Origin of the sequence: Streptomyces sp. NPDC047117 (genome assembly GCF_040643545.1) — a bacterium.
GTDB lineage: Bacteria > Actinomycetota > Actinomycetes > Streptomycetales > Streptomycetaceae > Streptomyces.
In genome coordinates, this window is sequence record NZ_JBEYUN010000005.1 from 170529 (window position 1) to 226506 (window position 55978).

The 55978-nt window shown below is 73.1% G+C and carries 49 protein-coding genes and 3 tRNA genes (1 of these 52 running past the window's edge); 27 read left to right on the forward strand and 25 right to left on the reverse strand.

The features are described from left to right. The 3 genes in view from ABZ840_RS11500 to paaI are tightly spaced (at most 36 nt apart) and all read right to left on the reverse strand, a layout consistent with a single transcriptional unit that may run on beyond the window. Positions 1–215: the 5' end (the start) of a TetR/AcrR family transcriptional regulator gene (locus ABZ840_RS11500; RefSeq protein WP_361557025.1), read on the reverse strand. Its footprint begins 403 nt before the window's first position; the window shows 215 of its 618 coding nt (coding positions 1–215); it begins with the start codon at positions 213–215; the stop codon falls past the left edge of the window. A gap of 36 nt (positions 216–251) precedes the next feature. After that, positions 252–1598 carry a phenylacetate--CoA ligase PaaK gene (gene paaK, locus ABZ840_RS11505; protein ID WP_361557028.1) on the reverse strand — a complete coding sequence of 449 codons (1347 nt, stop codon included), beginning with the start codon at positions 1596–1598 and terminating at the stop codon, positions 252–254. 5 nt (positions 1599–1603) lie between these two features. Then, positions 1604–1981, reverse strand: coding sequence for a hydroxyphenylacetyl-CoA thioesterase PaaI (paaI, locus tag ABZ840_RS11510; protein ID WP_361557743.1), 378 nt, complete (start codon positions 1979–1981; stop codon positions 1604–1606). A 127-nt stretch (positions 1982–2108) separates the two neighbouring features. Here paaI and paaN point away from each other — a divergent pair, with 127 nt between their 5' ends. The 9 genes from paaN (at position 2109) to paaE (ending at position 11058) form a co-directional block, all read left to right on the forward strand. After that, positions 2109–3836: a phenylacetic acid degradation protein PaaN gene (paaN, locus tag ABZ840_RS11515; RefSeq protein ID WP_361557031.1), complete on the forward strand. Its 1728-nt coding sequence runs from the start codon at positions 2109–2111 to the stop codon at positions 3834–3836. Between the two features lies 1 nt (position 3837). Beyond that, positions 3838–5076, forward strand: coding sequence for a thiolase family protein (locus tag ABZ840_RS11520; RefSeq protein WP_361557034.1), 1239 nt, complete (start codon positions 3838–3840; stop codon positions 5074–5076). Then, the gene (locus tag ABZ840_RS11525) at positions 5073–6008 is read left to right on the forward strand and encodes an enoyl-CoA hydratase/isomerase family protein (protein WP_361557037.1); all 936 of its coding nucleotides are present in this window, start codon (positions 5073–5075) and stop codon (positions 6006–6008) included. Before ABZ840_RS11520 ends, ABZ840_RS11525 begins: the two co-directional genes overlap by 4 nt. After that, positions 6005–6907: a 3-hydroxyacyl-CoA dehydrogenase family protein gene (locus ABZ840_RS11530; protein WP_361557040.1), complete on the forward strand. Its 903-nt coding sequence runs from the start codon at positions 6005–6007 to the stop codon at positions 6905–6907. Before ABZ840_RS11525 ends, ABZ840_RS11530 begins: the two co-directional genes overlap by 4 nt. A 187-nt stretch (positions 6908–7094) precedes the next feature. Then, on the forward strand, positions 7095–8099 hold the full coding sequence (paaA, locus tag ABZ840_RS11535; protein ID WP_361557043.1) for a 1,2-phenylacetyl-CoA epoxidase subunit PaaA: 1005 nt from the start codon (positions 7095–7097) through the stop codon (positions 8097–8099). Further along, complete coding sequence (gene paaB, locus ABZ840_RS11540) at positions 8096–8398, forward strand: 1,2-phenylacetyl-CoA epoxidase subunit PaaB (protein ID WP_361557046.1); 303 nt, start codon at positions 8096–8098, stop codon at positions 8396–8398. Before paaA ends, paaB begins: the two co-directional genes overlap by 4 nt. Before the next feature lie 43 nt (positions 8399–8441). After that, the gene (paaC, locus tag ABZ840_RS11545; RefSeq protein WP_361557049.1) at positions 8442–9329 is read left to right on the forward strand and encodes a 1,2-phenylacetyl-CoA epoxidase subunit PaaC; all 888 of its coding nucleotides are present in this window, start codon (positions 8442–8444) and stop codon (positions 9327–9329) included. After that, entirely contained in the window at positions 9323–9943 is a 621-nt protein-coding gene (gene paaD / locus ABZ840_RS11550; RefSeq protein ID WP_361557052.1) for a 1,2-phenylacetyl-CoA epoxidase subunit PaaD, read from the forward strand. Before paaC ends, paaD begins: the two co-directional genes overlap by 7 nt. Continuing rightward, positions 9943–11058, forward strand: coding sequence for a 1,2-phenylacetyl-CoA epoxidase subunit PaaE (gene paaE / locus ABZ840_RS11555; RefSeq protein ID WP_361557055.1), 1116 nt, complete (start codon positions 9943–9945; stop codon positions 11056–11058). Before paaD ends, paaE begins: the two co-directional genes overlap by 1 nt. A 96-nt stretch (positions 11059–11154) precedes the next feature. Here the strand turns inward: paaE and ABZ840_RS11560 are convergent, their stop codons facing one another. Together ABZ840_RS11560 and ABZ840_RS11565 are read right to left on the reverse strand one after the other, a co-directional pair. Continuing rightward, positions 11155–11370 (reverse strand): hypothetical protein, encoded by a 216-nt coding sequence (locus ABZ840_RS11560; RefSeq protein WP_361557058.1) that lies wholly within the window; start codon positions 11368–11370, stop codon positions 11155–11157. Positions 11371–11507: 137 nt separating this feature from the next. Then, complete coding sequence (locus ABZ840_RS11565; protein WP_361557065.1) at positions 11508–13196, reverse strand: helix-turn-helix domain-containing protein; 1689 nt, start codon at positions 13194–13196, stop codon at positions 11508–11510. 110 nt (positions 13197–13306) lie between these two features. On the opposite strand from ABZ840_RS11565, the gene lysA reads away from it, so the two are divergent. Next, complete coding sequence (lysA, locus tag ABZ840_RS11570; RefSeq protein WP_361557068.1) at positions 13307–14644, forward strand: diaminopimelate decarboxylase; 1338 nt, start codon at positions 13307–13309, stop codon at positions 14642–14644. Between the two features lie 34 nt (positions 14645–14678). Here the strand turns inward: lysA and ABZ840_RS11575 are convergent, their stop codons facing one another. Next, positions 14679–15035, reverse strand: a complete 357-nt coding sequence (locus ABZ840_RS11575; protein WP_361557071.1) for a hypothetical protein — start codon at positions 15033–15035, stop codon at positions 14679–14681. 160 nt (positions 15036–15195) lie between these two features. Here ABZ840_RS11575 and ABZ840_RS11580 point away from each other — a divergent pair, with 160 nt between their 5' ends. The 3 genes from ABZ840_RS11580 (at position 15196) to ABZ840_RS11590 (ending at position 21065) form a co-directional block, all read left to right on the forward strand. Next, complete coding sequence (locus ABZ840_RS11580; protein WP_361557074.1) at positions 15196–15834, forward strand: hypothetical protein; 639 nt, start codon at positions 15196–15198, stop codon at positions 15832–15834. Positions 15835–16019: 185 nt separating this feature from the next. Continuing rightward, positions 16020–20579, forward strand: a complete 4560-nt coding sequence (locus ABZ840_RS11585; protein WP_361557077.1) for an RHS repeat-associated core domain-containing protein — start codon at positions 16020–16022, stop codon at positions 20577–20579. A gap of 9 nt (positions 20580–20588) precedes the next feature. Continuing rightward, the gene (locus ABZ840_RS11590) at positions 20589–21065 is read left to right on the forward strand and encodes a hypothetical protein (RefSeq protein ID WP_361557080.1); all 477 of its coding nucleotides are present in this window, start codon (positions 20589–20591) and stop codon (positions 21063–21065) included. Positions 21066–22607: 1542 nt separating this feature from the next. On the opposite strand, the gene ABZ840_RS11595 is transcribed toward ABZ840_RS11590, so the two are convergent. The 3 genes from ABZ840_RS11595 to ABZ840_RS11605 form a co-directional block, all read right to left on the reverse strand. After that, positions 22608–22684, reverse strand: a tRNA-Ile gene (locus ABZ840_RS11595). A 290-nt stretch (positions 22685–22974) separates the two neighbouring features. Next, a tRNA-Asn gene (locus ABZ840_RS11600) sits at positions 22975–23047 on the reverse strand. Between the two features lie 5 nt (positions 23048–23052). Further along, positions 23053–23125 (reverse strand) — tRNA-Asn (locus ABZ840_RS11605). A 215-nt stretch (positions 23126–23340) separates the two neighbouring features. Here ABZ840_RS11605 and ABZ840_RS11610 point away from each other — a divergent pair. Then, positions 23341–23622 (forward strand): YtxH domain-containing protein, encoded by a 282-nt coding sequence (locus ABZ840_RS11610; protein WP_361557083.1) that lies wholly within the window; start codon positions 23341–23343, stop codon positions 23620–23622. Positions 23623–23754: 132 nt separating this feature from the next. Continuing rightward, complete coding sequence (locus tag ABZ840_RS11615) at positions 23755–25200, forward strand: FGGY family carbohydrate kinase (RefSeq protein ID WP_361557086.1); 1446 nt, start codon at positions 23755–23757, stop codon at positions 25198–25200. Positions 25201–25370: 170 nt separating this feature from the next. Here ABZ840_RS11615 and ABZ840_RS11620 read toward each other — a convergent pair whose 3' ends face one another. From ABZ840_RS11620 to ABZ840_RS11645, 6 genes are all read right to left on the reverse strand, one after another. Further along, a complete protein-coding gene (locus tag ABZ840_RS11620; protein ID WP_361557089.1) occupies positions 25371–26585 on the reverse strand; it encodes an RNA polymerase sigma factor in 1215 nt (404 codons plus the stop codon). A gap of 155 nt (positions 26586–26740) precedes the next feature. Next, a complete protein-coding gene (gene dnaG, locus ABZ840_RS11625) occupies positions 26741–28651 on the reverse strand; it encodes a DNA primase (RefSeq protein ID WP_361557092.1) in 1911 nt (636 codons plus the stop codon). 75 nt (positions 28652–28726) lie between these two features. Then, positions 28727–29179 carry a GNAT family N-acetyltransferase gene (locus tag ABZ840_RS11630; protein WP_361557095.1) on the reverse strand — a complete coding sequence of 151 codons (453 nt, stop codon included), beginning with the start codon at positions 29177–29179 and terminating at the stop codon, positions 28727–28729. Positions 29180–29188: 9 nt separating this feature from the next. Beyond that, positions 29189–30454, reverse strand: a complete 1266-nt coding sequence (locus ABZ840_RS11635; RefSeq protein ID WP_361557098.1) for an FAD-dependent oxidoreductase — start codon at positions 30452–30454, stop codon at positions 29189–29191. Positions 30455–30632: 178 nt separating this feature from the next. Continuing rightward, entirely contained in the window at positions 30633–32153 is a 1521-nt protein-coding gene (locus ABZ840_RS11640; protein WP_361557101.1) for a deoxyguanosinetriphosphate triphosphohydrolase, read from the reverse strand. Then, positions 32150–32974 carry a sirohydrochlorin chelatase gene (locus ABZ840_RS11645; RefSeq protein WP_361557104.1) on the reverse strand — a complete coding sequence of 275 codons (825 nt, stop codon included), beginning with the start codon at positions 32972–32974 and terminating at the stop codon, positions 32150–32152. The genes ABZ840_RS11640 and ABZ840_RS11645 overlap by 4 nt, the downstream gene beginning before the upstream one ends. 219 nt (positions 32975–33193) lie before the next feature. Between ABZ840_RS11645 and ABZ840_RS11650 the strand changes: the two genes are divergently transcribed. After that, the gene (locus ABZ840_RS11650) at positions 33194–35275 is read left to right on the forward strand and encodes a molybdopterin oxidoreductase family protein (RefSeq protein WP_361557107.1); all 2082 of its coding nucleotides are present in this window, start codon (positions 33194–33196) and stop codon (positions 35273–35275) included. Positions 35276–35293: 18 nt separating this feature from the next. On the opposite strand, the gene ABZ840_RS11655 is transcribed toward ABZ840_RS11650, so the two are convergent. From ABZ840_RS11655 to ABZ840_RS11665, 3 genes are all read right to left on the reverse strand, one after another. Beyond that, entirely contained in the window at positions 35294–35749 is a 456-nt protein-coding gene (locus tag ABZ840_RS11655) for a MarR family transcriptional regulator (protein ID WP_361557110.1), read from the reverse strand. A 91-nt stretch (positions 35750–35840) separates the two neighbouring features. Beyond that, positions 35841–36842 carry an adenosine deaminase gene (locus tag ABZ840_RS11660; protein WP_361557113.1) on the reverse strand — a complete coding sequence of 334 codons (1002 nt, stop codon included), beginning with the start codon at positions 36840–36842 and terminating at the stop codon, positions 35841–35843. 7 nt (positions 36843–36849) lie between these two features. After that, positions 36850–37365, reverse strand: coding sequence for a gamma-glutamylcyclotransferase family protein (locus tag ABZ840_RS11665; protein WP_361557116.1), 516 nt, complete (start codon positions 37363–37365; stop codon positions 36850–36852). Between the two features lie 112 nt (positions 37366–37477). Here ABZ840_RS11665 and ABZ840_RS11670 point away from each other — a divergent pair, with 112 nt between their 5' ends. Next, positions 37478–38176 (forward strand): ElyC/SanA/YdcF family protein, encoded by a 699-nt coding sequence (locus ABZ840_RS11670; protein WP_361557119.1) that lies wholly within the window; start codon positions 37478–37480, stop codon positions 38174–38176. A gap of 33 nt (positions 38177–38209) precedes the next feature. Here the strand turns inward: ABZ840_RS11670 and cutA are convergent, their stop codons facing one another. Beyond that, the gene (cutA, locus tag ABZ840_RS11675) at positions 38210–38506 is read right to left on the reverse strand and encodes a divalent-cation tolerance protein CutA (protein ID WP_361557746.1); all 297 of its coding nucleotides are present in this window, start codon (positions 38504–38506) and stop codon (positions 38210–38212) included. Between the two features lie 207 nt (positions 38507–38713). Between cutA and ABZ840_RS11680 the strand changes: the two genes are divergently transcribed. Both ABZ840_RS11680 and ABZ840_RS11685 read left to right on the forward strand, forming a co-directional pair. After that, the gene (locus tag ABZ840_RS11680) at positions 38714–39043 is read left to right on the forward strand and encodes a cupin (RefSeq protein ID WP_361557122.1); all 330 of its coding nucleotides are present in this window, start codon (positions 38714–38716) and stop codon (positions 39041–39043) included. A gap of 145 nt (positions 39044–39188) precedes the next feature. After that, the gene (locus tag ABZ840_RS11685; RefSeq protein WP_361557125.1) at positions 39189–39830 is read left to right on the forward strand and encodes a hypothetical protein; all 642 of its coding nucleotides are present in this window, start codon (positions 39189–39191) and stop codon (positions 39828–39830) included. A gap of 49 nt (positions 39831–39879) precedes the next feature. Here the strand turns inward: ABZ840_RS11685 and ABZ840_RS11690 are convergent, their stop codons facing one another. Next, on the reverse strand, positions 39880–40665 hold the full coding sequence (locus ABZ840_RS11690) for a TSUP family transporter (protein ID WP_361557748.1): 786 nt from the start codon (positions 40663–40665) through the stop codon (positions 39880–39882). A gap of 40 nt (positions 40666–40705) precedes the next feature. On the opposite strand from ABZ840_RS11690, the gene ABZ840_RS11695 reads away from it, so the two are divergent. Next, the gene (locus tag ABZ840_RS11695) at positions 40706–41560 is read left to right on the forward strand and encodes an aldo/keto reductase (protein ID WP_361557128.1); all 855 of its coding nucleotides are present in this window, start codon (positions 40706–40708) and stop codon (positions 41558–41560) included. Between the two features lie 100 nt (positions 41561–41660). On the opposite strand, the gene ABZ840_RS11700 is transcribed toward ABZ840_RS11695, so the two are convergent. Next, on the reverse strand, positions 41661–42680 hold the full coding sequence (locus ABZ840_RS11700) for an Lrp/AsnC family transcriptional regulator (RefSeq protein WP_361557131.1): 1020 nt from the start codon (positions 42678–42680) through the stop codon (positions 41661–41663). Between the two features lie 152 nt (positions 42681–42832). On the opposite strand from ABZ840_RS11700, the gene ABZ840_RS11705 reads away from it, so the two are divergent. From ABZ840_RS11705 to ABZ840_RS11730, 6 genes are all read left to right on the forward strand, one after another. Further along, positions 42833–44131 carry an MFS transporter gene (locus ABZ840_RS11705; RefSeq protein WP_361557134.1) on the forward strand — a complete coding sequence of 433 codons (1299 nt, stop codon included), beginning with the start codon at positions 42833–42835 and terminating at the stop codon, positions 44129–44131. A gap of 85 nt (positions 44132–44216) precedes the next feature. Continuing rightward, a complete protein-coding gene (locus ABZ840_RS11710) occupies positions 44217–45410 on the forward strand; it encodes a M20 family metallopeptidase (RefSeq protein WP_361557137.1) in 1194 nt (397 codons plus the stop codon). A gap of 107 nt (positions 45411–45517) precedes the next feature. Continuing rightward, on the forward strand, positions 45518–46771 hold the full coding sequence (locus ABZ840_RS11715) for an FAD-dependent oxidoreductase (RefSeq protein ID WP_361557140.1): 1254 nt from the start codon (positions 45518–45520) through the stop codon (positions 46769–46771). A 2-nt stretch (positions 46772–46773) separates the two neighbouring features. Continuing rightward, a complete protein-coding gene (gene nirB, locus ABZ840_RS11720; protein WP_361557142.1) occupies positions 46774–49368 on the forward strand; it encodes a nitrite reductase large subunit NirB in 2595 nt (864 codons plus the stop codon). Continuing rightward, a complete protein-coding gene (gene nirD, locus ABZ840_RS11725) occupies positions 49365–49742 on the forward strand; it encodes a nitrite reductase small subunit NirD (RefSeq protein WP_361557145.1) in 378 nt (125 codons plus the stop codon). Before nirB ends, nirD begins: the two co-directional genes overlap by 4 nt. Before the next feature lie 229 nt (positions 49743–49971). Then, the gene (locus tag ABZ840_RS11730; RefSeq protein WP_361557148.1) at positions 49972–50910 is read left to right on the forward strand and encodes an oxidoreductase; all 939 of its coding nucleotides are present in this window, start codon (positions 49972–49974) and stop codon (positions 50908–50910) included. Here ABZ840_RS11730 and ABZ840_RS11735 read toward each other — a convergent pair. The 4 genes from ABZ840_RS11735 to ABZ840_RS11750 form a co-directional block, all read right to left on the reverse strand. After that, positions 50888–52285, reverse strand: a complete 1398-nt coding sequence (locus ABZ840_RS11735; RefSeq protein WP_361557751.1) for an FAD-binding oxidoreductase — start codon at positions 52283–52285, stop codon at positions 50888–50890. The genes ABZ840_RS11730 and ABZ840_RS11735 overlap by 23 nt on opposite strands. 139 nt (positions 52286–52424) lie before the next feature. Further along, entirely contained in the window at positions 52425–52658 is a 234-nt protein-coding gene (locus ABZ840_RS11740; RefSeq protein ID WP_361557151.1) for a hypothetical protein, read from the reverse strand. A gap of 70 nt (positions 52659–52728) precedes the next feature. Further along, positions 52729–53601 (reverse strand): SUKH-3 domain-containing protein, encoded by an 873-nt coding sequence (locus tag ABZ840_RS11745; RefSeq protein WP_361557153.1) that lies wholly within the window; start codon positions 53599–53601, stop codon positions 52729–52731. Then, positions 53598–54215 carry a TetR/AcrR family transcriptional regulator gene (locus tag ABZ840_RS11750; protein WP_361557156.1) on the reverse strand — a complete coding sequence of 206 codons (618 nt, stop codon included), beginning with the start codon at positions 54213–54215 and terminating at the stop codon, positions 53598–53600. The genes ABZ840_RS11745 and ABZ840_RS11750 overlap by 4 nt, the downstream gene beginning before the upstream one ends. A 177-nt stretch (positions 54216–54392) precedes the next feature. On the opposite strand from ABZ840_RS11750, the gene ABZ840_RS11755 reads away from it, so the two are divergent. Next, positions 54393–55973, forward strand: coding sequence for an APC family permease (locus ABZ840_RS11755; protein WP_361557159.1), 1581 nt, complete (start codon positions 54393–54395; stop codon positions 55971–55973). Positions 55974–55978: the final 5 nt, after the last annotated feature.

Sequence of the window (55978 nt, forward strand, 5' to 3'; positions counted from 1 at the left end):
CGGCTCACGGCCAGGTCGAGCAGCTCCTCCTTGCCGGACACGTGGTGGTAGATCGAGGACTTGCTGATGCCCAGCCGGCGGGCCAGCTCCTCCATGCCGGTGCCGTCGTAGCCGCGCTCGTTGAACACCGCGACCGCGACCTCCACGAGGGAGGCGCGGTCGTAGGTGGTCCGGCCCTGCCGTGCCCCCGGGTTCCGGTCGGGTCGTCTGATCATTCCCTCACTGTGACACGCCGGGCGCGGGGCAGGGTGTCAGCCCTTGTCGCGGAGGTCGACGATGCGCTTGATCTTGCCGACCGAGCGCTGCAGCGTCTCCGGGTCGACCACGTCGACGCCCACCGTCACGCCCACGCCGTCCTTGACGCCCTTGGCGATCGTCGCCGCGGCCTCGGCGCGGGCCTCCGTGGCGGCGTCGGGGCGCGCCTCGACGCGTACGGTCAGGTGGTCCATCCGGCCCCGCCGGGAGAGCTCCAGCTGGAAGTGCGGGGCGACCCCGGGGGTGCGCAGCACGATCTCCTCGATCTGCGACGGGAAGAGGTTCACCCCGCGCAGGATGATCATGTCGTCGCAGCGCCCGGTGACCTTCGCCATCCGGCGGAAGTTCGGCCGTGCCGTACCGGGCAGCAGGCGGGTGAGGTCGCGGGTGCGGTACCGGATCACCGGCATCGCCTCCTTGGTCAGCGAGGTGAACGTCAGCTCGCCCTCCTCGCCCTCCGGCAGCACCGCGTCGGTGACCGGGTCGACGACCTCGGGGAAGAAGTGGTCCTCCCAGATGTGCAGCCCGTCCTTGGTGTCCACGCACTCCTGGGCCACGCCGGGACCGATGACCTCGGAGAGGCCGTAGATGTCGACCGCGTGGATGTCCATCCGCTCCTCGATCTCGCGGCGCATCTCCTCGGTCCACGGCTCGGCGCCGAAGATGCCGATCTGCAGCGAGGACGTGCGCGGATCGATGCCCTGGCGCTCGAACTCGTCGAGGAGGGTGAGCATGTACGAGGGCGTGACGAGGATGATCTCGGGCCGGAAGTCCTGGATGATCTGCACCTGGCGGGCGGTCATGCCGCCGGAGGCGGGGATCACCGTGCAGCCCGCGCGCTCGGCGCCGTAGTGCGCGCCGAGGCCCCCGGTGAACAGCCCGTACCCGTAGGAGTTGTGCACCTTGTGGCCGGGCCGGCCGCCGGCCGCGCGGATGGAGCGCGCGAACACGTCCGCCCACATGTCCAGGTCGGCCTCGGTGTACCCGACGACGGTGGGGCGGCCGGTCGTCCCGCTGGAGGCGTGCACCCGTCGGACGTCCGCCATCGGCACGGCGAACATCCCGAAGGGGTAGGTGTCGCGCAGGTCGGCCTTGGTGGTGAAGGGGAAGCGCGCGAGGTCGGCGAGGCTGCGGCAGTCCTCGGGGCGGACGCCGGCCGCGTCGAACTTCTTGCGGTACAGCTCCACGTTCTCGTAGGCGTGGCGCAGCGTCGACCGGAGGTTCGCGAGCTGCTGCGCCCGCAGCTCGTCGAGGCTCATCCGCTCGCCCGCGTCCAGCAGTTCGGCGGGGAGCGGGGTGCCGGTCCTCCGCGCACCCGCCGCGGCTTTCAGGTTGCTGCCCATGCTGCTCATTCCTCCACACCTCGGATCGCGCGGCTTCGCCCCCGGAACTCCGCAATGACTTCCGTACCCCGCCGGACGGTCACGTCGTATATGCCGCTCCGTCCGTACCGCGCGCGCTCCTCGGCCCGGGCCAGCAGGACGTCCCCCTGCTTCGCCGGCGCCACGAAGGTCACGTCGGCGCCGGCGGCCACGGTCACCGGGCCGTGGCTGTTGCAGACGCAGGCAAAGGCGGTGTCGGCGAGCAGGAAGAGGTAGCCGCCGTGGGCGATGCCGTGCCCGTTGACCATGGTTTCGCCGACGGCCATGCGGAGCAGCGACGATCCCTCGCCGGCCTCCAGCAGTTCGATGCCGAGCCGCTGAGACGCCTGGTCAGCGGCGAACATCCGCTGGGCCGGACCGGAGTTTTCCACAGGACATCAACCACCCTTGCTGCCCGACCGAACATTCGGTTAGCGTAACGACGCGGTTAAACAATCAGCATCTGAAACGCCTGTCAAGAGGTGGACTGCCTTGTCCGAGAGCGTCACTGATCGATCCGACTTCTTCGCCCGCCACAAGGACCTGCTGGAGCGGGCCGTCGCCGCGGCCGGGGACCGTGACCACTGGTCGCCGCATCCGGAGTCCCCGAGCCCGAAGGTCTACGGCGCGGAGGCGGCGGACACCGGCGAGGCCGCGTTCCGCGCCCACCTGAGCACCGCCTTCAAGCTCCCGGGGCACCCGCAGAGCGGCACGGTCGCCGTCGCCGAGCGCTCTCCGTACGGCCTGCCGCTGGACGTCGAATATCCGCGGCTGGCGCCCGGGGAGGCGGTGGCCGCGGCGAAGGCGGCGGCCCCGGCCTGGCGCGCGGCCGGCCCGGACGTCCGCGCGGGCGTCGCCGCGGAGATCCTGTCCCGGCTGAACGCCGCGAGCTTCGAGATCGCGCACGCGGTGCACCACACGACGGGCCAGCCCTTCGTGATGGCGTTCCAGGCGGGCGGGCCGCACGCGCAGGACCGCGGCCTGGAGGCGGTGGCGTACGCCTGGGCCGAGCAGAAGAAGCTCCCGGCGGTGACCCGCTGGACCAAGCCGCAGCGCAAGGGCGAGCCGCTGGTCATGGAGAAGACCTTCACCCCCGTGGGCCGCGGGGTGAACCTCCTGATCGCGTGCAACACCTTCCCCACGTGGAACGGCTACCCGGGTCTCTTCGCTGGCCTCGTCACGGGCAATCCGGTGATCGTCAAGCCGCACGCGGGCGCGGTGCTGCCGCTGGCGATCACCGTCCGGATCGCCCGCGAGGTGCTGGCCGAGGCCGGCTTCGCCCCGGACGTGCTGCTGCTCGCCGCCGAGACCGCCGACCAGCGCACCGCCGCCGAGCTGGCGCTCCACCCGGACGTCCGGGTGGTGGACTTCACCGGCTCCAAGGAGTTCGGCAACTGGCTGGAGGAGCACGCCCGCCAGGCCGTCGTGTACACGGAGAAGGCCGGCCTGAACACCGTCGTGCTGGACTCCACCGACGACTACAAGGGCCTGCTGCGCAACCTCGCCTTCTCGCTGTCCCTCTACAGCGGCCAGATGTGCACCACCCCGCAGAACCTCCTCGTACCGCGGGACGGCATCCGGACCGACCAGGGCCCCCGCACCGCCGCCGAGTTCGCCGAGGACCTGGCGGGCGCGCTGGACAAGCTGCTCGGCGACCCGCAGCGCGCTGCCGGCACGCTCGGCGCGCTCGTCAACGACGGCGTACGGGCCCGGCTCGCCGAGGCGGCCGGGCTGGGCCGGGCCGCGTACCCCTCGCAGACCGTCCCGCACCCGGAGTACGACGGCGCCACGCTGAGCACGCCGCACGTCGCGCTGCTGGACGCGGCCGAGGACGCCGGGACGTACACCCGGGAGTGGTTCGGGCCGGTCTCGTTCGTGATCGCCACCGACTCCACCGAGCACAGCCTGCGGCTGTTCACCGAGACGGTCCGCGCCCACGGCGCGCTCACCGCCACCGTGCACGCCACGGGCGAGGACGTCCTGGAGGCCACCCGCGCCGCCGCCCTCGAGGCCGGCGTCCACCTCTCGGAGAACCTCACGGGTGCGGTCTTCCCCAACCAGACCGCCGCGTTCAGCGACTTCCACGGCAGCGCGGCGAACCCGGCCGCCTCCGCCACGCTCACCGACTCCGCCTTCATCACCGGCCGGTTCGACGTGCTCCAGTCCCGCCGCCACGTCGCCCCGGAGGCGACCGGTGCCACCGCGACCGAGGGGAACTGACGTGTCCGACGAGGTCTTTCTGGTCGACGGCGCCCGTACGCCGCAGGGCCGGTACGGCGGCGCGCTGGCCTCCGTACGCCCCGACGACCTGGCCGCTCTCGTGGTCGGCGAGGCGGTACGCCGGGCCGGTGCCCCGGCCGAGGCGGTCGACGAGGTCATACTCGGCGCGGCCAACCAGGCCGGCGAGGACAACCGCGACGTGGCGCGGATGGCCGTACTGCTCGCCGGCCTGCCGCACACCGTGCCCGGATACACCGTCAACCGCCTCTGCGCGTCGGGCCTGACCGCCGTCGCCTCGGCGGCGCAGGCCATCAGGGCGGGCGAGGCCGACCTGGTGGTGGCGGGCGGCGTGGAGTCGATGACCCGTGCCCCCTGGGTCATGGCCAAGCCCGGTGCGCCCTGGGCGAAGCCGGGCGAGGTGCACGACACCTCGCTGGGCTGGCGGTTCACCAACCCCCGCTTCGCGGCGGCCGACCGCGAGGTGGCCGGGTCCGGGCCGGAGACCGCCAAGCTGACACTGTCCATGGGCGAGACGGCCGAGGAGGTCGCGGCGCTCGACGGCATCACGCGCGCCGATTCCGACGCGTTCGCGCTCCGCAGCCACCAGCGGGCGGTCGCCGCGCAGGAGGCCGGTCACTTCGACCGCGAGATCGTTCCGGTACCGGTCAAGGGCGGCAGGGGCGGCCCGGACACCGAGGTGACCCGGGACGAGGGCCCGCGCCCCGGCACCACCCTCGACAAGCTCGGCGCGCTGCGCACGATCTTCCGCAAGGACGGCGTCGTGACGGCCGGTTCGTCCTCGCCGCTGTCCGACGGCGCGGCGGCGCTGTTGGTGGCGAGCGGCGAGGCAGTACGGCGGTACGGCCTGACGCCCCGGGCCCGCATCGTCACCTCCGCCTCGGCGGGCCTCCAGCCGAACCTCATGGGCCTCGGCCCCGTACCGGCCACGGAGAAGGCGCTCGCCCGCGCCGGCTGGAAGCTCTCCGACGTGGCCGCGGTCGAGCTGAACGAGGCGTTCGCGGCGCAGTCCCTGGCCGTGCTCCGACGGCTCGGCCTGGACGAGGAGCGGGTCAACGCCGACGGCGGCGCCATCGCGCTCGGCCACCCCCTCGGCTGCTCCGGCGCCCGCATCCTGCTGACGCTGCTCGGCCGCCTGGAGCGCGAGGACGCCCGCAGGGGCCTGGCCACGCTGTGCGTCGGCGTCGGCCAGGGCGTCGCGATGCTGGTGGAGCGGGTATGAGCGACACGGCGCAGGAGCGCGCGGCAGTCGGCGTGCGCGGCGCGGTGACGGACGAGCCGTACGAGACGCTGCGGGTCGAGGAGCGGGCGGACCGGGTCGTGGTGACCCTGTACCGGCCCGAGGCGCGCAACGCCCTCAGCGGACGCATGATCACCGAACTGCACGCGGTCTGCGACCTGCTGGAGCGCGACCCGAAGCTGCTGCTGCTCACCGGGCACGGCGGCGTCTTCGCGGGCGGCGCCGACATCGCCGAACTGCTGCGCCGCGGCCGGGACGAGGCCCTGCGGGGCATCAACAGCCGGCTGTTCGAGCGGGTACGGCGGCTGCCGATGCCGACGGTGGCCGCGGTGGACGGCTGGGCGCTGGGCGGCGGCGCCGAGCTGAGCTACGCCTGCGACATCCGGATCGCCGGGCCGGACGCGGTGTTCGGCAATCCGGAACCCGGGCTCGGCATCCTCGCCGCGGCCGGCGCTTCCTGGCGGCTGCCGGAGCTGGTGGGCGAGTCGGTCGCCAAGCAGGTGCTGCTCGCCGGGCGGAATCTGGACGCGGCGGCGGCGCTCGCAGCGGGCCTGGTCATGGAGGTCGTTCCGGCCGACGAGCTGCTGGACCGGGCGCACGCCGTACTGGACCGCATGGCCCGCTCCTCGGCGACGGCGCTGCGGCTGACCAAGCTCGTGGTGGACGCGCCCGGCGCGCATCCGGTCGCCGACGACCTCGCGCAGGCGGTGCTGTTCGAGGGCCAGGACAAGCAGGACCGGATGACGCAGTTTTTGGAAAAGAGGGGCTTGGAAAAGCGGGGCCCCGAGGAGAAAGGCCCGGAGGAGAAGGGCCCGGAGGAGAAGGGCCCGGCGGAGAAGGGCCCGGACACCAGCGGCCCGGCGAAGAACGGTCCGGTGAAGAACGGTCCGGTGAAGAGCGGAGAGCGGACGTGAGCGCGGCGGTACAGAAGACCGGGGAGGCCGGGAAGGGGGCCGGGAGGGACGCGGCACCGCGGGCGGTGGGCGTGATCGGCGGCGGCCGGATGGGAGCGGGGGTCGCGCAGTCGTTCGCGGCTGCCGGCTCGCGGGTCACCGTCGTCGAGAGCGGCGCCGAGGCCGCGGCCGCCGCGCTGGACCGGGTGGCCACCGGGCTGGCGCGCGCCGCCGAGCGCGGGAAGCTCGCCGAGCCGGCGGAGACGGTGCTGGCACGGGTGACCACGGTCGCCTCCCCCGAGGAGCTGCCCGGCGAGGTCCAGCTGGTCGTGGAGGCGGTGCCCGAGGACGCGGCGCTCAAGGCGAAGGTGCTGGCCGCGGCGGAGCGGGCGGTGTCCGACGACACGGTCCTGGCCACCAACACCAGCTCGCTGTCGGTCACGGAGCTGAGCACGGCGCTGAGGCGCCCGGCGCGCTTCCTCGGCATGCACTTCTTCAACCCCGTGCCCGCCTCGGCGCTGATCGAGCTGGTCGTCGCCCCGGACACCGCGGACGCCACGCTGGAGTCGGCGCTCGCCTGGACGCGCGCGCTCGGCAAGACCGATGTCGTGGTCAAGGACTCCCCCGGCTTCGCCAGCAGCCGACTGGGGCTGGCGCTCGGCCTGGAGGCGGTCCGGATGGTCGAGGAGGGCGTGGCCGAGCCCGCCGCCATCGACGCCGCGATGAGCCTGGGCTACAAGCACCCCATGGGCCCGCTGCGGCTGACCGACCTGGTCGGCCTGGACGTCCGCCTGGCGATCGCGGAGTACCTGTGCGCGACGCTGGGCGAGCGTTTCGCGCCGCCCGCGCTGCTCCGCGAGAAGGTGGCCCGCGGCGAGCTGGGCCGCAAGACGGGCCAGGGCTTCTACACCTGGGAGTGAGCGACGGCGGAGCCGCCCGCCCGCTGAGTGCCGCGGGGCCCGGCGCCCCGCGGCGCCCCGCCGCGTGGGCCGCCGCCTCGCCCACCGGCCCGCCCCACCCCGTAACGATTCAAGGCCGCCTCTTGCCATGGGCGGCGCGATACACGAGACTGTTAACCGAACGAACGGTCGGTTGGGAAGGATGGACATGCCAAGCTCTGCATCCTCGTCGCCGGGCGACACCGCGGCGCCGCTCCCGGAGCAGGACCTCCAGGCGCACTTCGACCGCACCATCGCCCGGGACCAGCGCGTCGAGCCGCGGGACTGGATGCCGGAGGGGTACCGCAAGACGCTGGTCCGGCAGATCGCCCAGCACGCCCACTCCGAGATCATCGGCATGCAGCCGGAAGGCGCGTGGATCACCCGCGCCCCCTCGCTGCGCCGCAAGGCGATCCTCTTCGCGAAGGTCCAGGACGAGGCGGGCCACGGCCTGTACCTGTACTCCGCCGCCGAGACCCTCGGCGCGGACCGCGACGACCTCACCCAGCGCCTGCTGGAAGGCCGGCAGAAGTACTCCTCGATCTTCAACTACCCCACCCCGACCTTCGCCGACGTGGGCGTCATCGGCTGGTTCGTGGACGGCGCCGCGATCTGCAACCAGGTCCCGCTGTGCCGCAGCTCGTACGGCCCGTACGCGCGGGCCATGGTGCGGGTCTGCAAGGAGGAGTCGTTCCACCAGCGCCAGGGGTACGAGCTGCTGCGCACGATGATGCGCGGCACGCAGGCGCAGCGCGACATGGTGCAGGACGCGGTGAACCGCTGGTGGTGGCCGTCCCTGATGATGTTCGGCCCGCCGGACGACGACTCGCCGAACTCCGCGCAGTCGATGGCCTGGCGCATCAAGCGGCACTCCAACGACGAGCTGCGCCAGAAGTTCGTCGACATGACCGTGCCGCAGGCCGAGCTGCTCGGCGTCACCCTCCCCGACCCCGAGCTGCGGTGGAACGAGGAGCGGGGGCACCACGACTTCGGCACGCCGGACTTCGCCGAGCTGATGCGGGTCATCAAGGGCGACGGGCCGTGCAACGCCGAGCGGATGACCCGGCGCCGCAGCGCCCACGAGGAAGGCGCCTGGGTGCGCGAAGCAGCGGCGGCACACGCCGCGAAGCAGGCCGAGCGGGCCCGCGAGGACGAGAAGGAGCACGCCGCATGAGCGGGGACCAGGGCACCAAGGGCCAGTGGCCGCTGTACGAGATCTTCGTACGGAGCAAGCGCGGGCTGAACCACGTGCACGTCGGGTCGCTGCGCGCCGCCGACGACCGCATGGCGCTCACCCACGCCCGGGACCTCTACACCCGGCGGAACGAAGGCGTCTCCCTCTGGGCGGTGCGCAGCGACGACATCGCGGCGTCCACGCCGGACGAGAAGGACCCGTTCTTCGAGCCCAGCGGCGACAAGGTCTACCGCCACCCCACCTTCTACGACATCCCGGCGGACGTCCCGCACATCTAGCCCGCCGGCACGCGATCAGGACCCGACCAGGAGCAGCTAAGACATGGCAGCCGACATCAGTGAGGCCCACGAAGCGGCCGACGATCACGTGTACCTCTCGCTGGCCGACGGCGACGAGGGCGACGCCCGCTGGGCCTTCGGCACGGGCTTCGCCGACCCGCTGCACGGCGTGCCGACGGCCCTGCCCGAGGGCGTGGACGCCGCGGAGCTGGCCGGGGCCTGCGTGGCCCTCGGGGACGACGCGCTGGTCACCGCGCAGCGGCTGGCCGAGTGGTGCACCCGCGCCCCCGAGCTGGAGGAGGAGATGGCGCTCGCCAACATCGGCCTCGACCTCCTCGGCCAGGCCCGGCTGCTGTACGCCCGCGCCGGGCAGGCCGACGGCACGGGCCGGGACGAGGACGCGTACGCCTACTTCCGGGACGCGGCGGACTTCCGCAACGTACGCCTGGCCGAACTGCCCCGCGGCGACTTCGCGTTCTGCGTCGGCCGGCTGCTGGTGCAGTCCGCGTGGCGGTTGGCCGTCCTCGAGCGGCTGGCCGGCTGTGCGGATCCGGTGCTGGCGGCGGTGGCCGCCAAGGGCGTCAAGGAGCTGACGTACCACCGGCAGTACGCGGCGGAGTGGGTCGTCCGGCTCGGTGACGGAACGGCGGAGTCGCACCGCCGGATGACGGCGGCCTGGACGGAGCTGGCCCCCTGGCTGGACGAGCTGTACGCGGACCGCACCTGCGAGGGCTTCGGCGCACCGGCGGCGGAGGCGGCCGAGGCGACCCGCGCGGTGCTCGCCCAGGTCGCGGAGGCGGCCGGGCTGACGGCCCAGGAGGCCGCGCCGGTGCCGGGCTCCGGCCGGGCCGGGGACCGTACGGAACACCTGGCGCCACTGCTCGCGGAGCTGCAGGGGCTCGCCCGGGCCCACCCGGAAGCCGCGTGGTGACGATGGGTACGGCACCGCACGGCACCACGGCTCACCGCCGCATGACATCGGCCGGCACGGCTGCTCGGGGCGGGTCGGCGCGCGACGCCGCCGCCCTGCGCGTGGCGCCGGAGACGCCCGTGACCCGCGCCGAGCGGATCGCCGCCGAGGTGGTCGACCCCGAGCTGCCCATGATCAGCCTCGCCGAACTGGGCGTCCTGCGCGGCGTCGAGGTGTCCGGGGACGGCTCGGTCACCGCCACCCTCACCCCGACCTACTCCGGCTGCCCGGCCATGGCCGAGATGCGGGCGACGCTCGCGGCCCGGCTGCGCGCCGCCGGGTACGCCGACGTCCGCATCGAGACGGTGCTGGACCCGCCGTGGACGACGGACTGGATCTCCGAGGAGGGCCGCCGCAAGCTCGCCGAGCACGGCATCGCCCCGCCGGGGCCGGCCCCGCGCCGCACGGAGGGCCCGGTCCTGCTGGACCTCTCGCCGACCCGCCGGGCCGTGCCCTGCCCGCACTGCGGCTCCGCCGACACCGAGGAGCTCTCCCGCTTCGGCGCCACCTCCTGCCGGGCGCTGCGCCGCTGCCGCAGCTGCCGGGAACCGTACGAGCACGTCAAGGAGATCTGATGACCGCCCCCACCGCGCCCGCCTCCTCCGCCCCGGCGGCGGCCCCGGCCCGCCGGCGCCCGGCGTTCCACTCCCTCCGCGTCGCCGCCGTCGAGCAGCTGACCGAGGACTCCGCCGCCGTCTCCTTCGACGTACCGGACGAGCTGGCCGGGGAGTTCGCGTTCGCGCCGGGCCAGTCGCTGACGCTGCGCCGGGAGATCGACGGCCGGGACGAGCGCCGCTCGTACAGCATCTGCGCCCCGGCAGGCGACACTCCGCGTATCGGCGTACGCGTCGTACCCGGCGGGCTGTTCTCGTCCTGGCTGGTCAACGACGTGCGTCCCGGGGACGTGGTCGAGGTGATGGCGCCCACCGGCTTCTTCACCCCGGACCTCACCGTGCCCGGCCACCACGTCCTGATCGCGGCCGGCTCCGGCATCACCCCGATGCTCTCCATCGCCGCGTCCGTGCTGGCCGCCGACGAGGCCTCGCGGGTCACGCTCTTCTACGGCAACCGCCGTACGTCCACGGTGATGTTCGCCGACGAGCTGGCCGACCTGAAGGACCGTTTCCCCACGCGCTTCCAGCTGGGGCACGTCCTCTCCCGCGAGCCCCGCGAGGCCGAGCTGCTCTCCGGGCGGCTGGACGCGGACCGCCTCTCCGCGCTCATCGGCTCGCTGGTCGACGTGGCCGACGCCGACCACTGGTGGCTGTGCGGCCCGCACGGCATGGTCCGCGACGCGCAAGCGGTGCTGTCCGGCCTCGGCGTGCCCGAGGACCGCGTGCACCAGGAGCTGTTCTACGCCGACGACGAGCCGGTGCGGGAGGCGCGGCACGAAGAGGCGACGGCCGACGGCCCGGTCAGCCAGGTCACCATCACCCTCGACGGCCGGACGACCACCTCCCCGCTCCCCCGCGACCGCGCCATACTGGACGGCGCCCAGCAGGCCCGCCCGGACGTCCCGTTCGCCTGCAAGGGCGGCGTCTGCGGCACGTGCCGCGCGCTGATCCGCGACGGCGAGGCGGACATGCGCCGCAACTTCGCCCTGGAGACCAATGAGGTCGAGGCGGGCTACGTCCTCACCTGCCAGACCTTCCCGGCCTCCGACACCCTGACGGTCGACTTCGACAGCTGACGCCGACGGTCGACCAGGACAGCTGATGCCGACGGTCGGCCTCGACAGCCGGTGCCCGGCCGCGCCGACCACCGACGGTGCGGCCGGGCGCCCGCGTCAGCCGACGATCTCGGTCAGCCCGTCGGTCACATGGCCCTTGATCCGGCAGACGTCGTTGACGGCCCTGACCGGCACGTCGAGGACATGGACGTCCTGCGCCGCGCACGTGTCTCCCGTCGCGGACACGTCTCCCGCGGTGTCTCCGACGTTTCCCGCGAACGCCGCCGCGGCGATCGAGACGGCGACGGTGGTGAACCCGAGCCGAGCACGCATGTCTTTCCTCCAGCACAAGATCATCGATTGCCCCGTCAACGGGCCGGCGCGGCGAAAAGTCACGTCGCCTCCCAAAGCAGGCGAAAGTCACACCACTCAGAGGACTCCCGAGCTGCTCGCCCGGCGGACCCACGCGGTCACGGCCTCCGCGGCCCGGGGACCGACGCCGCCCCCCTGAGCTCCAGCCACGCCGTCAGCCGTACGTCCGGATCGGCCAGGTCCAGGGGGAAGAGTTCGCGGACGCGGCGCAGGCGGTGGCGCAGGGTGTTGGGGTGCACCGTCAGGCGGGCGGCGGCCGCGGCCACGTCGCCGACCTCGGCCAGCCAGGCCAGGACCGTCGCCGCGTAGTCCGTGCCCTGCTCGCGGTCGTGCGCCAGCAGGGCCGTGACACCCGGCAGCCGCAGCCAGGGGTCCCGGGCCAGCTCGTCCCCGAGCCGGTCCAGCAGGATCCGGTGGCGGACGTCCTCGGAGGCGGCCGCCGGGCGCACGTGTCCGTCGCGGGCCGTCGCGCGCAGGACGTCGTCCGCCTCCCGGCGCAGCGCGGCGGGCTGCAGCAGGTCGGTGTGCGGGCGGGTCACCGCGGCCCGTACGCCGTCGCCGACAGCCGGGCGGACGACGGCCAGCGCCGCTTCGGCGAACCGCCGGGCCGCCGCGGCCCCGGTGGCGGGCAGCAGCACGTACGCCGCGTCCACCGTGGCGGCCACGGTCGCCGCCTCCCGGTGCGCGGCGCAGTGCCGCACCAGCACCGATTCGAGGTGGCCGAGCAGCGCGGCGCCGGCCGGGCCCGCGCCGGGCTCCGGCGCGAAGGCCGTCAGGCAGAACTCCTCGCCCGGCCGCAGTCCCAGCCGCTCCGCCGCCTCGTCCGCCGGCGGCCCCGCGCCGTGCAGCACCGCGCGGAAGGCGTCCCGGCGCAGCCGGCGTTCCGTCTCCGGCGAGTGCAGCGCCCGCAGCAGGTGCGGTGCGGCCAGCCGGGCGGCGTCCCGGAGCGCGGCGGCGGCCTCGTCGGACAGCCCATCGGCCGGCTCGATCGCCCAGAGGGTGCCGAGCGGCAGCGCCCCGGCCCGTACCGCGACGGCGGCACGCGCCAGCTCGTCGCCGCAGGCCGGGAAGCGGACGACGCCGGGGGCCGCGAGCACCTCGCGGTACTGGCGGCGCTGCTCGGGGATGTCGGGGACCCTGCGCTGGAGGATGCCGCGCTCGCGCAGGGTGTCGATGCGTTGGCCGGTGACCTTGGAGTACGCGACGACGTTCTGGTCCAGGTCCTCGATGGCCACCGAGCCGCCGGCGACGGCCGCGAGGGTGTCCGCGAGCGCGAACAGTTCGGCGCCGCCGGCCGGTGCCGCGCCGGCCGCGCCGCCGATCCCGTACGCCGCGAGCGCGCAGCTCAGCTCCGCGTCCACCTGCCGCCAGGGCACCGCGTCCCCGGCCGTCAGCACCGCGATCCCGCAGGCCACGGCGGTCTCGGTCAGCCGCGCCGGGTCCTGGCCGCGCTCCTTGACCACCACGGCGGTGAACCCGCGCTCGGCCGCCCGCCGCACCACCGCGCAGGCCCGCGGGTCCGTCACGTCCGTGCCGACGAGCAGCAGGACCGCGGCGGGCGAGGGCGGCAGCGGGTCGCCCGGATCGTGGATCACCGTGCCGCGTACGGGGACGTCCAGTCCGGCGGGAGCGGCCCGCACACGGGCGAGCACACCGGGCGCGCCCTCGACGAGCAGCCGCAGCGTACCGGCGGCCCGCTCCCCCAGCGGCTCGCCCGGGCCCCGGCCGGCCGCCGAGGCCGCACGCGACGGCTTGTGGGAATCGGACGGTGTTGTCGAATCGGACAACGTGCCCCTCGCTTCCTGCGTCGATCGGCCGGGGTGCCGGCCCGTGCGGCCTGCCACGATAGCCGCGCAGCCCACCGCCCCCGCCGCCGCAGCGACAGGAGTCCGCACCCGTGACCGTGACCGACCGGCCCGTTCCGGCCTCCGCCGCCGACCTCGTAGACCTCTTCCCGACCGGCTCCCACCTGGACCGGGACGGTGAGCTGGTGGTCGGCGGCTGTCGGCTGACCGACCTCGCCGAGCGGTTCGGCACCCCGGCCGTGATCGTGGACGAGGCGGCCCTGCGCGCCCGCGCCCGGGAGTACGTACGCGCCCTCGCCGCGCATTGGCCGAACGGCCAAGCTGTCTTCGCTTCCAAGGCCTTCCCTTGCACGGCGGTGATCCGCGTGCTGACCGAGGAGGGCCTGGGCGTCGACGTGGCCGGGGGCGGCGAGCTGGCCGCCGCGCTCGCCGCCGGCGCCGACCCGGCCCGCATCGTCGTGCACGGCAACGCCAAGACCGACGAGGAACTGACCATGGCCGTCGAGGCGGGCGCCGGCACGATCGTGGTGGACAACAACGACGACATCGACCGCCTGGAGCGCCTGGTGCCGGCGGGCGCGGAACAGCGCGTCCTCCTCCGCGTGATACCGGAGGTCGAGGCGGACACGCACGCCGCCATGGCCACCGGGCACCGCGGTGCCAAGTTCGGCCTGGCGGTACCGGACGCGGTCCGCGCGGCCGCCCGGCTGCGCGCGAGCGACCGGCTGCGCCTGGAGGGGCTGCACGCCCACGTGGGTTCGCAGCTGCTGGAGACCGCGCCGTTCACCCGGGCCGTCGAGGCGCTGGGCGCCCTCGGCGAACTGGGCGAGCACGCGGTGTACGACCTCGGCGGCGGTCTCGGGGTGCGCTACACCTACGACGACGCCCCGCCGAGCGTCGAGGAGTACGTCCGCGCCCTCACCGACGCGGCTCGCGCGCAGCTCCCGGACACCGCCCGGCTGATCATCGAACCCGGCCGCTCCCTCGTGGCCGGCGCCGCGCTCACCCTCTACCGCGCGGTGACGGTGAAGCCGGGGCCGCGCACGCTGGTCGCGGTCGACGGCGGCATGGGCGACAACCTGGAGCCGATGCTCTACGGGCAGCGCTTCGAGGCCACGGTCGCCGCGCGGGTCGGCGGCGGCGACCCCTGCGACCTGGTCGGCCGGCACTGCGAGTCGGGCGACACCCTGATCCGCGACGTGCCGCTGCGCGACCCCCGCCCCGGCGACGTCATCGCCGTACCGGTCACCGGCGCGTACTGCTACTCCCTCTCCAACAACTACAACGGCGCCCGCCGCCCCCCGGTCGTCTTCTGCGCCAACGGCACGGCCCACGAGGTCGTCCGCCGCGAGACGTACGAGGACCTGCTGCGCCGGGACGTGGACGTACGGACGGACCGAGTGAACGTACGGGCGGCCCGGGAGGCGTAGCCGCAGGGCGCCGCCTCCCGGGCAGACCGGCAGGTCACCCCTTGTTCTTGGTCCCCTTCTCGAGTTGCTTGGCGAGGTCCAGGTCGACCTTGGTCGCTTCGCGGTAGACGTTGTCGGCCATGTCCGCCAGTCCGGTCAGCTGCTTGTCGATGTCGCCGCGGCCGTCCTCCCAGTTGCCCTCGAAGCTCTCCAGGCTTCCCACGACGCCGTCGTCGCCGATGTCTTCCGAGTAGGACTCGAACATCTTCTTGGTGCCGTTCATGCGGCCCTTGATGGATCGCAGCCGGTCACCAAAGCCTTCGAGCTCGCTCAGCGGTATCGCCAGCCGCTCCTCGTCGCCGCTCACCCGGAACCTCCCCTGCAGCAGTGCTCTCACGCGGTCGTGCGTCATGCCTCATGCGTCACGCCTCATGCGCCATGCGGTCGTGCGAGCAGCCAGCGTAGGCGCATGCACCCACCGCCGCGCCAGCGCTGACTTGCGCGGCCGTAGGGTGGGCCGCTCGGCCACAAGATCGGGTTGCCGGAATCGGGTCACCGGAGGGGAGCGGACGATGAGCCGTGGAAGCGAAGCACAGACCATCGAGCGCAGCGGGTTCCACATCAAGGTGCCCAAGTCCTGGTGGGAGTTCGACATCCGCCCCGCCTCGCGCGACGACACCATCCGGCAGCTCGTCAACGAACGCATCCGGCAGCATCCGGAGTTGGCCGACCACCGGGACGCCTTCACCACCTTCCTCCGGAAGGCCTCCCGCGACGCCTGGCAGTCCGGTGCGCTGTACTGCGGCTGCATGGCGCAGTCCTTCGGCGGCGAGGCGCCCGTCACCGCCTCGGTGACCGTGTCGGTCATCGGCGCACAGACCGACGACGGCGAGATCCTGCCCACCGACCCACAGCTCATCGCCCAGCAGATCACCCCCCGGCAGGCGAAGCGCGAGGGCGATGCGTGGCGCGAGGTCAGCACCGTCGAGATCCCGCAGGTGGGCACCGTGGCGCGGACCCGCGGGATCGAGGACATCGCCGTCCCCGGCGACGAACGCACCATGCGGGCGGTGCTCATGCAGACCTTCATTCCCGTCCCCGAACAGCAGGGCACGGTGGCGCTGGTGTCCGGCAGCAGCCAGGTACTGGGCCTGGCCGACTCCTTCTTCGACATGTTCGACGCCATCACCTCCACGTTCCGCTTCGTATGACGTGCGGGTGACGCCCCCGCCGTACCGCACCCGTCTCACGCCCCGCCGACCAGGCCGTTTCCACCCGTATCCGCCCGGATCCATGGGCCCGCCGAACTTCGCTTCGCTCATGTGAGTGATGAGGGTTTAGGGTCGTCCCGCAAGATCACGTTGGCTGAAATCGAGTACGTTACGGGGGCGTTGACGTGGGCCATCGGCCGACGGACTGGCACGTGCTGGACCTGGAGGGGGACCCGACTCCCGGTGATCCGGAGCGGGTGCGGAAACTCGCCCGCGAGCTCCACGACTTCGCCGAGGACGTCGGTACCGCGCTGCGCCAGATCAGCAACATGGCGTCCGAGGACGCGGTCCAGAAGTGGTCCGGCCGCTCCGCGAAGAAGTTCAAGGAGGAGTTCGACGGCGTCCCCGGCAACCTGCGGAAGCTGCGTACCTCCTACGACATGGCCGGCGATGCCATCGCCGCCTACTGGCCGAAGCTCGAACGTGCCCAGTCCCTGGCCGACCGCGCCCTGAAAAAGGGCCGCGAAGCCCGCGCCGACCTCACCGCCGCCCAGGGCCGGCTGGACTCGGCCACCGACTGGGTCAAGACCGCCACCGCCAAGACCGACGCGTACGACAAGGCCAAGGGCCCCGAGGCCCCGGACGAGTCCAAGGTGCGTGCCGCCACCCGCAACGCCCAGCAGGCCTCGTCCGCCCGCAGCGACGCCCAGGGATCGGTCGACTCCGCCCAGTCGGCCCTGGACGCCGCCAAGGCGATGGCCGCCGAGGCCAAGGAGCTGCGCGAGGACGCCGCCCGGGTCTGCCAGGACAAACTCGACGAAGCCTCCGACGCCGGCATCCAGAACCGCAGCTGGTGGGAGGAGATCGTCAAGTTCGTCACCGACAACTGGGACGCGATCGTCTCCGTCTGCAAGATCATCGTCGCCGTCGTCGGCATCATCGCGATGATCGTCGGTGGCCCGATCCTCGCCGCCATCGTGGTCGTCGCGGCAGTGGTCGTCCTCGCCGACACGCTGTCCAAATTCGCCAAGGGGAAAGCCAGCCTCTTCGACGTCGGCATGGCGGCGCTGGACTGCATCCCCGGCATGAAGGGCCTGACCACGGTCGCGGGGGCCGTCAAGGGCCTCAAGGGAGCGGCCACGGGGCTCAAGACGGCGGCGAAGGCCATACGCTCCGGCGGGCTGCGCAACGCCGTGCGCGCGGGCGGCACGAAGCTGCTGGCGAAGGCCAAGCCGAGCAAGGGCCGGTGCCTCAACGGCGACCCCATCGACATGGTCTCGGGCGAGATGGTGATGGAGGAGACGGACGTCGTCCTGCCCGGCGTACTGCCGCTCGTTCTCCAGCGCACGCACGTGTCCACCTACCGCTGGGGCCGCGGCTTCGGCGAGTCCTGGACCTCCACACTCGACCAGCGCGTGGAACTCGACGCCGAAGGGGCCGTCTTCGCCACGGAGGACGGGATGCTCCTGGCCTACCCCGCCCCCGAACCCGGGCACCCCGTCATGCCGGCGGCGGGCCCGCGCTGGCCGCTGGAGTGGGACGGCTCCCCCACCGGCGCGTTCACCATCTCCGACCCGGACTCCGGCCTGACCCGCCGCTTCGCGCCGCCCCCGGCGATTCCGGAGCGGGGAAGCCACCCCGATGTCCCGGAGCAGGTGACCCTCCTCCTCCAGTCGATCACCGACCGGAACGGCAACGAGATCACCTTCGAGTACGACGACGCCGGCCTGCCTGCTGCCGTACGGGACACCGGCGGCCACCACATCGCCGTCGACACCGCCGACGACCGAATAACGGGCCTCCGCCTGCTGAGTCCGGACGCGGGCCCCGAAGGAATCCGGATCCTGCGGTACGCCTACGACGGCGACGGCCATCTCCGGGAGATCCACAACTCCTCCGGTCTGCCCTTCCAGCTCACCTACGACGACGACGCGCGCATCACCTCGTGGACCGATCGGAACGGCTCCTGGTACCGCTTCAGCTATGACAACGAGGACCGCTGCATCCGTGGCCAGGGCATCAACGGAATTCTGAGCTGCGCCGTCTTCTACGACACCGTCAACCACGTCACCCGGTACACGAACTCCCTCGGCCATACGGCCACGTACCGCTACAACGAGCGGCTGCAGCTCGTCTCCAGCACCAATCCGCTCGGCGAGTCGCTGACCAACGAATGGGACGGCAACGACCGGCTGCTGTCCCAGACCGATGCCCTCGGCCACACGACCGGCTACGCCTACGACGCGGCCGACAACATGACGCGCGTCACCCGCACCGACGGCCGCACTGTCGAAGCCACCTACAACGAGCTGGGCCTGGCGACCGAGAGCGTGGACGCCGACGGCGGGATCTGGCGTCGCGAATTCGACTCCTGCGGCAACCTCACCGCCCTGACCGACCCGGCCGGCGCGGTGACGCGCTACACGTACACCCCCGCAGGCCACCTGGCCACGGTCACGGACGCGCTGGGCCACACCACCAGCGTCACGTGCGACCCGGGCGGGCTCCCCCTGGAGATCGAGGACGCGCTCGGCGCCGTCACGCGGTACGAGCGTGACGCCTTCGGCCGCCCGGTATCGATCACAGACCCGGCCGGCGCCACGAGCCGCACCGAGTGGACGGTCGAGGGCAGGCCGGCCCGACGCATCGGCCCCACCGGTGCGGAGGAGCGGTGGACGTACGACGGCGAAGGCAACTGCGTCAGCCACACCAGCTCCACCGGTGCCACCTCCCGCTTCGAGTACGCCTGCTTCGATCTCCTCACCACCCGCACCGACCCCGACGGCGCGCGGTACGCATTCGCCTACGACACCGAGCTGCACCTCAGCCGCGTCACCAACCCCCAGGGCCTGACCTGGGACTACACCCTCGATCCGGCCGGACGTCCGGTGGCCGAGAGCGACTTCGACGACCGGTGTGTCAGCTATGAGCACGACGCGGCGGGCCGGCTCACCGCCCGCACCACCCCGGCGGGCAAGACCATCCGCTACGAGCGGGACGTCCTCGGCAGGGCCGTCCGGAAGGACGCAGCCGGCGCCGTCACCGCGTACGCCTACGACCCGGCCGGACGGCTCGTCTCCGCCGACGGGCCGGAGACCGAGCTGCGCATCGAGCGCGACCCCATGGGCCGCGTTGTCACGGAAACCCTCAACGGCCGCACCACACGCCACATCTACGACCGGCTCGGCCGCTCGGTGAGCCGGGTCACCCCGTCCGGCGCCGTCTCGGAGTTCGCCTACGACGCGGCCGGCAACCGGACGTCGGTGACCGCCTCCGGCCGCACGCTGGAATCCGCCTTCGACGCCGCCGGACACGAGGTGCGGCGCTCCGTCGGGGAGGTCGCGCTCGACCAGGTCTGGGATCCTGCGGGCCGCCTCGCCTCCCTGTCCGTGGCCGGCATCGACCGTGCCTACACCTACCGCGAGGACGGGCCCCTCGTCGGCATCGACGACAGCCTGCGCGGCCCGCGCCACTTCGACGTCGACCCCATGGGCCGAGTGACGGCCGTACACGCCTCCAGCTGGACCGAGCAGTACGCCTACGACGCCGCCGGCAACCAGACGTCGGCCGACCTGCCCCGGCCCGCGGAGGAGGCGGGTACACGCTCATACGCCGGTACGCGGCTGCTGAGTGCGGGCCGGAACCGCTACGAACACGACGACGCCGGACGCCCCACCGCCCGCACCCGGACCACTCTCTCCGGCAAGCGCGAGACCTGGCACTACCGGTGGGACGCCGAGAACCGTCTCACCTCGGTGACCACCCCGGACGGCACCCGGTGGCGCTACCGGTACGACCCCCTCGGCCGCCGCGTCGCAAAGCAGCGGCTCGACGACGCCGGCGAGGTCGCCGAGCAGGTGGACTACGCGTGGGACGGCGGCACCCTCATCGAGGAGACGACCACCGTCACCGGCGCCCCGCAGGAAGTCACCCTCACTTGGGACCACGACGGTCTCCACCCCGTGGCCCAGACCGAGCGGATCACCGACGCGATATCGCAGCGGGAGATCGACGCCCGCTTTTTCGCCATCGTCACCGACCTGGTGGGCACCCCGACCGAACTGCTCGACGAGACGGGCGGCATCGCCTGGCGCAGCCGCTCCCTGCTGTGGGGCTCCACCACCTGGAAGCGCGGCGCGACCGCTTACACGCCGCTGCGCTTCCCGGGTCAGTACGCCGACCGCGAGACCGGGCTGCACTACAACGTCCACCGCTACTACGACCCCGCCACGGGCCGCTACCTGACTCCCGACCCCCTCGGCCTCCTCCCCGCCCCCAACCCGGCAACCTACGTCGACAACCCGCACACCTGGTCGGATCCGCTCGGCCTGGCTCCCAAGGGGTGCACGGACAGTGGCGGCTGGTACGGCGGCATGACTCCGGCCCGGGACGGAAACGAGATCAACCACATGCCGGCCAAGTCGGCGTACAAACATCTCGCCGTGCCGAAACTCACTCCGCACATGGGCCCCTCCATCCGTATGGAGAAGCCGGACCACAGGCTGGTGACCAGTACCGGCTACGGCCGCGAGGCTCGCGAATGGCAGCAGAAGCAACGCGACCTCATCAATGCGGGGCGTTTCGACAAGGCGATGAAGATGGATATCGACGACATTCGCAGTCGCTTCGGAAATAAGTACGACCAGCACATCGCCGATATGGTGGCTAGCCTTCCGCACAACGCTGGTCTTCAGGAAGTGCTCAGCAGCAACGGCTGGACCATCGACTACAACCTGCTCAAGTGAGGGGCGACCATGCAGCTCGATCTCAACCCGCCCGTCGGTGTCGGCCCGCTGCGCTTCGGCATGCCGATCACCGAGGCCACGGAGGCGGCCTCGGCGTGGGGCGACGTCAAGGTGGGTGACCCCGCCCCGGGGCGTACGGCATTCAAGGTGCTGATCGTCCACCCCGAGTTCGAGGTCGTCCTGATGGCGGACGACGGGAAGTCCCTCACCGCGATCGAAGCGTGGCGCTTCGAGCACGACGAAGCCGATGTGCGCGTGGAATTCAATGGGCTGGACGTCTTCCGCACCCCCGCACGCGAACTCGTTCAGCGCATCAGCGATGCCGGGCACGAGGGAGACACCAGCGACGAAGAGGTGGCCGTTTTCCCGGATCTCGCACTGCTGCTCTCCCGCGAAACCAGCCGCGAGGTCCCGCTGGACCCGTACGACGATCTGCCCCTCTACGTTCACTACGCGCTCGCGGCGCCCGGCGGCTATTTCGACTGACCGGCAGATGGCGGGGGCCAGCGGACCATTCCGCAGTTGCGGCCGGTTGCCGAGGGAGATGTAGGCCCGGGGATTGCGAGGGTTGGGGCTGTCGCTGCATTCGATCGCGTAGCCCTGTTCGCGGAGGTCGTAGGACGTGGGGACGCCGGGGCCGCCGCTGCCGCCCCGGTCGAGCGTCTGCAGGAAATCGGCCAGGAAGCTCCAGCCGGGGAAGCCGGTGGCCGGCAGCGCGGGCATGACGTCGAGCAGGCCGTCGACGGCGCTGACCGCGACGCCGTAGCTGACAGGGGTGCCCTGATAGGGGATCGGGGCCTTCTTCAGGCGGGCCAGCAGCGAGGTGAACTTCTTTTCGGTCGCCTCCGGGCTTCCGGCCGAGAAGGAGCATCGGGCCGGTCCTGCCGTCCCGCACCGGTTCAGGAACGCCCTCAGCGTCGCCCGGGCGCCATCGGCCCCGATCCGCGGGCCCGTGGTGGTGTTGCGGGCCCGGCCGTCGCCGTTGTTCGTCCATGCCGTGGGTGACACGTTGGCGTCCAGGATCATGCGCCCGGCCCGGCCCGGGAACATGTTGCGGTACGTGGCCCCCAACAAGGTCCCGTACGACACACCCAGGTAGTCCGTCCTGGCCCGGCCCAGGGCGGCCCGCAGCCGGTCCAGGTCACGGGCGCTGTCCGCGGTCGAGACGTGCTCCAGCAGCGCGCCGTTGCGCTGCAGGCACAGCCTGCCGAACTTCTGGTACGTGTCGATCCACCGGTTCTGCTCACGGCCGCCCACCGGGACGCGCACCGGTGTGCCGGCGAAGAACGCCACCCCCTGTGCGTCCTCGTCGAAGCATCGCACCGGCGCGCTCCTGCCCACCCCCTGGGGGCCCAGCTGACCAGGTCGAACGCTCCCGCACCGCGGCCGGGAACAGCGAGTACCACGCCGGCAGAGCCTTCGTCCCCGGCCCGCCCGGCCCCCCGGGGTTGAAGAACACCGTGCCCAGCGCGCGCCCCGGCCCCTGCGTGCGATGCCGGATCACCGCCAGGTCGATGTCCCCGGCCCTGGGGCGGGCGTAGTCCAACGGCACCGGCACCGACGCGCATTCGGACCCCGCCTGCCCCGCTCCCGTACACGGCGTCCTCCGTGCGCGGAACGACCCGGCCGGTCCCACGTCCCCACCCGACGGCGCGGCCGCCGCAGGTCCTCCCCCCCCCCCACAGCGGTGAGGACCACACCCAGCGCGACAACACCCGCAGTCCAGCCGCGGAAAGATAATCGAGAACGCATACGACCAATGAACAGCTCGCCCGCCCATGGCGCTACGCGAAAGCCACTCTGCCCGAAATGGCACGAAAGGCCAGGTCAGCGGTGGGCGTACGGGGGCGTTGTCCGCAGCATCGCCAGATCGTGGCCCTTCGCGCCCGCGGCGGACGTCACGTGCCGAGCGGCGGAAGAAATGCGGTTCAGTGCATACCGGACATCGAACAGGCGGCCGGGTCCGACGAGTGTTCGGCGCCGGCGGGCGCCTCGACCGAGTTTTCTCAGGTCACATCGATTCTGCTGTGGTGGGGCGGGTGGGACTCGAACCCACGGCCGACGGATTATGAGTCCGCTGCTCTAACCGGCTGAGCTACCGCCCCCGTCACGGCGCGCCGCGCACATTTGTGCGCGCCGTCTGCCGCAGCATAGCCGCTCATACGATCTGCTGCCCGTGCGGGTGGGTGCTGAGCGTGGAGCGGATCGCTGCGTGCGGTCGTGAAGACTACGATCACCCACCGTTCGGTTCCACCCAGAGCATCACTCTTTGGAGTGGTCCGGGTGTTCGATTCCGGGAGCGGCCCGCGACGGCCGCGCCGGACACGGAACCGGACGCGGACCGGAGCGGAACCGGACACGAAAAAGGACCCCTCGCGGGGTCCTCTTCCACCTGCTCCCCCGACTGGACTCGAACCAGTAACCCTCCGGTTAACAGCCGAATGCTCTGCCAATTGAGCTACAGGGGACTGCGCTCCCGCGACTGGACTCGAACCAGTAACCTGCCGGTTAACAGCCGGCTGCTCTGCCAATTGAGCTACGCGGGATTGCTCTGGGTGCCTCGAATGCACTCCGGTCCGGGCTTCCGGACGGCGTGCGCTCGCTGCGACACATACATTAGCGCAAGCAGGGGGGTGCTTCGCCAATCGGTATGGCCACGGGTGATCAGCGGGCCCGCGGGTAGACGGAGCACAGCCCGGCGACTCACCGCTTCGACGGCGGGTACCGGAGAGCGGGAACGACCAGACAGAAGGGTGGAGCGATGCGCTACCGGCTCACGTTCATCGCGGGACTGGCCATCGGATACGTGCTCGGCACGCGGGCCGGGCGGGAGCGGTACGAACAGCTGCGCAAGAGCGCCCAGCGGGTCGCGCAGAACCCCGCCGTCCGCAACACCGCCGAGTCCGCCGCGCAGACCGGCCGCGAGGCCGCGACCAAGGCGTACGACGCGGTGTCTGCCAAGGTCGGCGACAAGATGCCGAACTCCGTGACGGACCGCGTACGTTCGCTGCGTGAGCAGCGTCCGGGCGCGGAGGACGACTAGGGTACCAGCAACACCTGACCCGCCCCGCCGGAGGACACCCGGCCGGACCCGCCGGTCTCCCCGGGCCGCCGCCGCGCGGCCCGGGGAGACCGCTTTCCGTACCGGCCCCGCGATGCGGCATCATCAGGCCCCATGGGGATAGTCGCCGGGTTGGACAGCTCGTCCGAAAGCACACGCATCGTCGTCTGTGACACCGAGAGTGGTGCCGTCGTCAGGCAGGGGTACGCCCCGCATCCTGACGGGAAGGGACCCGATGTCGATCCGCAGACGTGGCTGATGTCACTCGGCGAGGCGGCCGCCGACGGGCTCCTGGAGGGAGTCCAGGCCATCGGCGTCTCGGCCCAGCAGCACGGCCTGCTGCCGCTGGACGGTGACGGCTCCCTCGTGCGCCCCGCCCTCATGGGCAACGACAAGCGGGCGCAGAGCGCGGCGGCCGACCTGATCGACGCGCTCGGCGGGCGCTCGGCATGGGCGCAGGGCGTGGGCTCGGTGCCGCACGCCGCGCAGCCGGTGGCGAAGCTGCGCTGGCTGGCGCGGAACGAGCCCGAGAACGCCGCCCGCGTCGCCGAGATCATGCAGCCGCACGACTGGCTGGTCTGGCAGCTGCTGGGGCGCCCGGCGCGGCGTACGACGGACCGCAGCGGCGCCTCGGGCACCGGCTTCTGGTCGGCGGCCGACGGCGCGTACCGCCCGGACCTGGTCGAGCTGGCGCTCGGGCACCAGGTGCGGCTCCCCGAGGTGCTCGGCCCGGCCGACGCGGCCGGGGTGACGCCCGAGGGCCTGCTGATCTCCGCCGGTACGGGCGAGACGATGTCGGCGGCCTTCGGGCTGGGCGTCGGCATCGGTGACGCGGTGGTGTCGCTGGGCGCCTCCGGCTCGGTCTTCGGCATCCACCACGAGGCGCTGGCGGACTCGACGGGCACGATCACGTCCTTCGCGGACGCGACGGGGATGCACCTGCCGGTCGTGCACATCACCAACGCCGTACGGGTGCTGCGCGGCATGGCGGACGCGCTCAACACGGACCTGGAGGGCCTGTCGGACCTGGCGCTGAAGTCGACGCCCGGCGCCTACGGGATGGTGCTGCTGCCGTACCTGGAGGGCGAGCGCACCCCGCACCTGCCGCACACCGCGGGCTCGCTGCACGGGCTGCGGCGGGAGAGCATGAAGCCCGAGCACATGGCGCGGGCCGCCGTCGAGGGCATGCTGTGCGGGCTCGCGGACGCGCTGGACGTGCTGCGCGGCAGAGGCGTGCAGGTGCGGCGGGTGTTCCTGCTGGGCGCCGCAGCCGAGCTGGGCGTCGTCCAGGCCGCGGCCCCCGCGCTGCTGGGAGCGCAGGTCGTGGTGCCGCAGCCGGCGGACTACGCGGCGCTGGGCGCGGCCCGGCAGGCGGCGTGGGCGCTGGGGCTCGCGCACGGGACGCACACGGCGCAGGAGCCGCCGGCCTGGCCGGCCGCCGCCTGCCAGGTGTTCGAGCCGGGCGAGGAGCTGGCCGTGGGCCAGGCGGTGCGGCAGCAGTACGCGACGGTGCGGGACGAGACGTACCCGGGCGCGTTCCAGGAGGCGACGGCGGACTGAGCCGCGGGCGGCGTCAGTCCAGGTAGCCGCGGAGCTGGTCGGCGAAAGCGTGGTCGCGGAGCCCCCACACGAGCAGGCCGCTCTCCAGCGGAAACCCGCACCGATGACGACGCGACCGCCGGGCGCCTTCACGGCGGCGCCCGCGGAATCAGCCGCCACGCGGCACGGCGTCAGTCCAGGTAGCCGCGGAGCTGGTCGGCGAAGGCGTGGTCGCGGAGCTTGTTGAGGGTCTTGGACTCGATCTGGCGGATGCGTTCGCGGGTGACACCGAAGATCCGGCCGATCTCCTCCAGGGTCCGCGGCCGGCCGTCGACCAGGCCGTAGCGGAGCTGGACGACCTTGCGTTCGCGTTCGCCGAGGGTCGAGAGCACCGCTTCCAGGTGCTCGCGCAGCAGCAGGAAGGCGGCGGACTCCACGGGGGACGCGGCGTCGCCGTCCTCGATGAGGTCGCCGAGCGCGACGTCGTCCTCCTCGCCGACCGGGGCGTGCAGCGAGACCGGCTCCTGAGCCAGCCGCAGTACCTCGCTGACGCGCTCCTCGGGCAGTTCCAGGTGGGCGGCGACCTCCTGGGGCGTGGGTTCGTACCCGCGCTCCTGGAGCATGCGGCGCTGGACCCGTACGACCCGGTTGATCAGTTCGACGACGTGGACCGGGACGCGGATGGTGCGGGCCTGGTCGGCGAGGGCGCGGGACATCGCCTGCCGGATCCACCACGTCGCGTACGTGGAGAATTTGTAGCCGCGCGCGTAGTCGAACTTCTCGACCGCGCGGATCAGGCCGAGGTTCCCCTCCTGTACGAGGTCCAGCATGGTCAGGCCGCGGCCGACGTAGCGCTTGGCGACCGAGACGACCAGGCGGAGGTTGGCCTCTATCAGGCGGCGCTTGGCCATCCGGCCCAGCACCACCAGCTTGTCGAGGTCCACGGCGAGCTGGGAGTCGAGGTCGGGGGTGTTGCCGAGCTTCGCCTCGGCGAACAGGCCGGCCTCGACCCGGCGGGCCAGCTCGACCTCCTCGGCGGCCGTGAGCAGCGGGATCCGGCCGATCTCCCGGAGGTACTGGCGGAAGAGGTCGGAGGAGGGGCCGGCCGCGTCGGGCCTGGAAGGCGGCTCCGACGGCGTCTCGGGTGCCGGGTCCGGCTCGTCGGCCAGCATCTCGGGGGCGGGCGGCTCGGCCTGCTGGGGCACGGTGGCGGCCGCTGCGGCCGGCGCGTCGGCGAGGCTCGGGGTCTGCACGGGGGCGACCTCCAGGGTGATCGCTGCTGAGGCGGCACAAAGGTCGGGTACGGCTGCGGCCGAGCCGCCGTCCGTCCCGTACATCAAGAGCGGGTTGGCGTCGGACTCCGGGTCGTTGCGTCCGGATCCGCCGCGCTCCGAGGACTCAGGCACCGTTTCTCAGTGTGGAGTACGACACACTCCCGCCACGAGGGGCGTGCGACGACTTTTTGCATTCAGTGGGTGACCGGGCGGTTACTCGGACGATCCGGGCCCGCCGCAGGGGCGCGCGGGACGCCGGAGGGCGTCGGAGGCGGCGGTACGGGCCGTCAGAGCGCCGCGGCGCCGCGCTCCCGGAGGGACTGGGCGTACTGCTCCAGGACCCACAGCTCGTGCTGGAGGGCGGTGTAGGCGTCGTCGCCGGACCGGGGGTCGTGGCGCTGGAGCGCGCCGTGGATCTCGGCGCAGCGCTGCCGTACGGCGGCGAGCCGTACGGCGACGAGCTGCACGCCCGCGTACAGCTCGTCGGGGTCCCGGCGGGTGTGCAGGGGCTCGACGGCCAGCTCCGTGACCATCGAGCGGACCGTGTCGTCGGGCGCGGCCTCGCGGACGCGGGTGAGGAAGCCGGCATCCGCCGCTGCCGTGCCGCCGGCGTCCTCGATGCAGCGGCGCACGACGGCGTACGGCGGGGCGGTGAACTCGTCGACGCCGTACGCGTCGAAGGTCGGCGCGACCAGGTCGGGGCGCTGCAGGGCGAGCTTGAGCAGCTCCCGTTCGACGCGGTGCGCGGGGCTGCGGAGGTTCAGCGCGGGGCCGCGAGGGGCCGCGGGCGCTGCGGGCTGCGCCTGCTCGGCGCCGCGCCGCTGCGGCCTGCCCTGGTCGCGCGCCTCCCGCGGGTCCCGGCCGCGCTCGCGGGCCCAGCGGGCCAGCTGGGAGACGCGGCGGACCACGAACTGGGTGTCCAGGATGCCGAGCAGCCCGGCCAGCTGGACGGCGGTCTCGTGCTGGATCGAGCTGTTCTTGATGTTGGCGACGATGGGCGCGGCCTCGTCCAGCGCCGCGGCCCGGCCGACCGGGGTGGCGAGGTTGTGCCGGGCGACGAGCTGGCGCAGGGCGAACTCGAAGAGCGGGGTACGGGACTCGACCAGGTCGGCGACGGCCTCGTCGCCCTTGGCGAGCCGCAGGTCGCAGGGGTCCATGCCGCCGGGCGTGATCGCGATGGAGGTCTCGGCGGCGAACTTCTGGTCGTCCTCGAACGCCCGCAGCGCCGCCTTCTGGCCCGCCGCGTCGCCGTCGAAGGTGAAGACCACCTCGGAGCCGCTGTTGTCCATCAGAAGCCGGCGGAGGATCTTGATGTGGCCCTCGCCGAAGGACGTGCCGCAGGTGGCGATGGCGCTGCGGACGCCCGCGAGGTGGCAGGCCATGACGTCGGTGTAGCCCTCGACGACGACCGCGCGGTTCCCCTTGGCGATCTCCTTCTTGGCCAGGTCGATGCCGTACAGCACATGGGACTTGCGGTAGATCGGCGTCTCGGGGGTGTTGAGGTACTTCGGGCCGTTGTCGTCGTCCCGGAGCTTGCGCGCGCCGAAGCCGACGACCTCGCCGGCGATGTCGCGGATGGGCCACATCAGGCGGCCGCGGAAGCGGTCGATGGGGCCGCGGCGGCCGTCCTGGGAGAGGCCGGAGAGGATCAGTTCCTTGTCTGTGAAGCCGCGGCCGCGCAGGAAGCGGGTGAGGTGGTCCCAGCCGGCCGGGCTGTAGCCGACGCCGAAATGCTGGGCCGCCGCCTGGTCGAAACCGCGCTCGGCGAGGAACTTCCGGCCGATCTCGGCCTCGGGGCCGTCCAGCTGGTCGACGTAGAACTGCGCGGCGATCTTGTGGGCCTCGACCAGCCGGGTCCGCTCGCCCTGCTGCCGTCCGGGGGCGTACCCGCCCTCTTCGTACCGCAGGGTGATGCCCGCCTGGGAGGCCAGGCGCTCGATGGTCTCGGCGAAGGAGAGGTGGTCGACCTTCATGACGAAGTCGACGGTGTCGCCGCCCTCCTGGCAGCCGAAGCAGTGGTACAGCCCCTTGGCCGGGCTGACGTGGAACGAGGGGGACTTCTCGTCGTGGAAGGGGCAGAGCCCCTTCAGATTGCCGCCGCCGGCATTGCGGAGCTGGAGGTACTCGGACACGACGGCGTCGATCGGGACCGCGTCCCGCACCGCCCGCACGTCGTCATCGTTGATCCTGCCTGCCACGCGAGAATTCTACGGGGGACCACCGACAACTCCCGGGTCCGCTCCCCCGCCGGTCCCGTCCTGCCCCTCTGCTCCTCAGCCGGCGGCGGTGATCTTCAGGACGAAGCGGTGATGCGCGCCACTCGGCACGATCTCGAACGTCTCGCCGTCCGTGGTGAAGCCCATCCGCTCGTAGAAGCCGCGCGCGACGACGCGCCCGTTGCACCACACGTACGCGGCACCCCGGCGCGCCGCCTCCTCGATGCCGGCGCGCAGCACGGCGGCCCCGAAGCCCCGCCCGCGGACCTCGGGCGCGCTGGCCATGCCGCGGAAGCGGTACGCGGGGACGTCCTCCTCGCCCGGCACGGGGTCGGGGAAGAAGGTCGCGCAGGCCGCCACGGTGTCCCCGTCGTACGCGGCCATGTGGAAGACGCCGGGGTCGGAGTCCTCCGGGTACACGGCGGCGTCGGCGGGCAGCCCGGGGCGGAGGACCGACCGGCGGAGGTCGAAGATCTCCGCCACCGGGGCGGGCGCGGTGCGGATCTGCATGCCCGCACGCTACGACAGGAACGTCTCCAGCGGCACGGTCGGATCGGCCAGCGCCTCCGCGTCCAGGGCGCGCCCGGAGCGGATCATGGCCTGGAGCGGCTCGGTGACGTCCCACACGTTGACGTTCATCGCGGCGAGCAGCCGGCCGCCGCCGTCCAGCCAGCAGGCGATGAACTCGCGCTTGCCGACGTCGCCGCGGAGGACGACCTGCTCGTAGGAGCCGGGCGGCGCGTATCCGGAGTACTCCAGGCCGACGTCGTACTGGTCGGAGAAGAAGTACGGGATGCGGTCGTAGGAGACCTCCTGGCCGAGCATGGCGCGGGCCGCCGCGGGGCCGCCGTTGAGCGCGTTGGCCCAGTGCTCCACGCGCAGCCGGGTGTCCAGGACCGGGTGGGCGGCCGCCGCCACGTCGCCGGCCGCGAAGATGTGCGGGTCGGAGGTGCGCAGCGAGGCGTCCACGACGATGCCGCCGCCCTCGGCGCGGTCCACGAGGGCCAGCCCGGCCTGCTCGGCGAGGGCGGTGCGGGGCGCGGCGCCGATGGCGGCGAGCACGTCGTGCGCCGGGTGCTCCTCGCCGTCGTCGGTCTGCGCGGCCAGTACGACGCCGCCCTGGCCGGTGATCTCGGTGAGCGTGGCGCCGAAGTGGAAGCGGACGCCGTGCTCGCGGTGCAGCTCGGTGAAGAGCCCGCCGATCTCGGGGCCGAGCACGCCGTGCAGCGGGGTCGGCGAGGGCTCGACGATGGTGACCTCGGCGCCGTAGGAGCGGGCGGCCGCGGCGACCTCCAGGCCGATCCAGCCGGCGCCCGCGATCACGAGGTGGCCGTTGTCGCGGCCGAGGGAGGCCAGCACGCCGCGCAGCCGTTCGGCGTGCGCGAGGCGGCGCAGGTGGTGGACGCCGGCCAGGTCGGTGCCGGGGATGTCCAGGCGGCGCGGCTCGGCGCCGGTGGCCAGGAGCAGCTTGTCGTACGCGATGAGGGTGCCGTCACCGAGCCGTACCGTGCGGGCGACCGGGTCCAGGGCCACCGCGGGCTGGCCCAGGTGCAGCTCGATGTCGCTCTGCGCGTACCAGGCCGGCTCGTGCACGAAGACGCTGTCCCGCTCGGCCTTGCCGATCAGGAAGTCCTTGGAGAGCGGCGGCCGTTCGTACGGGTGGTCGCGCTCGTCACAGATGAGGATCACCCGGCCGCTGAACCCCTCCGACCGGAGGGTCTCGGCCGCCTTTGCCCCGGCCAGGCCACCGCCGACGATGACGAACGTCTGGTGTGCGTCGACCACTTGCTTCCTCCTCGCTGCGGCGCAGTGCGTCTGCGCCTTGAACGCCCCCCGATCAACCCCCGTTGGCGCCCCCGTTCGAAAAAGTCTTACCCCCGTTCGAGCCCGTCAGTACGCCGGGCTTCGAGCGTCCCGCACAGAGCGTGATGGGGGAAGAGGGTAGGCCCTTGATGCGTCACCCTTAGTTGTCACGCGCGGGCGGACGATCCGCCGGTGCGTGACCCATGGGGCGGGTGAGGCGGGCGTGCAGGGTGCGTGCCGAAGCGTCCGTGAGGGCCGCGATCTGGTCGATCACGGCCCGCATCCGGGCGGTGTCGTCCCCTGCCGCGTCGAACAGCGACCGGAACTGCGGGTCGAGGCCGTCCGGCGCCCGTGTGAGCAACGCCTCGGCCAGCTCGGCGATGATCACCCGCTGTTCGGCGCGCAGCGCCTCCTGGTCGGGGCGCTGCATCACATAGCGGTCGGCGACCGCCTTCAGCACGGCGCACTCCAGGCGGGCCTCTTCGGGGACGACGAGCTGCGCCCGGTAGCGCGTGAGCCGCCCGTCGCCGTACTCGTCACGGGTGGCGGTCTCGGCGGCCAGGCAGAACCGGCCGATCAGCTGGCTGGTGGCGTCCTTCAGGCGGGCCTGGGCGACCGCGGAGCCGTCGTAGCCGTGCGGCCACCACTCCTGGTCCAGCAGGCGGTCCAGGGCGGCGCCCAGCTCCGCGTCGCCGGCGCCGGGCGCGTACCGGTCGGCGGCCACCGCGAAGATCTCGGCGCGCTCGGGGTCCGCGTACAGGACGGCAGGATCCAGGTGCCCGGCGTGCAGCCCGTCCTCCACGTCGTGCACCGAATAGGCCACGTCGTCCGACCAGTCCATGACCTGCGCCTCGAAGCTGCGCGCACCTTCGGGGGCGCCCTGCCGCAGCCACCGGAAGACGGGCAGGTCGTCGGCGTACACCCCGAACTTGGTCGAACGCGGGTCCTCGGGGTGGCCGCCGCGCCGCCAGGGGTACTTGGTCGCCGCGTCCAGGGCGGCGCGGGTGAGGTTGAGCCCGACGCTGACGACGCGGCCGTCGTCGGCGGTGACGAACCGTTTCGGTTCGAGCCGGGCGAGGAGCCTGAGGGACTGCGCGTTGCCCTCGAAGCCCCCGCAGGCCTCGGCCACTTCGTTCAGGGCCTGCTCGCCGTTGTGCCCGAAGGGCGGGTGGCCCAGGTCGTGCGCCAGGCACGCGGTCTCCACCAGGTCCGGGTCACAGCCGAGCGCGGCCCCCAGCTCCCGCCCGACCTGCGCGCACTCCAGGGAGTGCGTGAGCCGGGTCCGTGGCGTGGCGTCCCAGGCGTGCGGCCGGCCCGCACCCGACGTGGCGTCCCCCGGGGTGACGACCTGGGTCTTGCCGGCCAGCCGGCGCAGCGCGGCGGAGTGCAGCACGCGTGCGCGGTCCCGCTGGAAGGCCGTACGGCCCGGCCGTTTGTCCGGCTCGGGCACCCAGCGCTCGGCGTCGGCGGGCGTGTAGCCGGTGTACGCGGGCAGCACCGGCGCCGCCGGATCCGTGGGATTCGGCGGCGCGTCGGGGTGCGCGTCGTACGGGGGACGCGGCGCACCGGGGCGCGCGTCGGGGTGCGGCGCCCGGTCGGGGCGCGCTGCGGCGTGCGGCACCGGAGCGGCGCCGTCCTCGTGCGGCGGACGGCCGGTGGGCTGAAAGGGCGTACCCGTCATACCGCGACGGTAGCCGCACCGGCCCCCTCTCGGTCGGAACCGGTACGCGAGCGGAGCGCCTGGTCGTAACGGTGCAGGACGAGACGGGCGAGGGCCGGGTGGTCGCCGAGGGGCGCCGCGGCGGCCTCCAGCACGGCGGCGGAGGCGGCGGCGAAGCGGCCGGGCGCGGTGAAGTACGAGGCGAGGACGGGCCGCAGTCCACGGGCGCGCAGGCCGGCGGCGGCCTCCTCGACGGTGGCCCCGGCGCCCGCCGCGTAACCGGGTACGACGGGTGCGCCGCCCAGCCGGGCGGACAGCAGGCGGGCGGTGCGGGCGGTGTCGGCGGCGGAGTCGGGGTCGCGGGAGCCGGCCGCCGCCAGGACTATCCCCGTGCCCGGCGCCCCGGGCCGGGTCCCGGCCTCCGTGAGCCGCGCGTGCAGCGCCTCGGCGAGCAGCGAGTGCGGGCCGAGCGCCCCGGCGACGCGGGTCCGCAGGTGGGGCGCCGCGGCGGCCGTCGCGGGGATGTCGTGCTTGAGGTGGTAGCCGCGACCCAGCAGGAGCGGGACGAGGACGGCGTCGCCGTCCAGGCCGGCCAGCACGTCGGGCAGCAACGGCGTGTTCAGTTCGATGTGGCCGAGACGTACCGGCAGTCCGGGGCGGTGCTCCCGTATCCGGTCCAGCAGGGCGGTGACGGTCTCCAGGGCGCGGGGGTCACGGCTGCCGTGTGCGACCGCGACGAGTGTCGGCGTCCCGGCGGTGCCGCTGCCGCCGGTCAGGGTGCGGCGGCTGTGGAGTCTGACCCGGCTGAGCTGCGTGCTGAGCTGTTCGGTGATCTCTGTCATGAGCTGCGCCGTACTGTCGAAGGGAACCGAAGCGGGAAGGTGCGCTTGCGACGCCGTCATGGAGGAACCCTGGCAGCGGAGAGTTGCCGGAGCGTTGCGCAGGGGTGACGAGTCGTTTCTCCGCCCTCACGCTGCCGGGCGCTCACCGGGGAGGGCACCGTGCCGGGCGCGTAACACCGCGGCGCGGCTCCGGAAACGCGCGCGGTGCACGGTGACCGCATGAAAGCCGACGTCACGACCGGCACGGTCGACACGCACTGCCCGTACTGCTCCCTGCAGTGCGGGATGTCGCTGCGTCCCGGGGAGGGCGGGGTCCGGGTGGTCGAGCGCCCGGCGTTCCCCGTGAACCGCGGCGCGCTGTGCGGCAAGGGCCGTACCGCGGCGGAGGTGCTGGACCGCCGGGTGCGGCTGACCGAGCCGCTGGTCAGGGACGGCGCGGAGCTGCGCCCCGCCACCTGGGACGAGGCGCTGGACCGGGTGGCGGCCGGGCTGGGCCGGGCCCGCGAGTCCTACGGGAACGACGCGGTCGGCGTCTTCGGGGGCGGCGGGCTGACCAACGAGAAGGCGTACGCGCTGGGCAAGTTCGCGCGGGTGGCGCTCGGCACCTCGCAGATCGACTACAACGGCCGGTTCTGCATGTCCTCGGCCGCCGCCGCGCACGGGCGGGCGTTCGGGCTGGACCGCGGCATGCCGTTCCCGCTGGCGGACGTGGCGCGCACCGGGTGCGTGATCCTGGTGGGCTCCAACCTCGCCGAGACCATGCCGCCCGCGCTGCGCTACCTCACCGAACTCCGGGAGAACGGCGGGAAGCTGATCGTCGTCGACCCGCGCCGCACGAAGACCGCCGAGGCCGCCGACCTGCACCTCGCGCCGCGCCCCGGCACGGACCTCGCGCTGGCCCTGGGGCTGCTCCACCTCGTCGTCGCGCAGGGCCGTACGGACGAGGAATTCATCGCGGCGCGCACCACCGGCTGGCCCGAGGCGCGGGCCGCCGCGATGGCGCACTGGCCGGAGCTGGTGGAGCGGATCACCGGGGTGCCGGTGCCGCAACTCCGCGCGGCCGTATCGATGTTCTGCGATGCCGCGTCCTCGATGGTGCTCACCGCGCGCGGCCCGGAGCAGCAGGCGAAGGGCACCGACACGGTGGGCGCGTGGATCAACCTGTGCCTGGCCACGGGGCGGGCCGGCCGGGAGCTGTCCGGGTACGGCTGCCTGACCGGCCAGGGGAACGGCCAGGGCGGCCGCGAGCACGGCCAGAAGGCCGACCAGCTGCCCGGCTACCGCAAGCTCGACGACCCGGCGGCCAGGGAGCACGTCGCGGCCGTCTGGGGCGTCCCTGCGGACAGCCTGCCGGGCCCGGGGCGCAGCGCGTACGAGCTGCTGGACGCGCTCGGCACGGACGTCCGCGCGCTGCTCCTCATGGGCTCCAACCCGGTCGTCTCCGCGCCGCGTGCCGCGCACGTCGAGGAGCGCATCCGGTCGCTGGACTTCCTGGCCGTCGCGGACGTCGTCCTCTCCGAGACGGCCGCGCTCGCCGACGTCGTCCTGCCGGTGACGCAGTGGGCCGAGGAGACCGGGACCACGACGAACCTGGAGGGCCGTGTGCTGCTGCGCCGCCGGGCCGTGGGCCCGCCGCCCGGCGTCCGTACGGACCTGGCGGTGCTGGGCGGGCTGGCGGCGCGCCTGGGCCACGAGAAGGGCTTCCCCGCCGACCCCGAGGAGGTCTTCGCGGAGCTCCGCCGGGCCTCGGCGGGCGGCCCGGCGGACTACTCCGGGATCAGCTACCGGCGCATCGCGGCCGAGGACGGCGTCTTCTGGCCGTGCCCCGACGAGGAGCACCCCGGGACGCCGCGCCTCTTCCTCGACCGGTTCGCCACCCCGGACGGCCGGGCGCGCTTCGTGCCGGTCTCGCACCGCGCCGCCGCGGAGGAGGCCGACGCGGAGTACCCGGTGCTGCTGACGACCGGCCGGGTGCTGGCGCAGTACCAGTCGGGCGCGCAGACCCGGCGGGTCGCCGAGCTGAACGCGGCGGCCCCCGGCCCCTTCGTGCAGCTCCACCCGCGCCTGGCGGAGCGGTACGGGATCGCCGAGGGCGACCGGGTCGCGGTGGAGTCGCGGCGCGGGCGGGCCGTGGCACCGGCCCGTCTCAGCACCGGCATCCGTACCGACACGGTCTTCATGCCGTTCCACTGGCCGGGCGAGGGCCGCGCCAACACCCTCACCAACCCCGCCCTCGACCCCACCTCCCGCATGCCGGAGTTCAAGGTCTGCGCGGTCCGGCTGACCCCACTGGGCCCGTAGGGCGGCGCACCGCGCCCCTCAGTGGTGCCAGGCCCGCCCTCCGGTGTTGTGGATGAACCGCTGCAGCACCTTGATGGTGGTCAGGTACTCCTCGTCGGTGATGCCCTCGTGCCGCTCCGCCGCCAGCTCTTCCTGGAGGGCGGCGGCCTCGGCATGGAAGGCCGAGCCTTCCGGGGTGATCCGCAGGGTGGCGCGCGCGTCCTGCGTGACCCAGCCGCGGGCGATCACCGTGTCGGTCTCCTCCGCCAGTACGTCAGCGTTGTCGAGGTAGTTCTTGAGCAGCTCGGTCACCTCCGCCCTGGACCGTCCGTCCGCGGCGGAGGCGACCTGGTGCAGCACCCACCACTGCGGCTGGGTGGTGCCCAGCTCCGCGAGAGCGCCGCGGATGCGGGTGACGACCGCCCTGCTCGCAGCCCCGCTCCAGTAGCCGATGGGCTGCCGGATCAGTTCGGTGTCGCTGTGGGAGTACTCCATGGCTCCGCCCTCTTTCCGGTTCGGTTGAGGACGAAGCTAGGAACTCAAGCGCACTTGAGGTCAAGCGGCTCCGGACGGGGCCGCCTTGAGGTCAGGCGCTCCGGTGGGCGTCGACTTCCTTCAGGTACGCCGTGCGTGTCTCCTCGTCCAGGAAGGAGGCCTGGAAGGAGTTCCGGGCCAGCAGGTGCAGCGTGTCCTCGTCGAGGTCCAGCGCGTCCCGTACGGCGGTGAAGTTGTCGTGCGCGTAGCCGCCGAAGTAGGCCGGGTCGTCGGAGTTGACGGTCACCAGCAGGCCGGCGTCCAGCATGGCGGGCAGCGGGTGGTCGGCCAGGTCGTCGATGACCCGCAGCCGGACGTTGGACAGCGGGCAGACCGTCAGCGGCACCTGCTCGGCGGCCAGCCGCGCGACCAGCTCCGGGTCCTCCAGGGACCGCACGCCGTGGTCGACCCGGTCCACGCCGAGGATGTCCAGCGCCTCCCACACGTACGCGGGCGGGCCCTCCTCACCGGCGTGCGCCACGCACTTGAGCCCGGCCCCCCGCGCGAGCGCGTACACCTCGCGGAACTTCGACGGCGGGTTGCCGACCTCGGCGGAGTCCAGGCCGACGGCGGTGATCCGGTCCAGGTACGGGCGGGCCGCCTCGAACGTCTCCAGGGCCGACTCCGCGCTCTCGTCCCGCAGGAAGCACATGATGAGGCGGGTGGTGATGCCGTAGGTCTCCCCAGCGGCGTCCAGGGCCCGGCCCAGGCCCTCGATGACGGTGCCGATCGGCACGCCGCGCGCGGTGTGGGCCTGCGGGTCGAAGAAGATCTCCGCGTGCCGCACGCCCTGCTCCTTCGCCCGCGCGAGGTAGGCGTGCGCCAGGTCGGCGAAGTCCTCCTCGGTGCGCAGCACGGCCATCAGCGCGTAGTACAGGTTCAGGAAGGACTGCAGGTCGCTGAAGGAGTAGGCGCGGCGCAGCTCCTCCTGGGAGGCGTACGGCAGCTCGATGCCGTTGCGCGCGGCGAGCGCGAACGCCAGCTCGGGCTCCAGCGTGCCCTCGATGTGCAGGTGCAGCTCGGCCTTGGGGACCGGGGGGTGGGGGGTGTTCATGGTCGGCTCAGGCACCTTCCTGTGCGGCGGCGAAGGCGCGGCCTTCGTTGGCGGCGACGCCGGGGCCCACGGGGCCGGCGGCACGTCGGCCGGTGGCGAGCCAGTCGCCACCGGGGATCGGGGTGCCGGCGGCGCGGAGGCGGCCGGCCAGGGGTTCGGCGGCGAGGTAGACCCAGGCGCCGACCGTGGTGCCGTCCGGCAGGACGGCGTCGCAGGCGACCCGGTCGTAGTCGTTGTCCGGCGCGCCGGGCGTGTAGCCCTCCAGCCGGTCCAGGACCGTCAGGACCTCTTCGTACGCCGCTTCGTGGGGCGTGACGACATGGCCGTGCACCGCTGCGTCGGCGGGCCCCTGGACGGCGTACGGGTAGCCGGGCCCGTCGTACAGCAGCGCCCCGTGGATCACCGCCGGCTGCTCGGCGGCGGTACGGCCGCGCAGGGCCCAGGCGTGGTTGGCCTCCCCCGGTCGCAGCGTCCCGTAGACGAAGAAGGGCAGCCGCTCGTGCTCGGCGGGCCGGTCGTTCATGGGTCGGTTCTCCTCTTTGTGCGTTCTTCCCGCTTGCAACCATGCCAGGCCACGGCGCGTCGCTGTCCGGTAGGTCGGACAACTGTCCGAAGAGCGACGGAACGGGGGCGTCATGGGAGTGCGGGCGAACGGCCTGGTGCGACGGGTGGCGGGGTGGCTGCGCCCGCCGCGTACGACCCGTGGACGGCGGCGGGCGGTGCAAGCCGCCATGGCCCTCTGCGTGCTCGCGCTGCTGCCCGCGACATGGCTGCGGCTGACGACCGGTGACCGGGTGCGGACCGTGGCTGACGTGCCGGCGGCGCCGGTGGCGGTGGTCTTCGGCGCGGGCCTGTGGGACGGCGAGCCGTCCCCGTACCTCGCGCACCGGCTGGACACGGCGGCCACGCTGTACGACGCGGGCCGGGTCCGGGCGATCCTGGTGACCGGCGACAACAGCACCCACGACTACGACGAGCCGGACGCCATGCGCCGGTACCTGACCGCGCGCGGGGTGCCGGCACGCAGGATCGTCGGCGACTACGCGGGCTTCGACACCTGGGACTCCTGCAGCCGCGCCCGCCGCGTCTTCGGGGTCGACCGGGCGGTCCTGGTCAGCCAGGGGTTCCACGTCCGGCGGGCGCTGGCGCTGTGCGCGGCGGCGGGGATCGACGCGTACGGCGTCGGCGCCACCGACCCGCACGACGTGACCTGGTACTACGGCGCCGGCCGGGAGATCCTCGCGGCCGGCAAGGCGGCGGCCGACGCGGCCCTGCGCCCCGATCCGCACTTCCTCGGCCCGCGGGAGGACGGGGTGGCGCAGGCCCTGCGCTGAGACTCCGCAGGCCCTGCGCCGGGACCGGTGCCCCTAGCGGGTCTCCTCCTGGATCCAGGCCAGGTAGTCGGCGCCGCCGTGGACGACCGGCGTCGCGATGATCTCCGGGGTGTCGTAGTCGTGCGCCCCGCGGAGGTACTCCTCCAGCTCCTGGTACCGGTGGCCGGTCGTCTTCAGGAGCACCTGCCACTCCTGGCTGGTCTCGATGGCGTTCTGCCAGCGGTACACCGAGGTGACCGGCGCGCTGACCTGGGCGCATGCCGCGAGGCGCGCCTCGATCGCGCCACGGGCCAGCGCCTCGGCCTTCTCCGCGGCGTCGGTCGTCGTCATCACGGTCAGGAACGCGGGCGGTGCGGTCTCGACGGGCTGATCGGTCACGGGTCGGGTCCTTTTGAGTCGGGGACGGGCGGGTACCTGATCCTTCCCCGCCACGGGTACCACGGCGCGCCGATGACTTGCGGCGCCCCGGGCACCCGCGAGGATGGGGGCAGGACCATGCCACCGGAACGCCGGCACTCCGCGACCGAAGGGCCCCTCATGGACGACCTCACCGCCCTCGCCCGCCAGCAGCTCGACGACGCCAAGGCCGACCCGCACGGCCGCAGCGCCCGGCTCTTCCTGCACGACGGGCCGCTGCGCCAGACCGTGATCGCGCTGATCGGCGGCGCCTCACTGGACGAGCACGTCTCGCCGCCCGCGGGCAGCATGCAGATCCTGCACGGACATGTGCAGATCACGACGGGCAACGGCAAGCAGGACATGATCGCGGGGCAGGTCGCGCAGATCCCCCGCGAGAAGCACGGGGTGACGGCCGTCGAGAACTCCGCCCTGCTGCTGACCTCGGTGACCCGCGTCGACGGCATGTGAGCACCGCGGGCGGCACAACCTTTGCCCCGTTCCGGCGGTCTGACAGGCGAGAGTTCCGATACGTACCGCAGATCCGTTACGTACCGCAGTTCTGTTGAGTGCTGCTCTTTCTGTTACGCACCGCCACGGGGGAAAGGTCTCGTCCATGCAGGTTCGTTCCGCACGCCGCCGTTCCGTACGCCGCCGCACCGCGCTCACCGCCACCGCCGCCGTCCTGGCCGCCACCGCCGTGGGGACGACCGCGGCGGTCGCGGCCCCGGCCGCGAGCACGCCGCCGCGCTTCCTCGCGCCCGGCGAGCTCCCGCCGCACGCCTCCTCGCCCTGGTACGCCTCGAAGGTCACGCCGGGGCTGCCGGACCCGGAGCCCTTCTGCCTCGACGGCGGCGTGGTGCCGGGCGGCGACGGCACGTACCACCGCAGCTACTGGACCGAGTACGACACCGGCGCCGGGCAGGTCGGCGTGGTGACCTCCAGCGACGGGAGCGCGCGCCGGCTGGCCGCGCAGCTGCGCGAGAAGGTCGCCCGCTGCGCCGGTGACTGGCTGCACGACAAGCCCGGCGGCACCGCGTCCTGGAAGGACTACGGCACGGTCGACGCGGCGAACGGCGGCCGGGTGTACGGCATCCACACCTCGATGCCCGAGTCCGAGCCGGGCATCCACCTCTTCGGCGTGGGCCGCTCGGGCCGCACGGTCACGGTCGTGCAGTGGGGCGAGATGGGCACCTTCGAACACGCGCCGGTACCGGCGTTCAAGGCCACCGTCCGCCAGGCGCTCAACAAGCTCTGAGCCGCGCCGCCGGGGCCGCGTCCGGGCCCGTGCGGTCAGGCCCCGGCGCTCAGGACAGCCACTGGTCGTACGCCATCGAGCACAGCAGCGCCACGACGACCACGACCAGCACGCCGCGCACGAAGCCGGCGCCCTTCTTCAGCGCCATCCGGGCGCCGGCCGTGCTGCCCGCGAGGTTGAACGCCGCGAGCAGCGCGCCCAGTCCCCACAGCACGGTGCCCTGGTAGGCGAACATCGCCAGGGCACCGAGGTTGGTGCAGACGTTGACGACCTTGGCGGTCGCCGACGCGGTCACCAGGTCCATGTGCAGGATCGCGGCCAGCGCGATGACCAGGAACGCGCCGGTGCCGGGGCCGACCAGCCCGTCGTAGAAGCCGATGCCGAGCCCGGCGATCAGCACGGCGGCGAGCACCCGCTGCCGGGTGACCGGGCCGGAGGGCGCGGGCGCGGTCCCGAAGGACGGCCGCAGCAGCACGAAGACGAGCACCCCGGCCAGCACGATCATGATCAGCGGGCGCAGCACCGCGCTGTCCAGCCCGGCCGCGAGGAACGCGCCGCCCAGCGAACCGCCCGCCGCCGCCAGCCCGATGCGGACCGCCGCCGGGACGTCCAGCGGCGTCCTGCGGACGTAGGTGATCGCCGCGCCCGTCGTGCCGACCACCGCCGCCGACTTGTTGGTGCCGAGCACGAACGCGGCCGGCACGTGCGGGAGGCCGACGAGCAGCGCGGGCAGCAGGATCAGCCCGCCACCGCCCACGACGGCGTCGATCCAGCCGGCCGCCAGCGCGGCCAGGCAGAGCAGGAGCAGAGTCGTCAGGGATATGTCAGGCACCAGGTGATCTTAAGGACCACCGGCCGCTCTAGGGTGGGCAGTTATGGACTCCGAGATCTTCACCCTGGGCGGCGGGCTGCCGGTACGGCGGCTCGGGTACGGCACGGCACAGCTGGCGGGACCGGGCTACTGGGGTCCACGGCACGCCGACCCGCGGGAGGCGGTCGCCGTGCTGCGGCGTGCGGTGGAGCGCGGGGTGAACCTGATCGACACCGCCGACAACTACGGCCCCGCCGTGGCCGAGGAGCTGATCGCCGAGGCGCTGCACCCGTATCCCGAGGGCCTGGTGATCGCGACCAAGGGCGGCGTGGTGCGGACGAGCGCGGACGCCTGGCACATCGACGGGCGCCCCGAGTCGCTGCGCGCGATGTGCGACGCGAGCCTGCGGCGGCTGCGCCGGGAGACGATCGACCTGTACCAGCTGCACCGGCTGGACCCGAAGGTGCCGCTCGCCGACCAGTTGGGCACGCTGCTGGAGCTGCGGGACGCGGGCAAGATCCGGTACCTCGGGCTGGACTCGGTCGGGCCGGCCGAACTCACCGCCGCGCTGGCGCTGGCCCCGGTCGCCTCCGTGCAGAACCGCTACAACCTGCTGGACCGGGGCTCGGAGGAGCTGCTGACGCTGTGCGAGCGGCAGGGGCTCGCGTTCCTGCCGTGGTTCCCGCTCGGCAACGGCGGGCTGACCGGCGGCGCGGCGCGTGCCCTGGACATCACCGCCGAGCGGCACGGCGCGAGCCACGGGCAGATCGCGCTGGCCTGGCTGCTGCACCGCTCCCCCGTCCTGCTGCCCACGCCCGGTACCGGCTCGCTCGCGCACCTGGAGGAGAACCTCGCCGCCGCGGACCTCGCCCTCGGCCCGGCGGACATGAAGCTGCTGGAGGAGGCGGCGGACCGGTAGCCGCTGGCCGGTAGCCACCGGTGACCGGGGCTCGGGGCGGCCGGCCGTCGTCGGGCCGGTGTCCGCGGGCCCGGGCGGCCGGTCTCGTCGGACAGGCCCCTCAGCCCGCCCACGGATCGACCGGTACGACATCCAGGGCCCGCCCCCGGTCGTCCAGCGCGCGCCCCATCAGCTTGTACTGCTTGAGCACGATCGCCCGGTCGTGCAGCTGGAGGTGCGGCAGCCGCTCGCCGAGCTGGATCTCCAGCCGCTGCACGTCCTGGACCGACTGGAGCCAGAGCGTGAAGAGCAGGTTCTGCCGCCCGGTGACGGCGGCGCACAGCCGCACCTCGGGCAGGCCCAGCAGGACCCGCGCGGTCTCGGCGAGGTGGGTGGCGGGCACGCTCGCCCACAGGGTCGCCGAGATCGGCCACTCGGTCAGTTCACGGGCCACCTCGCAGCGGAGCGCGATGTCCCGGTCGGCGAGCAGCCGCCCGAGGCGGCGCCGCACCGTGGGCGCGCTCAGCCCGACCGCCCGCCCGAGGTCCACGGCGCTGCCCCGCCCGTCCCGGGACATCTCGGTGATCAGCGCCCGGTCCTGCGCGTCCAGCGGCCCGGCCGCGCTTCCCGGCGCCTCCGTGGTACGCAGCGCCTCCCGCTGGCGGGCGTCCAGGGCACGCAGCCGCCAGCGGCTGCCCTCGCCGTAGACCCGGGTGCCGATGGAGGCGCGGGTGGCGGTGACGCCCGGCAGCTCGGCGATGCGCCGCAGGAGCAGCTCGGAGAGGGCCGCGAGGCCCGGTACGAACACGGTGATGACCAGGTCCCGGCCGCCGGCCATCTGCTCGACGGTCGCCACCTGCGGCAGCCCTACGAGCGTTCGGGTGACCGTCTCGACGCTGCCCGCCACGCAGTCGATCTCGACGAACGCGACGCACATCCGGTCCAGCCGCCGGGCGCCGGGATAGGCGGTGACCCAGGCGAGCCCGGCCCGCTCCAGGCGGCTCCAGCGGCGGGCCGCGGTGACCGGGTCTATCCCCAGCACCGGCGCGATGGTCTGCCACGAGGCGCGTGGCGCGATCTGCAGGGCGTGGATCAGCTGGGCGTCGAGCCCTTGCAGACTCGTGGGCACGTTTTCCTGCATGATCAACGCCTCTCCGACAGCTTTCCTGCGTACTGAGGGTAATTCGTTTCCCTCGGTTCGACTGCTGGCCAGCATGGCGATCCATTCGAGCCATTCCGGCACCGCCCCAGACCGGACGTTCGGTCGTCCGGGCCCACGAGACGAGGTTGGCGATGACATCAGCGGTCACGGCGAGAACCGCGGACATCCCCCGCACGGCGCACGGCAACGGGCGCAAGGCACTGCTCGCCGCCACCGTGGGCGGCGTCGTGGAGTCCTTCGACTGGGCCATCTACGCCGTACTGGCCCCGTATTTCGCGGCGTCGATGTTCCCCGGCGACGACCCGGTGACCAAGCTGCTCGCCGCCTACCTGGGCTTCGCCGTCGGCTTCGTCGTCCGGCCCTTCGGCAGTTACGTGGTCGGCCGGTTCGCCGACTCGCGCGGCCGGCGGTTCGCGCTCACCCTCAGCATGACGATCATCTCCGGCGCCAGCGTGCTGATCGCGGTACTGCCGACCGCCGCGCTGATCGGTACAGCGGCGCCCGTCCTGCTGATCGTCCTGCGGCTGGTGCAGGGCCTCTCGATGGGCGGCGAGAACCCCAGTGCCGCCGCGTACGTCACCGAGACCGCCCCGCGCCACCTGCGCTTCCTCTACAGCTCGATCTCGTACTCGGGCGTGGTGATCGGCAACATCCTCTCGTTCGGCGTGCTGACGCTGCTGCTCGTCACGCTCGGCGAGGACGGCGTGCGCGGCGGCGGCTGGCGGATCGGCTTCCTGGTCGCGGCGGCACTCGGCCTGGTGGCGCTGTGGATCCGGCGGGGCGTGCAGGAGAGCGCGGAGTTCACCGAGGCCGGCGCGGACGGCCCGAAGGGCGCCGAGCGGCGCGCGCTGTACCGGTCGAACCTGCGCAACATGGCGGCCGTCTTCCTGATCTCGGTCGGCGCGACCGTCGGGTACTACTACGGCACCACCTACCTCCCCCAGTACGCGCAGCAGCTCGGCGTCGTCTCCGGCACCGAGTCGGCCGCCTCGATGCTGGGCCCGCTGGTCCTCCTGGTCGCGGCGATGGTCGTGGTCGGGCGGCTCGCCGACCGGCTGGGCGCGCTGCGCACCCTGCGCGCCGGCCTGTGCCTGCTGGCCGTCGCCACCGTGCCGCTGATGCTGGCGCTGGCGCACGGCGCCATCCCGATGTGGCTGGTCACGGTGGTGTACCTGGCACTGATCGCGGCGCCCATCGGGCTGACGAACGTGCTGTTCGCGCAGCTCTTCCCGGTCGCGGTGCGGGTGGTCGCGATGGGCGTGCCGTACACGATCGCGATCGGGCTGTTCGGCGGCACGTTCCCGCTGCTCGCCCAGGGCCTGGCCAAGGCCGGGCACCTGACGCTGGTGCCCTGGTGGGCCGCGGGCGCCGCCGCCGTCTCGCTCGCCGGCACCTTCCTGATCCGCCCGGCCCGGACCTCGGAGGGCTGAGCCCTCCCGCCGCGGAGGCCCTCTTGTGGAAGCCCCCGCGGTGCGGTCCTCTCGTTGCTGCCACCCCCACTCCGAAGGAGCACAAATGAATCTGCGGGACGACGCCCGCGCCCTCTCCGGCGACCTCGTTCAGCTGCGCCGCGCGCTGCACCGCATCCCCGAGGTCGGCCTGGACCTGCCGCGCACCCAGGAGACGGTGCTGGCGGCGCTCGACGGGCTGCCGCTGGAGGTCAGCACCGGCAGCGGCCTCAGCTCCGTGACGGCGGTGCTGCGCGGCGCGCAGGCCGGGCCGACGGTGCTGCTGCGCGGTGACATGGACGCGCTGCCGGTCGCGGAGAAGACCGGTCTGGACTTCGCCGCCGACAGCGGCCGGATGCACGCCTGCGGCCACGACCTGCACACCTCGATGCTGGCGGGCGCCGCGAAGCTGCTCTCCGCGCACCGCGACCGCCTCGCGGGCGACGTGGTCTTCATGTTCCAGCCGGGCGAGGAGGGCTTCGACGGCGCCGGGCAGATGCTGGCCGAGGGCGTACTGGACGCCTCCGGCAGCCGCCCCGACGCCGCGTACGCCATCCACGTGATGTCGGCCGGTCTCCAGAGCGGCGTCTTCGGCACCCGCGGCGGCCCGGCGCTCGCCGCGTCCAACGTGCTGAAGGTGACGGTGCAGGGCGAGGGCGGGCACGGCTCGATGCCGCACCGCGCCAAGGACCCGGTGCAGGCGGCCTGCGCCATGGTCACCGCGCTGCAGGCGTGGATCACCCGTACCTTCGACGTCTTCGACCCGGTCGTACTGACGGTGGGCACCTTCCACGCGGGCACCCAGCAGAACGTCATCCCCGACACCGCCACCTTCCACGCGACCGTCCGCAGCTTCTCGCCCACCGCCCAGCGCAAGGTCAGGGAGGGCACGCCGGAGGTCTGCCGCGGCATCGCGCAGGCGTACGGGGTCGGGGTGGACGCGGAGTTCGTCGAGCAGTACCCGGTCACCGTCAACGACCACGCCGAGGCGGACTTCGTCGCGCACACCGTGCGGGAGGCGCTCGGCGAGGAGTTCTACGCGCCGCTGCCGCAGCCGCTGCACGGCTCGGAGGACTTCTCCCGGGTGATCGCCGAGGTGCCCGGCGCGATGCTGACGCTCGGCTCCCCGCCGCCCGGCGCCGACCCGGAGACCTCCCCCAACAACCACTCCCCGCTCGCGGTCTTCGACGACGCGGTCCTCGCGGACGGCGCCGCGGTCTACGCGGAGCTGGCGGCCCGGCGGCTGGTGAAGGCGGCGTAGGGCCGGATACTCCTCACACGGCACCCGGCCGTGTGAGGAGAGCAGCGTTCCTTTCAGGAAACGGGCGGGATGCGGCCGGGTAACAGCCGCCCCGCACGCTTCTCGGCATGACCTCGAAACAGCGCGTGGTGGTGATCGGCGGCGGCATGGCCGCCGCCCGGCTCGCGCGCCGCCTCTGCGACGGCGACGGCGGCCGGCAGGCCCGGTACGCGGTGACCGTGATCGGCGAGGAGCCGCACGCCCCGTACAACCGCGTCCTGCTCGCCGAGGTGCTGGCCGGCCGCTACGCCCCCGAGGTGATCGCGCTGCCCGCGGTCGGCGGGGCGCGGTGGCTGAGCGGCGTACGGGCGGTCCGCGTCGACCGCGACGAGCGCCTCGTGCACTGCGACGACGGTCACGCCCTCCCGTACGACCTCCTCGTCCTGGCCACCGGCTCCAACCCCGTACTGCCGCCGCTGCGCGGCCTCTTCGCACCCGGCGCCGGCGAACTCCCGAACGGCGTGCACCCCTTCCGCACGCTGGACGACTGCCGGGCGCTGGCCGCCGCCGAGGGCCGCCGCGCGGTCGTCATCGGCGGCGGGCTGCTCGGAGTGTCGGCCGCCCGGGCGCTCGCCGAGCGCGGCGCACAGGTCGTCCTCGCGCACCAGGGCGAGCACCTGATGGAGCGCCAGCTCGACGAGGCGGCGGGCGGCCTGCTCCGCGACCACCTGCACGACCTCGGCGTCGAGGTGCACACCGAGTGCCGCGTCCGCGGCCTGCGCACCGAGAACGGCGCGGTCCGCGCGGTCGAACTGGCCGACGGGTACGCGCTCGACGCCGACCTCGTCGTGCTGGCCTGCGGCGTACGCCCCCGTACCGGCCTGGCCGCGGCCGCCGGCCTCACCGTGCGCCGCGGCATCGTCGTCGACGACGCGCTGCGCACCGACGACCCCCGCGTCTTCGCGATCGGCGACTGCGCCGAGCACGACGGCGTGACGTACGGCCTGGCCGGCCCGGCGCTGGACCAGGCCGACCTGCTGGCGGCCCGGCTGCTCGACGACGCGGCGCGCGACTACCGCGGTACGCGGGCCCTCACCCGGCTGACCCTCGGCGGCTCGGGCACCGGCTCCGGCCCCGCCGCCGTCCTCGACCTCGCCGCCTTCGGCGAGACCACCCCGGCCCCCGGCGACGACGTCATACGGCTCAGCGACGCCACCCGCAGCGCGTACCGCCGGGTCGTGGTCCGCGGGGACCGGCTGGTCGGCGGCATTCTCCTCGGCGATCTCGGCACCGTCGGCGCGCTCGCCCGTACCTGGGAGGGCGACGAGCCGCTGTCCGCCGCTCCCGTGCTCCACCTGCTCACCAATGATGGAGGCCACTGACCATGACTGCCACTCCCACGATCGTGCTCATCGGCCATGGGATGGTCGGCCAGCGCTTCCTGGAGGCTCTCGCGGACCGCGGTGTCACCGGGTCGGCACGCGTCGTCGTCCTCTGCGAGGAGCCCCGCCCGGCGTACGACCGGGTCCAGCTCACCTCCTACTTCTCCGGCCGCACCCCCGAGGAGCTGTCCCTGGTCGAGGCGGGCTTCATGGCGCAGCACGGCATCGAGCTGCGCCTCGGCGACCCGGCCGAGTCCGTCGACCGCGCCACCCGCACGGTGACCGCCCGCTCCGGCTTCACCGTCGAGTACGACCACCTCGTCCTGGCCACCGGCTCCTACCCGTTCGTCCCGCCGGTCCCCGGCAAGGACAGCAAGGGCTGCTTCGTCTACCGGACGATCGAGGACCTGCTGGAGATCGAGGAGTACGCCAAGGACGTCACCCGCGGCTCGGTCGTCGGCGGCGGCCTGCTCGGCCTGGAGGCGGCGGGCGCTCTCAAGGGCCTCGGGCTGGACACGCACGTCGTGGAGTTCGCGCCGCGGCTGATGCCCGTACAGGTCGACGAGGGCGGCGGCGAGGCGCTGCGCCGCACCATCGAGGACATGGGCGTGACCGTGCACACCGGCGTCGGCGGCAAGGAGATCACCGCGGGTCCGGACGGCGCGGTGACCGGCATGGAACTGTCGGACGGCTCCCGCATCGACACCGACATGGTGATCTTCTCGGCCGGTGTCCGGCCGCGCGACCAGCTGGCCCGCGACTGCGGCCTGGAGGTCGGCGAGCGCGGCGGCATCGTGGTCGACGCGGCCTGCCGCACGGCGACCGACCCGGCCGTGTACGCGATCGGCGAGTGCGCGCTGGCCGTCGACGGCCGGGTGTACGGCCTGGTGGCGCCCGGCTACGAGATGGCGGAGACGGCGGCCGCCGCGATCGCCTCGGTCGACACCGCGGGCTTCACCGGCGCGGACACCTCCACCAAGCTCAAGCTGCTCGGCGTGGACGTGGCGTCCTTCGGCGACGCGCACGGCACCGCCGAGGGCTGTCTGGACGTGGTCTACGCCGACTCCCGCTCGGGCGTCTACAAGAAGCTGGTCATCGGCGAGGACGGCACGCTGCTGGGCGGCGTCCTGGTCGGCGACGCCGAGGCGTACGGCACGCTCCGCCCGCTCACCGGTTCCGTCCCGCCGGTCTCCCCCGAGCAGCTGGTCCTCCCCGCCGGGGCCGGCGCGCCCGTCGCCCTCGGCCCCTCCGCGCTCCCGGACGAGGCGGTCATCTGCAACTGCCACAACGTCACCAAGGGCGCCATCCGCGCGGCCGTCACCGAGCACTCCTGCGGCACGGTCCCCGAGGTCAAGAAGTGCACCAAGGCCGGCACCGGCTGCGGCTCCTGCGTGAAGGCGCTGACCACCCTGGTCAACGACGAGCTGGAGCTGAACGGCGTCACCGTCGACAAGGGCCTGTGCGGCTGCTTCCCGCACACCCGCGCCGAGCTGTACGAGATCGTCCGCACCCTGCGCCTGACCTCGTACGAGCAGCTGCTCGCCTCGCACGGCAGGCCGGAGGCCAGGGACGGCGACGGCTGCGAGGTCTGCAAGCCGACCGTCGGCTCGATCATCGCCTCCCTCGCCCCCACCCTCGGCGCCAGCGGCTACGTCCTGGACGGCGAGCAGGCGGCGCTCCAGGACACCAACGACCACTTCCTCGCCAACCTCCAGCGCAACGGCTCGTACTCGATCGTGCCGCGCATCCCCGGCGGCGAGATCACCCCCGAGAAGCTGATCGTCATCGGCGAGGTGGCCCGTGACTACGGCCTCTACACGAAGATCACCGGCGGCCAGCGGATCGACCTGTTCGGCGCCCGCGTCGACCAGCTCCCCCGCATCTGGGCCCGCCTGGTCGACGCCGGCTTCGAGTCGGGACACGCGTACGGCAAGGCCCTCCGTACGGTGAAGTCCTGCGTCGGGCAGACCTGGTGCCGCTACGGCGTCCAGGACTCCGTCCGCATGGCCATCGACTTGGAGCTGCGCTACCGGGGCCTGCGCTCGCCGCACAAGCTGAAGTCCGCGGTCTCCGGCTGCGCCCGCGAGTGCGCCGAGGCCCGCGGCAAGGACTTCGGCGTCATCGCCACCTCCAACGGCTGGAACCTCTACGTCGGCGGCAACGGCGGCGCCGATCCGCGCCACGCCGACCTCCTCGCCCAGGACCTCTCCGACGCCGAGCTGATCCGCCTGATCGACCGCTTCCTGATGTTCTACATCCGCACCGCCGACCGCCTGGAGCGCACCTCGGCCTGGCTGGAGCGCATCGAGGGCGGCCTGGACCACGTACGCGACGTCGTCGTCCACGACTCCCTCGGCCTCTGCGCCGAGCTGGAGGCCCTGATGGCCGACCACGTCGCCCACTACCGCGACGAGTGGGCCGAGACGCTCAACGACCCCGAGCGCCTCTCCCGCTTCGTCTCCTTCGTCAACGCGCCCGAAGCGCCCGACCCGTCCGTCCGCTTCGTCCCCGAGCGGGACCAGATGAAGCCGGACCTGGACCTCCTGGCCGGCCCCACCCTCCCCGTACGCACCCTCGAAGGGACCGTTTCCCGATGACCGAGACGCTCGAACGCCCGCTGACGACCGGCACCCTCGAACTGCGCACGGACCGCGGCTGGCTGGCCGTCTGCGCCTCCTCCGCACTGGTCCCCGGACGCGGCGTGGCCGTGCTCCTCCCGGACGGCACCCAGGCGGCCGTCTTCCTGGACCGCACGGGCCGTCCGTACGCGATCGGCAACCGCGACCCGTTCACCGGCGCCTGCGTCCTCTCCCGCGGCCTCACCGGCTCCGCCGACGGCCGCCCGTACGTCGCCTCCCCCCTCCTGAAGCAGCGCTTCGACCTGGAGACGGGCGCCTGCCTGGACGACCCGGCCCGCTCGGTCCCGGTCTACGAGACCCGGCTGGCCCGGGAGACCGCGGCAGCCGCCTGACCCGCCCACCCGGCGGCCCGGCGCCCCGCGCCCGCCGCCCCACCTGCCCGGCCGCCCCGTCCCGCGCCATCCCTGCCCTGCCCGGCGCGCGGCGGGGCGGTCGCGTACGGACGGGCACGGTGCACCGGCGTAGCCTGACCTCGGCTCTACCGATGAGTACATACGCACCGCGTACGTGGGCACCCTCCTGCATGCGTACCGAGTCCATACGTACCGAGAGGTTCAGGCAATGGCCCGCCGCTGGAACACGTCCCACATTCCCGACCAGACCGGCCGGCTGGCCGTCGTGACCGGTGCCAACAGCGGTCTCGGCTACGTCACGGCGCGCGAGCTCGCCCGCCGCGGCGCACGGGTGATCCTGGCCTGCCGCGACAAGGACCGCGGCGCCGCGGCCGTCGCCCGGCTCCACTCCGAGCTGCCCGCGTCCGAGATCGAGCTGCGCACGCTCGACCTCGCCGATCTGGCCTCCGTACGCGCCTTCGCCGACGAGCTGGCCGCCACCCGCCTCGACCTGCTGATCAACAACGCCGGTGTGATGGCCCTCCCCCACCGCCGCACCGCCGACGGCTTCGAGATGCAGTTCGGCACCAACCACCTCGGCCACTTCGCGCTGACCGGCCTGCTCCTGCCCGCACTGCTCGCCACCCCCGGCGCCCGCGTCGTCACGGTCTCCAGCGGCTTCCACGCTCTCGCCGACGTCGACCTGACCGACCTCAACTACGAGCGGAACCGCTACCGCCGCTGGATCGCCTACGCCCGCTCCAAGTCGGCCAACCTCCTCTTCACGCACGAGCTGGCCGCCCGGCTCGGCGGCGCCGGCTCCGACGTGCTCGCCGTCGCCGCGCACCCCGGCTACGCCGACACCAACCTCCAGACGGCCGGCGTCCGCATGGAGGGCCGCACCCGCGCCGAGCGCTACGCCGCCCTCGGCAACCGGCTCGTCGCCCAGCCCGCCGAGGCGGGCGCGCTGCCCAGCCTCTGCGCGGCGACCGCCCCGGGCATGCGCCCCGACGCGTTCCTCGGCCCGCAGGGCGGCCTCCGCGGCGCGCCGGCCCCCTCCTTCCGCGCCCGCCGGACGACGGACGACGCCACGTCGGAGGCCCTGTGGGCGGCCTCGGAACAGCTGACCGGCGTCACCTACGACTTCACTTCTCCGGCGCCGGCCTGACGTTCTGGGTGACGTGGAAGACGTTGTCCGGGTCGTACCGCCGCTTGACCCGCGCCAGCCGGTCGTAGTTGTCGCGGTACGTGGCCCGGACCCGGTCCTCCCCCTCGCCCTCGCCGAGGAAGTTCACGTAGGACCCGCCCATCGAGTACGGGTGCAGCGCCTCCCAGTACGCCACGCACCACTCCTTGATCACCCGCGCGTTGGCCGGGTCGGGGTCGATGCCGGCGAAGACCCCGGACCACAGCGCGTCCCGGTAGCTCCACGCCGTGTCCTCCCGGCCGACGCGTCCGGCCGCGGCGTCCACCGGGTACAGGTGCATCGTGGACAGGCCGGTGGGCAGCGCCTCCCCGAACCGCAGATGCACGTCGAGCGCCTCGTCCGGCACCCGGTCGAAGAAGGCGCCGCGCCAGTACCACTGGAGCCCCGTCGGCAGCAGCTCGTCGAACAGCCGCTGCATCTCCGCGTACGGCATCGGCGTCGAGATGTGGAAGGCCGGCCGGCCCGCATCGCGCGCCCCGGCGAGCGCCTCCCCGAGCACCGCTTCCGTCCGCCCCGCTTCCCCGGTGTGGCACCACAGCACGCCGCACATCTTCTGCCCGTACAGTTCCTCGGGGAACGGCGGCCCGGGCGGCACGGCCATCACCGTGAAGAACCCGTACACGTCCTCGGCGGCGCGCGGCATGAACTCCCGGTACCAGCCGAGCACTTCGCGCGTACGCTCCACCGGCCACACGGTGACGCCGAACCCGACCGTGTCGACCGGGTGCAGCCGGTACGTGAACGACGTGACCACGCCGAAGTTGCCGCCCCCGCCGCGCAGCGCCCAGAACAGGTCCTCGTACGCGTCCTCGCTCGCGGTGACGAGGGTCCCGTCCGCCAGCACCACATCGGCCGCCACCAGACTGTCCAGCGTCAGGCCGTACTTGCGGGTGAGATAGCCGTGCCCGCCGCCCAGCGTCAGCCCGCCGAGCCCGGTCGTCGAATTGATGCCGGTGGGCACGGCGAGCCCGAAGCCCTGCGTCGCGTGGTCCAGGTCCCCGAGGAGGCTGCCGCCCCCGGCCTGCGCGGTGCGGGCCTCCGGATCGACCCGCACCCAGCGCATCGGCGCCAGGTCGGCGGTGATCCCGCCGTCCACGACCCCGAGCCCGGGCGCGCTGTGGCCCCCGCCCCGTACGGCGAGATCGACGCCCCGCTCCCGCGCGAAGGCCACCACATCCCGGACGTCCACCACGTCCCGGCACGCCACCACGGCCCCCGGCCGCTTGTCCAGCATCCCGTTGTAGACCTTCCGGGCTTCGTCGTACCCGCCGTCCTCCGGCCCCACGACCGGCCCCCGTACCGCTTGCCGCAACGCTCCCAGAGTCCCCGGCTCCATGGCGGCCCCCATGGCATCGCACCTTTGGCCAAAGCCCAACTCCCGGGCCCCCGGCCCTTACCCCCACCCTCCCGCCACCCCCGGCCCCGGGCAATCCCCGCCGCAGACACCGCTGCGACCCGGCAACGACGTCCTGGCGTCAGCGTCGGCCGCGCCCCAGCAGAGCGCTGCCCGCGACCACGGCCCCAATGGCGATGACCTTGGCGGCTCCGTAATACCCACCCGCCAGGTTCTCCGGCGTACCGGGCAACCGAAAGAAGACCCACACGGCCAGGACAGCCCCGAGGACGATCAGGCCGACGGCCCCCGGCCCGCTGAGCCCCGCCCACCAGGGAGCCTCGACGTGGCTCCGCTCGACGTCCTCGTGCGTCATGGACCGTTCTCCCCTGCGTGCGGCGTGCGGCGTGGATCACGAGGGAAGACGTGGAACGCCCGGAAGTGGTTCACCGGCCTCGGGCGCGAATGAATCGGCGCGGGTCGGCCAGGCAGCGATCGAGGTCCGGGTCCTCGTGGAGTTCGAAGAACTCGTCGTAGACCCGCCAGGCCGGCCCCAGTTCGGCGCGGAGACGGCCGAGAGTCCGGCCTGCCGCCTCATTGAACTCGAGGCACTCCGCTTCCCGCCACGGCCCCGGATCCGCCGGCGAAGCCCAGTTCATCGACGTGTCGTAGCGGGCCACCAGGCCCTCCAGTTCGTTGCGGAGCGCCCGACTGACCGGCAGTCGGCCCGGATCGACCGGGTACCCCCACTGCTCGCGGCCCTCCGGAGTCATGGTCCAGAGAACTCCGCCTGATCCCGCGTCGAAGAAGAACCTGAGACCGGGCATGGAACCGGGGCAGGAACCGCAAGGGGGCTCCCGCCATTCAGGCAGATCTGCCACGTCCGAGGCGTGACCGCCCCTCAAGAACCGGTCGAAGGCGTCGAACTCGTTCTCCCCCAAGTAGTGGCCGCCGGTGTGATGGAGGGAGAAGAAGCGCCCTTTCTCGTCCACCAGCAGAAGCGCGTACTCGGACGTCTCGTAACCGACGGGGAAGAGGGTCGTGCCGAGTCCGGTCGCCATTTCCCGGATGTCTTCCGCGTCCCCGTCGTATCCGGCGGTGGGTTCCATGTCCCAGGCGGAGTTCCGCACCGTGGGGTGGTCGAGGTGCAGCGACCCGTACGTCCGGATGACGCGTACCGCGGACGGCGGCGGCGTCAGGGGGGTGCCCTGTCGCTCGGCGTCGTCCACGCGTATGCGGATCAGTTCGTCGGCGCGTGCGCCGATGTCGCGCCCCGGAGTCCAGCCGTTCGCGGCCAGCCAGTCGGATACCCCTGTCACGTCGTCCCCGTGAGCGATTCCCGCGACAGGCCCAGTTCTCGGGCCAGGGCCTCCTCCGCCCACTGGAGCATGGTCGTGCGCGACAGCGGGCCCTGGTACGAGGTCATCTGGACCGCGAGGCCGTCCAGGAGGGCGGTGAGGCGCCAGGCCGCGGCCGTGGGGTCGGGGCAGTCGAACTCGCCGGCCCCCGCGCCCTCCGCCATCACATCGGCGAGGGCGGCCTTCCACTCCTGGTCCAGGCCGCCGGCCGTCTCCCGGAGGACCGGGTCGCGGAGCGCCGCCGCCCAGCCCTCGATCCACAGGCACCAGCCCTTGGCCTGACCGGTCGGCGCGTACCAGCGCACCGCCGCGCGCAGCCGGCGCACCGCGGTCGTGCGGCGGTTGAGGAGGCGGCGCAGGTGGGCGAGGTCGGCCTCGGCGGCGTGCGCGAAGGCCGCCGCGACGAGCTTCTCCTTCGTGGCGAAGTGGTACAGGACCAGGGCGTTGGAGACGCCCAGCGCGGAGGCCACATCGGAGACGCGGACCGCCGCGACGCCGCGTGCCTCGATCTGCTCGATGGCGGCGCGCAGCAGCTCCTCGCGCCGCTCCGCCACGTTCAACCGGACTCTTGCCACGTCGTCAGCCTACAACCGGGGGCGTGCGAGAACCCTTGACACCGCGCGGCGACGGGTTCACAGTCACCCACTACCCACTACTGACTGTCCATTCAGTTAGTTGCAGTGGTTGCAGCAGTTGCAGCAGTCGCAGTGAGTTCGGTTGGAGCGCGTGCCGCGTCGTCGCTGGAGTTCGCCATGACACATGCAGAGACCCGATCGTCGTCCGCACCACCCGGCCCCGGGAGGAGACCCGGACCGGACACCGGCTCGCCCGACCTGTCCGAGGGGTGGGGCGAACAGCGGGGCCGGCTGCGGAAGGACCTTCGGCGGCTGGACGTACTGTTCTTCCTGATCTGCACGCTGGTCGGGCTGGACACGATCGGGTCGGTCGCCGCGCAGGGCCCGCAGGGGCTGACCTGGATGGCGATCCTCGCGCTCGCCTTCTTCCTGCCGTACGGACTGCTGGTCGCCGAGCTGGGCTCGGCGTTCCCCGTGCAGGGCGGGCCGTACGTCTGGACGCGGCTCGCGTTCGGGCGGCTGACGGCCGGCCTCAATCAGATCCTGTACTGGATTTCCAATCCGGTCTGGGTGGGCGGCAGCCTCTGCATCATCGCGCTGACGACCTGGGAGGAGTTCTTCACCCCGCTGCCGGGCGCGTGGAAATACCTCGCCGGGCTGGTGTTCATCTGGGGCGGGGCGCTGGCCGTGGTGCAGGCCGTACGGTTCGGGAAATGGGTGCCGATCGCGGGGGCCGTCGCGCGCATCGTGCTGCTCGGCTTCTTCCTCGTCTCCGTGGTCGTCTTCGCGCTGGAGCACGGCGTGCACCCGCTGCCGGCCGAGGAGTTCACGCCGACGTACGCCGGATTCATCGCGCTCGTGCCCGTACTCATCTTCAATTACGTCGGGTTCGAACTGCCCAGCTCCGCGGCGGAGGAGATGACCAATCCACGCCGGGACATTCCGCTGTCGATCCTGCGGTCGGGGCTGGCCTCGCTGGTGCTGTACGGCGGGCCGATCCTGGGAATCCTGTTCGTCCTGCCGGCGAAGGAAATCGGGAGCCTCGGCGGATTCATCGACGCCTGCAAAGCGGTATTCACCGTCTACGGCGGGCACATCGCGAGCGACGGGACCGTGACGCTCAGCGGCGCGGGGGCCGTCTTCGGGGGCGTGGCGGCGGCCGGACTGATCGTCGGTCTGCTGACCAGCGGGGTCACCTGGGCGATGGGGGCGCACCGGGCACAGGCGGTGGCCTGCGCGGACGGCGCGGGGCCCGGCTGGCTCGGCAAGATCGACGAGCGGCGCGGCACCCCGGCGCGAGTGAACCTGCTGTCCGCCGCCATCGCCTCGGTGCTTTTCGTACTCGCGCTGAACCTGACCGAAGGGGACGGCGAGAAATACTTCGCGGCGGGCCTCGGGCTGACGATCTCCACGACGTTCATCTCGTACGTCATCACGTTCCCGAGCCTGGTGGTACTGCGCCGGAAGTACCCGGACACGCCCCGCCCGTACGCGGTACCGGGCGGGCGCCTCGGGCTGTGGACGGTCACCACGCTGGCAACGGGCCTCGTCGCCTTCACCGTCGTCGTACTCATCTGGCCGGGCTTCGGCGTCGGCTGGTTCGGCACCACGGGCAACGCCGCCGACTCCCTCCCCCCGTCCTTCGCCGACCAACGCCTCGCCTACACCCTCAGCCAGGTCTTGCCTCTCGCCCTGTTCCTGGTCATCGGCTTGGTGTTCTACGCCTTGGGGGCCCGAACGCGGCGGGCGAAGGGATAACGGGT

What these genes read in the sequence shown, in the direction of transcription:
- paaK (WP_361557028.1), bottom strand. Translation starts at nt 1,598, where the DNA reads ATGGGCAGCAACCTGAAAGCCGCGGCGGGTGCGCGGAGGACCGGCACC.
- paaI (WP_361557743.1), bottom strand. Translation starts at nt 1,981, where the DNA reads ATGTTCGCCGCTGACCAGGCGTCTCAGCGGCTCGGCATCGAACTGCTG.
- ABZ840_RS11525 (WP_361557037.1), top strand. Translation starts at nt 5,073, where the DNA reads ATGAGCGACACGGCGCAGGAGCGCGCGGCAGTCGGCGTGCGCGGCGCG.
- paaA (WP_361557043.1), top strand. Translation starts at nt 7,095, where the DNA reads ATGCCAAGCTCTGCATCCTCGTCGCCGGGCGACACCGCGGCGCCGCTC.
- paaB (WP_361557046.1), top strand. Translation starts at nt 8,096, where the DNA reads ATGAGCGGGGACCAGGGCACCAAGGGCCAGTGGCCGCTGTACGAGATC.
- paaC (WP_361557049.1), top strand. Translation starts at nt 8,442, where the DNA reads ATGGCAGCCGACATCAGTGAGGCCCACGAAGCGGCCGACGATCACGTG.
- paaE (WP_361557055.1), top strand. Translation starts at nt 9,943, where the DNA reads ATGACCGCCCCCACCGCGCCCGCCTCCTCCGCCCCGGCGGCGGCCCCG.
- ABZ840_RS11560 (WP_361557058.1), bottom strand. Translation starts at nt 11,370, where the DNA reads ATGCGTGCTCGGCTCGGGTTCACCACCGTCGCCGTCTCGATCGCCGCG.
- ABZ840_RS11575 (WP_361557071.1), bottom strand. Translation starts at nt 15,035, where the DNA reads ATGACGCACGACCGCGTGAGAGCACTGCTGCAGGGGAGGTTCCGGGTG.
- ABZ840_RS11580 (WP_361557074.1), top strand. Translation starts at nt 15,196, where the DNA reads ATGAGCCGTGGAAGCGAAGCACAGACCATCGAGCGCAGCGGGTTCCAC.
- ABZ840_RS11590 (WP_361557080.1), top strand. Translation starts at nt 20,589, where the DNA reads ATGCAGCTCGATCTCAACCCGCCCGTCGGTGTCGGCCCGCTGCGCTTC.
- ABZ840_RS11610 (WP_361557083.1), top strand. Translation starts at nt 23,341, where the DNA reads ATGCGCTACCGGCTCACGTTCATCGCGGGACTGGCCATCGGATACGTG.
- ABZ840_RS11615 (WP_361557086.1), top strand. Translation starts at nt 23,755, where the DNA reads ATGGGGATAGTCGCCGGGTTGGACAGCTCGTCCGAAAGCACACGCATC.
- ABZ840_RS11630 (WP_361557095.1), bottom strand. Translation starts at nt 29,179, where the DNA reads ATGCAGATCCGCACCGCGCCCGCCCCGGTGGCGGAGATCTTCGACCTC.
- ABZ840_RS11640 (WP_361557101.1), bottom strand. Translation starts at nt 32,153, where the DNA reads ATGACGGGTACGCCCTTTCAGCCCACCGGCCGTCCGCCGCACGAGGAC.
- ABZ840_RS11645 (WP_361557104.1), bottom strand. Translation starts at nt 32,974, where the DNA reads ATGACAGAGATCACCGAACAGCTCAGCACGCAGCTCAGCCGGGTCAGA.
- ABZ840_RS11650 (WP_361557107.1), top strand. Translation starts at nt 33,194, where the DNA reads ATGAAAGCCGACGTCACGACCGGCACGGTCGACACGCACTGCCCGTAC.
- ABZ840_RS11655 (WP_361557110.1), bottom strand. Translation starts at nt 35,749, where the DNA reads ATGGAGTACTCCCACAGCGACACCGAACTGATCCGGCAGCCCATCGGC.
- ABZ840_RS11660 (WP_361557113.1), bottom strand. Translation starts at nt 36,842, where the DNA reads ATGAACACCCCCCACCCCCCGGTCCCCAAGGCCGAGCTGCACCTGCAC.
- ABZ840_RS11665 (WP_361557116.1), bottom strand. Translation starts at nt 37,365, where the DNA reads ATGAACGACCGGCCCGCCGAGCACGAGCGGCTGCCCTTCTTCGTCTAC.
- ABZ840_RS11670 (WP_361557119.1), top strand. Translation starts at nt 37,478, where the DNA reads ATGGGAGTGCGGGCGAACGGCCTGGTGCGACGGGTGGCGGGGTGGCTG.
- cutA (WP_361557746.1), bottom strand. Translation starts at nt 38,506, where the DNA reads ATGACGACGACCGACGCCGCGGAGAAGGCCGAGGCGCTGGCCCGTGGC.
- ABZ840_RS11680 (WP_361557122.1), top strand. Translation starts at nt 38,714, where the DNA reads ATGGACGACCTCACCGCCCTCGCCCGCCAGCAGCTCGACGACGCCAAG.
- ABZ840_RS11685 (WP_361557125.1), top strand. Translation starts at nt 39,189, where the DNA reads ATGCAGGTTCGTTCCGCACGCCGCCGTTCCGTACGCCGCCGCACCGCG.
- ABZ840_RS11695 (WP_361557128.1), top strand. Translation starts at nt 40,706, where the DNA reads ATGGACTCCGAGATCTTCACCCTGGGCGGCGGGCTGCCGGTACGGCGG.
- ABZ840_RS11700 (WP_361557131.1), bottom strand. Translation starts at nt 42,680, where the DNA reads ATGCAGGAAAACGTGCCCACGAGTCTGCAAGGGCTCGACGCCCAGCTG.
- ABZ840_RS11705 (WP_361557134.1), top strand. Translation starts at nt 42,833, where the DNA reads ATGACATCAGCGGTCACGGCGAGAACCGCGGACATCCCCCGCACGGCG.
- ABZ840_RS11710 (WP_361557137.1), top strand. Translation starts at nt 44,217, where the DNA reads ATGAATCTGCGGGACGACGCCCGCGCCCTCTCCGGCGACCTCGTTCAG.
- ABZ840_RS11715 (WP_361557140.1), top strand. Translation starts at nt 45,518, where the DNA reads ATGACCTCGAAACAGCGCGTGGTGGTGATCGGCGGCGGCATGGCCGCC.
- nirB (WP_361557142.1), top strand. Translation starts at nt 46,774, where the DNA reads ATGACTGCCACTCCCACGATCGTGCTCATCGGCCATGGGATGGTCGGC.
- nirD (WP_361557145.1), top strand. Translation starts at nt 49,365, where the DNA reads ATGACCGAGACGCTCGAACGCCCGCTGACGACCGGCACCCTCGAACTG.
- ABZ840_RS11730 (WP_361557148.1), top strand. Translation starts at nt 49,972, where the DNA reads ATGGCCCGCCGCTGGAACACGTCCCACATTCCCGACCAGACCGGCCGG.
- ABZ840_RS11735 (WP_361557751.1), bottom strand. Translation starts at nt 52,285, where the DNA reads ATGGAGCCGGGGACTCTGGGAGCGTTGCGGCAAGCGGTACGGGGGCCG.
- ABZ840_RS11740 (WP_361557151.1), bottom strand. Translation starts at nt 52,658, where the DNA reads ATGACGCACGAGGACGTCGAGCGGAGCCACGTCGAGGCTCCCTGGTGG.
- ABZ840_RS11755 (WP_361557159.1), top strand. Translation starts at nt 54,393, where the DNA reads ATGACACATGCAGAGACCCGATCGTCGTCCGCACCACCCGGCCCCGGG.